This window comes from Fibrobacter sp. UWB15 (genome assembly GCF_900177705.1).
In the GTDB taxonomy this organism is placed as follows: domain Bacteria; phylum Fibrobacterota; class Fibrobacteria; order Fibrobacterales; family Fibrobacteraceae; genus Fibrobacter.
Window position 1 is genome coordinate 1 of sequence record NZ_FXBA01000011.1, and the last position, 57671, is coordinate 57671.

44 protein-coding genes and 3 tRNA genes are annotated in these 57671 nt (G+C 50.6%); 27 read left to right on the plus strand and 20 right to left on the minus strand.

Going from position 1 to position 57671, the window contains the following annotated elements:
* Positions 1 to 273: 273 nt before the first annotated feature.
* The 3 genes from B9Y58_RS12605 to B9Y58_RS12615 form a co-directional block, all read right to left on the minus strand.
* Entirely contained in the window at positions 274 to 1332 is a 1059-nt protein-coding gene (locus tag B9Y58_RS12605; protein ID WP_073057767.1) for a nuclease-related domain-containing protein, read from the minus strand.
* Between the two features lie 3 nt (positions 1333 to 1335).
* A complete protein-coding gene (locus tag B9Y58_RS12610; protein ID WP_159432596.1) occupies positions 1336 to 1926 on the minus strand; it encodes a hypothetical protein in 591 nt (196 codons plus the stop codon).
* A gap of 107 nt (positions 1927 to 2033) precedes the next feature.
* A complete protein-coding gene (locus B9Y58_RS12615) occupies positions 2034 to 3671 on the minus strand; it encodes a hypothetical protein (RefSeq protein WP_073057763.1) in 1638 nt (545 codons plus the stop codon).
* 276 nt (positions 3672 to 3947) lie between these two features.
* Between B9Y58_RS12615 and B9Y58_RS12620 the strand changes: the two genes are divergently transcribed.
* The 4 genes from B9Y58_RS12620 (at position 3948) to B9Y58_RS12635 (ending at position 7013) form a co-directional block, all read left to right on the plus strand.
* Positions 3948 to 4391: a hypothetical protein gene (locus B9Y58_RS12620; protein WP_073057783.1), complete on the plus strand. Its 444-nt coding sequence runs from the start codon at positions 3948 to 3950 to the stop codon at positions 4389 to 4391.
* Positions 4392 to 4459: 68 nt separating this feature from the next.
* Positions 4460 to 5356: an aspartoacylase gene (locus B9Y58_RS12625; RefSeq protein ID WP_233247969.1), complete on the plus strand. Its 897-nt coding sequence runs from the start codon at positions 4460 to 4462 to the stop codon at positions 5354 to 5356.
* Between the two features lie 47 nt (positions 5357 to 5403).
* Positions 5404 to 6048 (plus strand): hypothetical protein, encoded by a 645-nt coding sequence (locus B9Y58_RS12630; protein ID WP_073057761.1) that lies wholly within the window; start codon positions 5404 to 5406, stop codon positions 6046 to 6048.
* Between the two features lie 5 nt (positions 6049 to 6053).
* Positions 6054 to 7013: an HAD-IIA family hydrolase gene (locus tag B9Y58_RS12635; RefSeq protein ID WP_073057759.1), complete on the plus strand. Its 960-nt coding sequence runs from the start codon at positions 6054 to 6056 to the stop codon at positions 7011 to 7013.
* A 96-nt stretch (positions 7014 to 7109) separates the two neighbouring features.
* Here the strand turns inward: B9Y58_RS12635 and B9Y58_RS12640 are convergent.
* Positions 7110 to 7182, minus strand: a tRNA-Gly gene (locus B9Y58_RS12640).
* Positions 7183 to 7273: 91 nt separating this feature from the next.
* On the opposite strand from B9Y58_RS12640, the gene B9Y58_RS12645 reads away from it, so the two are divergent.
* Entirely contained in the window at positions 7274 to 7816 is a 543-nt protein-coding gene (locus B9Y58_RS12645) for a hypothetical protein (RefSeq protein ID WP_073057757.1), read from the plus strand.
* A gap of 49 nt (positions 7817 to 7865) precedes the next feature.
* On the opposite strand, the gene nudC is transcribed toward B9Y58_RS12645, so the two are convergent.
* The gene (gene nudC, locus B9Y58_RS12650; protein WP_073057754.1) at positions 7866 to 8735 is read right to left on the minus strand and encodes an NAD(+) diphosphatase; all 870 of its coding nucleotides are present in this window, start codon (positions 8733 to 8735) and stop codon (positions 7866 to 7868) included.
* Between the two features lie 136 nt (positions 8736 to 8871).
* Here nudC and B9Y58_RS12655 point away from each other — a divergent pair, with 136 nt between their 5' ends.
* Positions 8872 to 12534, plus strand: coding sequence for an SNF2-related protein (locus B9Y58_RS12655; RefSeq protein ID WP_073057752.1), 3663 nt, complete (start codon positions 8872 to 8874; stop codon positions 12532 to 12534).
* Between the two features lie 184 nt (positions 12535 to 12718).
* On the opposite strand, the gene B9Y58_RS12660 is transcribed toward B9Y58_RS12655, so the two are convergent.
* The 3 genes from B9Y58_RS12660 to polA form a co-directional block, all read right to left on the minus strand.
* Positions 12719 to 14806: a glycoside hydrolase family 5 protein gene (locus B9Y58_RS12660; RefSeq protein WP_073057750.1), complete on the minus strand. Its 2088-nt coding sequence runs from the start codon at positions 14804 to 14806 to the stop codon at positions 12719 to 12721.
* Between the two features lie 246 nt (positions 14807 to 15052).
* On the minus strand, positions 15053 to 16603 hold the full coding sequence (locus tag B9Y58_RS12665; RefSeq protein ID WP_073057748.1) for a glycoside hydrolase family 5 protein: 1551 nt from the start codon (positions 16601 to 16603) through the stop codon (positions 15053 to 15055).
* A gap of 143 nt (positions 16604 to 16746) precedes the next feature.
* Positions 16747 to 19617 carry a DNA polymerase I gene (gene polA / locus B9Y58_RS12670; RefSeq protein ID WP_073057746.1) on the minus strand — a complete coding sequence of 957 codons (2871 nt, stop codon included), beginning with the start codon at positions 19615 to 19617 and terminating at the stop codon, positions 16747 to 16749.
* Positions 19618 to 19670: 53 nt separating this feature from the next.
* On the opposite strand from polA, the gene B9Y58_RS12675 reads away from it, so the two are divergent.
* Both B9Y58_RS12675 and B9Y58_RS12680 read left to right on the plus strand, forming a co-directional pair.
* Positions 19671 to 20372: an SIMPL domain-containing protein gene (locus tag B9Y58_RS12675; RefSeq protein ID WP_073057744.1), complete on the plus strand. Its 702-nt coding sequence runs from the start codon at positions 19671 to 19673 to the stop codon at positions 20370 to 20372.
* Positions 20373 to 20425: 53 nt separating this feature from the next.
* A complete protein-coding gene (locus B9Y58_RS12680) occupies positions 20426 to 21583 on the plus strand; it encodes an FprA family A-type flavoprotein (RefSeq protein WP_073057742.1) in 1158 nt (385 codons plus the stop codon).
* 45 nt (positions 21584 to 21628) lie between these two features.
* On the opposite strand, the gene B9Y58_RS12685 is transcribed toward B9Y58_RS12680, so the two are convergent.
* Positions 21629 to 23275, minus strand: coding sequence for an NAD(P)H-hydrate dehydratase (locus B9Y58_RS12685; protein ID WP_233247970.1), 1647 nt, complete (start codon positions 23273 to 23275; stop codon positions 21629 to 21631).
* Positions 23275 to 24207 (minus strand): porin family protein, encoded by a 933-nt coding sequence (locus B9Y58_RS12690; RefSeq protein ID WP_073057740.1) that lies wholly within the window; start codon positions 24205 to 24207, stop codon positions 23275 to 23277. The genes B9Y58_RS12685 and B9Y58_RS12690 overlap by 1 nt, the downstream gene beginning before the upstream one ends.
* Before the next feature lie 208 nt (positions 24208 to 24415).
* Between B9Y58_RS12690 and B9Y58_RS12695 the strand changes: the two genes are divergently transcribed.
* The 9 genes from B9Y58_RS12695 (at position 24416) to B9Y58_RS12735 (ending at position 34152) form a co-directional block, all read left to right on the plus strand.
* Entirely contained in the window at positions 24416 to 25852 is a 1437-nt protein-coding gene (locus tag B9Y58_RS12695; RefSeq protein WP_073057738.1) for a carboxypeptidase regulatory-like domain-containing protein, read from the plus strand.
* A 94-nt stretch (positions 25853 to 25946) separates the two neighbouring features.
* Positions 25947 to 27356, plus strand: a complete 1410-nt coding sequence (locus B9Y58_RS12700; RefSeq protein ID WP_073057736.1) for an ATP-binding cassette domain-containing protein — start codon at positions 25947 to 25949, stop codon at positions 27354 to 27356.
* 2 nt (positions 27357 to 27358) lie between these two features.
* On the plus strand, positions 27359 to 28483 hold the full coding sequence (locus B9Y58_RS12705) for an Mrp/NBP35 family ATP-binding protein (RefSeq protein WP_073057734.1): 1125 nt from the start codon (positions 27359 to 27361) through the stop codon (positions 28481 to 28483).
* Positions 28483 to 28779 carry a DUF971 domain-containing protein gene (locus B9Y58_RS12710; RefSeq protein ID WP_073057732.1) on the plus strand — a complete coding sequence of 99 codons (297 nt, stop codon included), beginning with the start codon at positions 28483 to 28485 and terminating at the stop codon, positions 28777 to 28779. Before B9Y58_RS12705 ends, B9Y58_RS12710 begins: the two co-directional genes overlap by 1 nt.
* Positions 28780 to 28841: 62 nt before the next feature.
* Positions 28842 to 29693: a sigma-70 family RNA polymerase sigma factor gene (locus tag B9Y58_RS12715; RefSeq protein WP_073057730.1), complete on the plus strand. Its 852-nt coding sequence runs from the start codon at positions 28842 to 28844 to the stop codon at positions 29691 to 29693.
* Complete coding sequence (locus B9Y58_RS12720) at positions 29693 to 31408, plus strand: tetratricopeptide repeat protein (RefSeq protein ID WP_073057728.1); 1716 nt, start codon at positions 29693 to 29695, stop codon at positions 31406 to 31408. Before B9Y58_RS12715 ends, B9Y58_RS12720 begins: the two co-directional genes overlap by 1 nt.
* A 74-nt stretch (positions 31409 to 31482) precedes the next feature.
* Positions 31483 to 33390, plus strand: coding sequence for a tetratricopeptide repeat protein (locus tag B9Y58_RS12725; RefSeq protein WP_073057726.1), 1908 nt, complete (start codon positions 31483 to 31485; stop codon positions 33388 to 33390).
* Positions 33377 to 33844, plus strand: coding sequence for a septal ring lytic transglycosylase RlpA family protein (locus tag B9Y58_RS12730; protein ID WP_233247971.1), 468 nt, complete (start codon positions 33377 to 33379; stop codon positions 33842 to 33844). The genes B9Y58_RS12725 and B9Y58_RS12730 overlap by 14 nt, the downstream gene beginning before the upstream one ends.
* Before the next feature lie 119 nt (positions 33845 to 33963).
* Complete coding sequence (locus B9Y58_RS12735; RefSeq protein WP_073057724.1) at positions 33964 to 34152, plus strand: hypothetical protein; 189 nt, start codon at positions 33964 to 33966, stop codon at positions 34150 to 34152.
* A gap of 10 nt (positions 34153 to 34162) precedes the next feature.
* Here the strand turns inward: B9Y58_RS12735 and prmC are convergent, their stop codons facing one another.
* Positions 34163 to 35104 (minus strand): peptide chain release factor N(5)-glutamine methyltransferase, encoded by a 942-nt coding sequence (gene prmC, locus B9Y58_RS12740; RefSeq protein WP_158278365.1) that lies wholly within the window; start codon positions 35102 to 35104, stop codon positions 34163 to 34165.
* Positions 35105 to 35109: 5 nt separating this feature from the next.
* Positions 35110 to 36177, minus strand: a complete 1068-nt coding sequence (prfA, locus tag B9Y58_RS12745; RefSeq protein ID WP_073057722.1) for a peptide chain release factor 1 — start codon at positions 36175 to 36177, stop codon at positions 35110 to 35112.
* A gap of 81 nt (positions 36178 to 36258) precedes the next feature.
* Here prfA and tsaA point away from each other — a divergent pair, with 81 nt between their 5' ends.
* Positions 36259 to 37059, plus strand: coding sequence for a tRNA (N6-threonylcarbamoyladenosine(37)-N6)-methyltransferase TrmO (tsaA, locus tag B9Y58_RS12750; RefSeq protein WP_233247972.1), 801 nt, complete (start codon positions 36259 to 36261; stop codon positions 37057 to 37059).
* Here tsaA and B9Y58_RS12755 read toward each other — a convergent pair.
* Positions 37027 to 37659, minus strand: a complete 633-nt coding sequence (locus tag B9Y58_RS12755) for an NUDIX hydrolase (protein WP_073057720.1) — start codon at positions 37657 to 37659, stop codon at positions 37027 to 37029. The genes tsaA and B9Y58_RS12755 overlap by 33 nt on opposite strands.
* Before the next feature lie 235 nt (positions 37660 to 37894).
* Between B9Y58_RS12755 and B9Y58_RS14960 the strand changes: the two genes are divergently transcribed.
* The gene (locus tag B9Y58_RS14960) at positions 37895 to 38857 is read left to right on the plus strand and encodes a GGDEF domain-containing protein (RefSeq protein ID WP_233247973.1); all 963 of its coding nucleotides are present in this window, start codon (positions 37895 to 37897) and stop codon (positions 38855 to 38857) included.
* A 5-nt stretch (positions 38858 to 38862) separates the two neighbouring features.
* Here B9Y58_RS14960 and B9Y58_RS12765 read toward each other — a convergent pair whose 3' ends face one another.
* The gene (locus tag B9Y58_RS12765; protein ID WP_083532355.1) at positions 38863 to 40068 is read right to left on the minus strand and encodes an MFS transporter; all 1206 of its coding nucleotides are present in this window, start codon (positions 40066 to 40068) and stop codon (positions 38863 to 38865) included.
* Between the two features lie 36 nt (positions 40069 to 40104).
* A complete protein-coding gene (locus B9Y58_RS12770) occupies positions 40105 to 41265 on the minus strand; it encodes a class I SAM-dependent RNA methyltransferase (protein ID WP_073057718.1) in 1161 nt (386 codons plus the stop codon).
* Positions 41266 to 41317: 52 nt separating this feature from the next.
* Between B9Y58_RS12770 and B9Y58_RS12775 the strand changes: the two genes are divergently transcribed.
* Positions 41318 to 43444, plus strand: coding sequence for an FISUMP domain-containing protein (locus B9Y58_RS12775; RefSeq protein ID WP_073057716.1), 2127 nt, complete (start codon positions 41318 to 41320; stop codon positions 43442 to 43444).
* 11 nt (positions 43445 to 43455) lie between these two features.
* Complete coding sequence (locus B9Y58_RS12780) at positions 43456 to 44970, plus strand: FISUMP domain-containing protein (RefSeq protein WP_083532354.1); 1515 nt, start codon at positions 43456 to 43458, stop codon at positions 44968 to 44970.
* 27 nt (positions 44971 to 44997) lie between these two features.
* On the opposite strand, the gene B9Y58_RS12785 is transcribed toward B9Y58_RS12780, so the two are convergent.
* A tRNA-Gly gene (locus B9Y58_RS12785) sits at positions 44998 to 45069 on the minus strand.
* A gap of 125 nt (positions 45070 to 45194) precedes the next feature.
* On the opposite strand from B9Y58_RS12785, the gene infC reads away from it, so the two are divergent.
* Genes infC through rplT form a run of 3 tightly spaced genes read left to right on the plus strand, consistent with a single transcriptional unit; the run spans position 45195 to position 46399 of the window.
* Positions 45195 to 45821, plus strand: coding sequence for a translation initiation factor IF-3 (gene infC / locus B9Y58_RS12790; protein ID WP_233247974.1), 627 nt, complete (start codon positions 45195 to 45197; stop codon positions 45819 to 45821).
* 18 nt (positions 45822 to 45839) lie between these two features.
* Positions 45840 to 46037, plus strand: a complete 198-nt coding sequence (gene rpmI / locus B9Y58_RS12795) for a 50S ribosomal protein L35 (RefSeq protein ID WP_072800243.1) — start codon at positions 45840 to 45842, stop codon at positions 46035 to 46037.
* Between the two features lie 11 nt (positions 46038 to 46048).
* Positions 46049 to 46399, plus strand: coding sequence for a 50S ribosomal protein L20 (gene rplT, locus B9Y58_RS12800; RefSeq protein ID WP_073057712.1), 351 nt, complete (start codon positions 46049 to 46051; stop codon positions 46397 to 46399).
* Between the two features lie 473 nt (positions 46400 to 46872).
* Here rplT and B9Y58_RS12805 read toward each other — a convergent pair.
* The 3 genes from B9Y58_RS12805 to B9Y58_RS12815 form a co-directional block, all read right to left on the minus strand.
* Positions 46873 to 46945, minus strand: a tRNA-Gly gene (locus B9Y58_RS12805).
* A gap of 31 nt (positions 46946 to 46976) precedes the next feature.
* Positions 46977 to 47990: an adenylate/guanylate cyclase domain-containing protein gene (locus B9Y58_RS12810; protein WP_158278366.1), complete on the minus strand. Its 1014-nt coding sequence runs from the start codon at positions 47988 to 47990 to the stop codon at positions 46977 to 46979.
* A 70-nt stretch (positions 47991 to 48060) separates the two neighbouring features.
* Complete coding sequence (locus B9Y58_RS12815) at positions 48061 to 48240, minus strand: hypothetical protein (RefSeq protein ID WP_073057708.1); 180 nt, start codon at positions 48238 to 48240, stop codon at positions 48061 to 48063.
* 66 nt (positions 48241 to 48306) lie between these two features.
* Between B9Y58_RS12815 and hemW the strand changes: the two genes are divergently transcribed.
* The 3 genes from hemW to B9Y58_RS12830 all read left to right on the plus strand — a co-directional run bounded on the left by hemW (position 48307) and on the right by B9Y58_RS12830 (position 56603).
* Positions 48307 to 49476, plus strand: coding sequence for a radical SAM family heme chaperone HemW (gene hemW / locus B9Y58_RS12820; RefSeq protein ID WP_073057705.1), 1170 nt, complete (start codon positions 48307 to 48309; stop codon positions 49474 to 49476).
* Positions 49477 to 49614: 138 nt separating this feature from the next.
* Positions 49615 to 52332: a hypothetical protein gene (locus B9Y58_RS12825; protein ID WP_073057703.1), complete on the plus strand. Its 2718-nt coding sequence runs from the start codon at positions 49615 to 49617 to the stop codon at positions 52330 to 52332.
* 23 nt (positions 52333 to 52355) lie between these two features.
* Positions 52356 to 56603 carry a hypothetical protein gene (locus B9Y58_RS12830; RefSeq protein WP_143154715.1) on the plus strand — a complete coding sequence of 1416 codons (4248 nt, stop codon included), beginning with the start codon at positions 52356 to 52358 and terminating at the stop codon, positions 56601 to 56603.
* Positions 56604 to 56830: 227 nt separating this feature from the next.
* Here the strand turns inward: B9Y58_RS12830 and B9Y58_RS12835 are convergent, their stop codons facing one another.
* A complete protein-coding gene (locus B9Y58_RS12835) occupies positions 56831 to 57643 on the minus strand; it encodes a sigma-70 family RNA polymerase sigma factor (RefSeq protein ID WP_072800257.1) in 813 nt (270 codons plus the stop codon).
* Positions 57644 to 57671 lie beyond the last annotated feature (28 nt).

Below are 57671 nucleotides of genomic sequence, written 5' to 3' on the forward strand. Positions count from 1 at the left end.
GAAGCCCAGTAGGGCAAAAAACAGGTGGCTCCGTCAGGCCGGACTAGTGGCTCTCACTTCTCCGGACTGGCGGCTCCGCCGCTCCGGAATAATCAGGTGGTCTCTATTCTTATATATACACGCTTTTTTAGACCACCCTAAGCACTTTTAGGGTGAAATTTTACAATGATTTACAAGGGGGGTATGCTTACAGTTGGCTTATACTTGGAGAGAGTAATATGCAAAATTTGCATATTACTTTCTTTGGTGATTTCGCCTACTGAAATTAGCGAATTAATTGATTTTTCCGAATTTTTTAGTGATTCGTTCTATATGAACCTTTTTTTCTTCTTCGGATAATTGAGTGTACGGCAGTAACATTCTGCACCAATCATCAATGGTTTCTGCACTATAAAAAATTTGTTCGGCTTGCATTTTTTTGACCAATTCTATTTCTAAGTTGCAAATTTCGTGAATGCTCGTAAGTGATTTGTTTTCTGGGATATATTTTAATTTTGATTTGTTTCCAAAAACAATCATGCTGAATGCGCGGAACTGGTATTTATTTTGATTTAAAAAGACACATAAACAGTCTATATGTCGTTTGTTTTGTAAGATAGGATTAGGTATAGGGCTTTTTTCTCCATTAGTCTTGTAGCGTTGCCATTGAGGGTGTTTTTCATCGCCGTAGACAGATCCTGATAAATTCTTGCTTTCAAAAACATAGATGCCTGTTTCATGCAAAAGCAGAACATCAATTTCTGAATATCCGTCAATTGTTGGAACATAGACATTTCTTAAAATTTTATAATGTCGCTTGTCAAATTGACATGCAGCCCATACGGCTCTACTTACGGCATCCTCTCCCAACTTACCAACCATTTCTGCCGCGGTGGGAATTGTACCGACAACATTTTTATAAGTTGCTGGATGAACGCTTAATTGTTCTTTGGTAAATGGGGTGGGTTCTTGTTTTGAAGAACTGCTAGATAAACTTTGCACTTTGTGAGTAAATTTTGGAAGCTCAGATATTTTAGGGTATGTCGGTTCAACATCTTCAGGAAATTCTTCTGTTTGTGTTGTCTTGAAAACAATTGCCGTTACTATGATAATTAATATTAGAATGATACCGCCAATAGCAAAAGCGGTGCTGTGGGCTTTGATAAAATTGAGAATAAGTAGGCCAATCCAAATACAAATGAAAATTGCAAAGACTGCTATGCATCCGAGACAGCCATCGCCGTCGTCGTTCCTTCTTGAGCGACGACGTCTTCTGCGACGGGGCTTGGTTGCTCCGTCAATCGCTGCGAAAATAAAAGCGATAACGATTGCTATGCCGAAGATTGTTCCCAAAACCTATCTGCTTTCCTGAATTACAATTTTGCCGGAACCACTTTCTTTGATGACGATGCCGGGTGCATCGCCGTTTTGTATTGCTTTGGCACGGTTTTTACTTACGTAATTATATGAACCACGAATGTTCTGTACACCTCGAGTGGGTGTGAATTCAAATTCGCCATTTTGTTTTCGAAATTCAAAACCTGTTCTGCCATACCATTGTAAAGCTGGAAAAAGCTCAGTAGATTTCCATTCACTCCATTCGCGGCCGACTTTACGTGTACGGAAGGAGTTGCCTTCAATCCAAAGAGTTCCTTTGATTTCTATACCATTTAGCCGATCGGCTTGGGAATAGATATTCTTTTGAGTATAATCAATTCGGCATTTATCGATTTCGTATTCAATATCGGCATCGCGGGTTAATTCAAAATAATAGCACCGCTTGTTTTTTACAGAAATTTTATCGCCATACACTTTGTCAAGGGTCTTGGCTAGGGTTACACCATGTTTGTCCTTGACCTGCAATAAAAAAGGGTGATATTGCAAATCGTAGCCGAACGTTGCGCTTACAATAAAGAATAATATGATGATAGAAAGTTTCATATTCAAGTTTGTGTTTTAGTTGAAAAGGAAATCCCCACCTTGGTGGCCATGCGCACTAAGCGCTAAAGGGCTAAGTGCTGTCCGCCTGACCAGGTCGGGGAAAACATTGTGGACTATTCTTCATGTTCCCAACTTAAAATGGGGTAACCGTTGTTCAAACCGCTGTCATAAACGAAATCTTCGCCGAGAAGTTCTGCAAAGTCAGAGGATTTCATTTCTTTTTCAGATTTGGGGGTGGCGACTCCGCCGCTGTTGTTAAGTCCAAATGGTTCCTGTTCACCTTGTTCAAGGTAGTAGTAATCGGCCATGGTGGTATTGTAGTTGTAACCAATCATTAGGCCTACAAGGGAATCGCCATCGACTTTGCCGGTGCTATAAATGGATTGACTTACTCCAACTTCATTGTATCCGATGATTCCTCCGACATATATATCGCCAAATATGTCGCCTACGTTGTAAGCGGATTCAATTGAAGAATTGTCTGCGGAGCCAATTAAGCCTGCTGTATACGACGTTCCAATAATGGGACTTTCGTTGGCGATTTTTGTATTTGCTGTACATTCACTTTTTCCAATAATGCCTGCAGTATATTTTTGACCCTCTATAGAACCTTTGTTTTGCGCGCCTTTTAAAATAGCTTGTTTTTTGTTTGTAGAACAAGATAACCAATGTCCCATATATCCAACTATTCCTGCGGTTTGTTCTTTTCCTGAAATTTTTCCAGTATTTTCGGCGCTAATCAAAATCGAATTACTGCCTAATGATCCGGCAATTCCTCCTGTGCCAGAAATGCCCGTGATCTCGTTGAAATTTTTTGCATTGGTGATTTTTATGTTTGTTGCATTGCCAATAATGCCTCCGACTGTTTTTGCGCCAGTAACAAAGCCGTGATTTTCTGTATATTCAATTGTTCCAACTTTGTTGCAACATTCAGATTCATAATTTCCAACGACTCCTCCCGTAATATTTCCGGTACCGATGATGGATGCTTTGTTGGTGGCTTCTTTTAGAATTCCGGAGCCTTTCAAATTACCCAAAACGCCTGCTGTTGCGTTACCTCCGGTTGCCCAAGAATTTTTTACAACAATATTTTGAATTGTTCCATTGCTATTGCCGAATAAACCATTGTGAGTGCTGGTGGTGTTAATGAACATGCCGCTTATTATATGATTATCTCCATCAAATATTCCAGTAAAGCAAATGTTTGAATTGCCAATAGGAGTCCACTTGTGAAGCTTTGTAGAATCTGCGACTAGGGCTCCCTTGTTGTCTATAATTTCTCCTTTGTTTAGAATGATGTCTGCGCCTAATTTATAGTATTTGCCCTGATAATTTTCGTCGTTTGCGCCAATGACAAAGGCTAGCTTGGCCAATTGTTCTGCAGTCAAGATAATGTAGGGGCTGAGTTTGGTTCCCGCTCCGCATGCGAAAGTTTTTGCTGTGGTTCCATCCCAAGGCTTGCCGGATTCACCAATGCAATCTTCATCAAGTTCTTCAGTAGAGCTGCTTGATTTACCATCTTCTTTAGAACTGCTGGAATTGACGCTGTCTTTTTCTTCGGCGCTGGATTTTTTGTCTGAAGAATTGCTCGAGCTAGATTTTTTGTCGGAAGTGCTACTAGAGCTTTTCCTTTTGCTGGAACTACTCAATTCAGAAGATGCATCTTCATCGTCGTCAGATGAAACAGTTGCTGAACAGGCTCCCAAAAGTGCCGCACAACCCAATGCTACAATATATTTCGTCAATCTCATAACATCCCTCTTTTTAGAAAGAATATAATTTAAAATCTTTCAAAATGTTAATAGAAATATGCGTTTTGCTTTAGTAGAAAGGAGATCCCGGCTCTAGGCCGGGAAGACATTTGTGACGGAATGTGCTGTAGATTGCTTCGCGCGGAGCGCTCGCAATGACGCGGGGGTATTCCAACTTGGACTATAAAAATGTTTACATTCGTTGGTTTCGCGAATGGGGTGGTTTGTATCTTGGAGGTGGGGCGGTTGGTTGCCCCGATAACACGGAGGTCCATCATGAAAAGCGTAAAAGTAATGTTGTTTGTAATGCTGGCCGTTCTGGTATCGACCTCTTTCGCTGCCAGGAAGGTTAAGTCAAAGTTGGGAGACATCAATGTCACAGCCCAGAAAGGTGGTGGCGCGGTTGTCTGCACCGCTCACTTCAATGACGAACTGACGATTCTCAAGGATTCCGATACGGAGGTTCTTGTGAAGGGAAGTTGCGGTCAGGGGTGGGTCGCGAAATCAAAACTCGAATATGTGGCGCAAGGCCCGCGTGATAATACAATCACGATCGAAAACTTCGATATCCAGGCATGGATTGACAACCAATCGGTATTCGATGTTCATATTGATAATGTCGAGGATTTCGAAGGGGTTACGATTGACCGTGACTTTAGAGAATACTTGACTTACACGATTGATCGCGAACAGACTGAAATGCATAATGGCGAAAACTGATTTAAACATGGAGGTGTTTAATCCGTAGAATAATCCCTGCGCAAGCGGGGATTTTCTATATTATGGGTATGAGTTTGATAAATACCATAGTCGTTGCAGGTGGTACCCACGGTAACGAACGGACTGGGGTTCGCCTTGTTCAGAAATGGATGGAACACCCGGAGTGTTATAATTCGCTCTGTAGCGCCAAGGTGGATTTGGTGCTTGCTAACCCCGAAGCGGTGCGCCTGAATCGCCGCTATCGCGATCATGACTTGAATCGCGCTTTTTCGCAGACTTGCTTGGATGTGACGGTGGAGCCGCAGCAGTACGAGTTCCGTCGAGCTAAGGAACTGAATGCTTTGTATGGCCCGAAGGGGGCCGCCACCAAGACGGACTTGCTTCTGGATGTGCACAACACGGGCTCAAACATGGGCTATTGCCTGATTCTTTCGGCGCGCGACCCGTTTACGATGCGCGCCTCGGCGGTGCTGACGCAAGAATTCAAGGATGCTTGGATTTATTACCAGCCCGAAGAACGCTCCGCTTCTCCGTATTTTGGAACGGTGGCGAAGGCGGATGTGTGCATTGAAATTGGTCCGCAACAGCACGGGACGATTGATGCCGCGATTTTCGAGGAATCGGAACGCCTGGTGAAGCGTTACCTGGAACTTGCCGAGGAATGGAACCGCGGTGAATTGCAGAAAAGGGCGCCGATTAAGGTGGATGTGTACACCCAGTTCAAGGATTTGGGTTACCCCAAGCCGCAGGGCGGTGGCCCTATTCAGGCGATGATTCATCCGGAATTGATGGGGCGCGACTATCGCGAACTCAAGGATGGCGACAAGCTGTTCCGCACATTCGACGGCGAAGATATTTTGTACCATGGCGAAAGTCCGGTGTATCCGATTTTCATTAGCGAGCCTGCGTACTACGAAAAGGATATCGCGATGAGCCTCACGGTGAAAAGCGTCGAGGAATGGTGATGCGCCAAAGGCGCGGTAGACGGTAGGAAGTAGACAGTAGGAAGTATATGATTGAAGAAAATGAAGAATTGAAGGAAATCTCGGGCGAAGAACGTCTGAAGAATTTCATGGACTTGGTGCAGAACCAGAAAAACGAACCGTGGGATTCTCGCCTTTCGGAAATTCTGGATGCATTCGAGGATTTCTTGACGCTTCGTCCGGAACCGCCGCAGGAATGGCAGGAAACTTACGCCAAGAGCGGTAAGGAATTTGACTACTACCAGGTGGTGCTGCCGCAGGATTTCCAGGATCCGTACGAAGACGACTTGGGAAACATTCGCAGGTTGCGCAACGAATTCGAACGCACGCCTTCGACGATGGCGCTTGAACATGAGTTGGTGAGCCGCAACTACTTCATTTTCGAGAACGGTCACGCCGATGCGATTCCGGCCCCGCGCCCGATGCTGATGCTTGAAAGCAAGGATCGCGAAGACGACGAGGAAGAACAGGAAGGCGACATTACGTGGGATTGCTGCATTTCGATTTTCCCGGACGGCAGCTACATTGCCTACAACTTGAATCACGATGACGAAGAGGAACTCGGCGAAGATTTTAAGGCCGAATTCGACAAGCATATCGATGTGCTTTCTAAGTTGCAGTTGGTGATTCCGGTGGAAGGCCGCGACTACGGGATTCTGAATAGCCGCTGCTAACCCTAATGGAAGTTTTAGAGACTGAAATTTATCTGCGGTATAAGCAGATTATTGAATCGCAGGGGGCGAGCGTTCCCGTAGGGAGCGAGTCGCCTGCGCCGCGTTACACGCACATGGAAGATTTGCTGGACCGTTACGATGCGTTCTGCTTTGACGGTTACGGCACGCTTTATAACCGCGGGAGCTTTGTTTACGAGGGCGCGCTGGATTGGTATATAATGCTGCGCGCCGCGGGTAAGGAAATGCGTCTGATTACGAATGCGGCCTCCGATGTGGATTCGGTGCTTGCCTCTGATGCGGCGAAGCGAGGCTTCGCTTTTAGCGAGGCCGAGACGATTTCTTCGGGAAGCTTGCTGAAGGATTTGGTGGCGGAATTGCGTGGCCGTACTGTAGAATCTTGTCGCGGTGTGCGTCATGGCGTTCGTGAGGTGTATTACATCGGCCGCGAAACGGGCAAGCACGTGCTTGAAGACTGCGGAATTAAAGCGGTGGCTCCGGCGGTCGAACCTGTCGAGCCGATTGTGGCGATTTCGTCGGCGAAGGATACGCCTGAAACGTACGAGCAGGCGGTAAAGATTTTAAGGCGCCCGGGCTCGATGCTTTTGGTGTTGAATTCGGACGCTTGGGCGCCGAAGATTCCGGGGGACGATGGCATGACGGTTCGCGAGCCGGTATCGGGCGCTTTGAGTGAGCGCTTGCGTCGCGATTCTGTTTGCGAGGCGAATCCGGCGGGTTGCGAGACTTATTATTTAGGCAAGCCTTTCCCTGCGATTTGGGAGAAGGTCAAGCGGAGTCTGCCTGAAGGTTCTCGCGTGCTGATGGTAGGCGATACTTTGGGCACGGATGTGTTGGGTGCGCGTATCGCGGGCTTTGATTCTGCCCTTGTGGTGGGCAGGAATGTGCCGGCAGATGAACTTGAGGCGGATGAAAAGGCCTTAGGAATTAGGCCGGACTGGTATTTGTAGGAATTAGGAAAAGAGTCGAACCCTCTTCGAGGGTTCTTAGAAACCCTTCCGCGAATAAAGCAAAAAACCACCCGATAGGGTGGTTTTCTGCTTTAGAGCGGGAAAAGGGTTTCGAACCCTCGACATCGACCTTGGGAAGGTCGCGCTCTACCAACTGAGCTACTCCCGCGAGTGCTGTTAATTTAGAAAAAATGGGCTGTTTGTAAAGGGGTGAGGCGGTTTGCGGGTGTCGTTTTGTCTGATTTTTCTATCATTGAGGCATGTTTACGAAATCTTTGATGTCGGGCCGTATTGGGTTTGTCGTATGCTTAACGCTTTTGGTTTCGGTTGGTTATGCCGAAGAAAAATCCATGTGGACAAAGTTTGTGGAATTCTTCAGCCCTTCTTCAACTGTAGAAGGGGAAGGGCCGCTGTACGATCAAGTTCGCGAACTGGACCGCAAAATCAACCGTGTCGAGGGCAAATATGCCCGCGAACGCCGTCCGATGACGAAGGACCGCTACAAGAAGGAACTTGTCCAGTTGCGTGAAGAACGTGAGGCCTTGATGAAAAAGATCGAGGCAGAAGAGAAGAACAAAGGCAAGTCTTCGGCTGTTGCAAAGTCAAGTTCTTCTGTGAAGGCTGCGGTTTCGTCTTCGTCTGCGGCAAAATCCTCTTCAAGTGTAGAATCTGTGACCGTCGCGGTTGAAGGCTGCAAGCCGGATACGGTTTATGTCCGCGACACAGTCGTGGTGCACGATACGCTTTACGTGATGCTCGCTCCGAAGCCTGAAGCGGCGCCTGCTGATACAAGTAAGAAATGATTGCTTTTTTTAGTAGAAAAGGAGATCCCGGATCAAGTCCGGGAAGACATTATGGATTAATCGTAAAGCCGCGGCGGAAATTTTCGATGAGGCAGCAGCTGATGCTGACGTCGGTCTCATATTCGGGAATGTCTTCGCGCTTGACCCACATGGCTTCGGAAAGTTCTTCCTTTTGCATGTGGATGGTGTCGTCGCCATCGAGTTCGGCGGTAAAGCCTGCGATAAGCGAGTCGCTGAAGGGCCACGGTTGTGAACCGAAATAGCGAATGTTTTTCACGCGGAGGCCCGATTCTTCCATGACTTCGCGGTGAACGGCCTGTTCCAGGCTTTCGCCGATTTCCACAAATCCCGAAATCAAGAAGAGCCTCGGATTCGGATTGTCGATGTTATGCGCCATCAAAAGTTTGTCGCCGTTACGCACGGCCACGATTACGACGGGTGAAATTCTCGGGTACACCACGTTGCCGCACTTGGGGCAAATGATGGAGCGTTCGCGGTCGCCGCGAATGGTCCCGTTTCCGCAGCGGCCGCAGAACTTGTTCAAGGATTCCCAGTGAGCGATGTGCGCCGCAGTGGCTCCTCCCATACGTTCTACGGGATTCATGCCGCGGAAGGTGCGGTTCCCCATGTATTCGTAGCCTTCGGTGGCGGCACTTGCTGCTGAGTCCGTCTTGCCGGCAAGGCTATCGTCCAGGAAAAATGCAGTGTCGTCGATGCTGAAAAGGTAATGGCCTTCGAAGTCGTTGAGAGATTTTCCTTGCGATTCCAAAAGTTCGCCTATGCGTGGAATTGCGTAACCTTCGCCACTCTTCTTGAGAAGCGTTTTGGCTCCGTCATAGCAGATCAGGAAGTCCGAGGACTTCGGGTCTCGGGGCTTGAAATCGTTGTTGAGTATATGGGGCGCAATCTCGTGAATCATTTGAGCATGCTCGGTAGAAGGTTTGACTCAAAAATAGTAAAAAAGCCAATCTGGAGCAATTTTGAATTTTTATTTCTTTTAAAATTTGCTCAAATGAGCAAATTTTGTCGGAGAAAATTACTATATTTGGGCGGCTATGGATTATGGTGTTTATGGAAGTACCTGGTGGAGTAAAAAGTGGCTGGACCACTTGCTTGCGGGTGCATCCGGACGCGACATTGACTACGCCTTTAAATATGTGACACGCGGACAGGTGCAGCCCTTTACGGTGGCTGATAACCGCGTGATGGCGTCGGTCAAGGGGCCCAACGGTGGACTCCATAATGTGTACCTGGTTTTCCCCAAGTTCGACAAGGAACGCTCCGATGTCTTTGTTGGCCTTTTAAAGCAGCAACCTGTAGAATTGGCTGCTCTTGCCAATGGCGCTATAAACCCATCTATCGAACTGATTGTCGGAAAAAGCGGGCTGGAACTTTTTGAATCCCCAGACCGCGTGAACATGAACTGCGACTGCAAGGATCCGCTTCCGTGCCGCTACGTGATTTCGGTGTTCATGAAACTTGCCGAGATGATGTCTGCCGATCCGTTTGTACTTTTCAGGATTCACGGACTGGATATTGCTTATTTGAAGGATTACAAGCCGGAACCTATTGAATCGGATGTGCCGAGCGAACCGACGCTTGTGCGGATTTTGCCGGTGAACAACCGGGTGGCCTCGCCGCGTATTCCGATGTTCAAGTTCGGGGAATGGCGGGACTATTCCCATATTCTGCCGGCAATGCTTGCGAACTTCCCGGAGTTTTGCCCGGCGGGGAATTTCAAGAAAAGCTTTGTAGACGAACTGGAACGTTGCCGCGCCTTTTATAACCACTTTGAAAAGTTTGAAGAGTTTGCCCAGGATTTTGGTATTTATCACGCGCATACCTTCTTGATGGAAAAGGAACGTCTGCAGATTGTGCATGGGCGAGGGTGGCAGTGGACGTTTAATCAGCTCGAAGACGAACGTGAAGTGGCGACGGGCCTTTCGGTTGAAAACGTGATGGGGGCCCTTTGCCGATTGAACCAGGATTGCGTATGGCATAACCACGTGACGGTGCGCTTTGTGCATCAGCTTTTGCAGGTGGCGTATTACCTGGTGCGTTGCGGTGCGATTTATCCGCAGGTGTTCTGGCTGAATAACGTGACGGCACAGATGCGGTGGTTGCCTGCAGAAATGTTGCCCGACGTGCTCTCGGTGGTGTCGGAACTTGAAAAGTCGGTGCCCGATGATTTTGCCTTTACGATGCGGGATCAGACTCGTGAAGACCTAGACAGCGCTGCCGAGCATATATTGTCGGTATTTATCGGCAAACTGTTGCGTTTTGCCCGAACGGCTCAAAGTTACAAGAAAGGCCCCCACGAAAACCTGCTCGGATTTTTCTTTGATTGCAAGTCGGGGCGTCTTGCTGCCAATGGCCTGAAGATTCCTTCAAAGATTCAGGCTTGGTTCTCGGTCTACAATTCGCTGGAATTCAACCATAAGATTATTTTCCACTGCTCGGAGCTGGGCAAGGAAATTGCGCTGAATGTCCTGGTGGAATCTTCGGCGGGGCGCGAAACGCTGGCAGAGCTTTTTGAAAATAGCGACCCGAGACTTTTGTCGCTGATGAACGTGCTCAATTGCGTTGCCGAAACCTTCAAACCCCTTAAGGCGTATCTGGAACGCCGCGCCGTGGAACCGTTGGTGATGCAGGGCGCGGAACTCAAGGAGTTCGTTACCTATTCGGTCAAGAAATTCGAAGTGTTTGGGATCGTGACGGAGATGCCTCGCTCTTTAAGGGAAATGGCGCGGCCCAAGACGCAGATGAAACTGAAGGGCAGCCTCGGTATCGGTGCGTTTACAGCGGGAGACTTGCTGGACTTTGACTGGGAAGTGGCTCTCGGTGACGAAAATGTTTCTGCCGAAGAATTCTTGCGGCTCGCGAAGGATGCGGGCGGTCTCTTGAAGTATAAGGACCGCTACATCGAATACACGTCAGATGACTTGGCTCTTTTGCAGCAGCGTCTGGACGAACATGAAAAGAAGAATGCTTCGGGTGCGGTTGCTGCAGATTCTGCTGAAAATGCCGAAGGCGACTTGGAAAGTGACAACGGCGATTCAGAAACCGAAAACTTTATCCCCTCGACGGCGAAGCTGATTCAGGCATGCCTCACGGGCAAATGCGACGACATTCCCGTGAACATGACCGACGGCTTGAAACAACAGTTTGATTCTTGGCGCGGCGAAACGGAAATCGCCTTGCCGCAGAATTTGAATGCGACGCTCCGCCCTTATCAGGAACGCGGCTATTCCTGGATGTACAAGAATTTGGAAATGGGCTTTGGCTGCATTCTGGCCGATGACATGGGCTTGGGTAAGACGCTGCAGGTGATTGCATTCTTGCTCAAGCTAAAGCAAGAAGGGCGCCTTGTCGAGAGCCGCGCGCTCGTGGTGGTGCCGGCGGGCCTTTTGCTGAACTGGCAGATGGAAATCAAGAAGTTCGCGCCCGAGCTCACTGTATTTGCATACCATGGTGCAAGTCGCAAGCTTGAAAAGTTCGATGCCGACTTGCTGATTACCACGTATTCGACATGCCGCCTCGACTTCAAAAAGCTGGAAAAGTTGAATTGGCAGGTGGTGGTGATTGACGAAGCGCAGAACATCAAGAATGCCGATAGCGAACAGAGCCGTCGCATTCGCGCGTTCCGTGCACCCATGAAGATTGCCATGAGCGGAACTCCGGTCGAAAACCGCCTTATGGAATTCTGGACGATTATGGACTTTTGCAACCGTGGCTTTTTGCCTTCGGCAAGCGAATTCCGCGACAAGTTCGAAACGCCGATCCAGAAGAATGCGAACCAGGCGGTGGCCGAGCATTTCAAGAAGATTACGGCGCCCTTCATGCTGCGCCGCATGAAGACGGATAAGTCTATCATTAGCGACTTGCCCGACAAGATTCAGCAGAACGAATACGCCGAACTCACGCGCACGCAGGCTGCCCTGTACAAGCGCACGCTTGACGAATTCATGAAACAGTTGGAACTTTTGGCCGAGGGCGCATCGCTGGACATCAATGACGATTTGCTTGCGGCCGCCGGCGATTCTGGCGCAAGCTCTGCCGAAGGCGATGGCCATAATCTTTTCAAACGCAAGGGCTTGATTCTGCAAATGATTCTCGCGCTCAAGCAGATTTGCAATCACCCGCGTACGTATCTGAAGGCGGGGGAGGCCCGCATCGAAGATTCCGGCAAGCTCGGCATGTTGCTCGATTTGCTCAAGTCCATCGAAGAATCCGGCGAAAAGACAATCATCTTTACGCAGTTCCGCGAAATGGGCGAACTTTTGAAAGAAACGCTGGATCGTGAACTTGGTATTGCGGCGGACTTCTATCACGGCGGCTGTACGCAAAACCAGCGCAACGAAATGGTGCGCAAGTTCCAGGAAGACCCTGAAACAAAAGTGCTGATTCTTTCGCTGAAGGCGGCTGGCACGGGGTTGAATCTGACTGCCGCATCGCAAGTGATTCATTACGACCTCTGGTGGAATCCGGCCATTGAAGCGCAGGCCACTGACCGAGCCTTCCGTATCGGGCAGACAAAGAATGTGCAGGTGCACCGCTTTATTACCAAGGGAACTTTCGAAGAGAAGATTGATGCCTTGCTAGAAGCCAAGAAGGCTGTAGCCCAGATGACAGTGAATGCCGGCGAAACCTGGCTCGCCGACATGGACGACAAGCAACTCGGCGAAATCTTCGCCCTCGATTCGGCCTCGGCAATTTAAGTCTGGTTGAGCCGAAAGCGACTTGTCTTAACAAGTCGTGTCGGCGAGAGTGAGCGCTAAGGGTACGTACTTAGTTGATTGGGCGCGAACGGTAATAAAAAGAACCTCGATCCATGATCGAGGTTCTCTGCTTTGTCAAGCATCCCGGCTAGACACTCCAACCTGCCGGGACTCCACACGAAATTTATTTCAGAATCACCTTCTGCATGTAGCGCTGGCTGCCCTGGCGAACCATGAACATTGCCGGACCGCGGTAGTTGCTAGAAAGTTCAACTGTATTCATTCCCTTGTTGGCGGTAAAGTTCTGCTGAGCAATCACCTGACCGAGGCTGTTCATGAGAGTTGCCTTGGCCGGAGCGGTCTTTGCTGCAACAAAGTGGGCGCTCACCATGCCGCTCTGCACGTTCACGAGCATCTTGCTTGCTGCGACGGTTGCAGGCTTGATCGCTGCCGAGCCACCGAGTGCAACGACCTTGCCACTTGCGGTACCTTCGAGCTGCGGTTTCTTGTCAAAGTCGTCGATGATTTCGGTGGAACCGTCGGCCTTGATACCCTTGATGTAGTCAAAGGTGATGGTGCCGGTGACCTGTGTGCCGTAGAGGTTCAGGCCGATGGCGTTTGCAGAGTTGAGATCGGTCGGTTCAGAGCGGAAGTCTTCCCATTTAACTTGGATTGTCTGGAATGCGCTGGCATCGAGGTCCTTGTCGGCCTGTTCCACAACAGAGGCGTCGAACCAAGCCCAGCTTTCACCCGTCATCATGAAGAGGTCCATGGAGGTCCAGCCGTATTCGCCGCAGCCATCGCCTGCACCGGTGCAGGGGCCTGCGGTAGCGACTTCGCCCTTCAAGCGAACTTCAATACCCACATACTTGGAAAGATCCTTTTTTGCACCCTGAAGGTTGATGCGCAGTGTTCCCACTTCGCTAGAGTCAGAGGTTACAGTCTGGTACGTCACTTGGACGCCCTTGCCTGCTTCGGTTTCGGGAATGTCGGGGTTCTGGGTAACGATAGAATCAATGCTGTTGCCCGGGAGAGAGGCCTGGCCGTAAGCTTCACGCATGGCGTTCAAAGTCTCAACGTCGGTAATGTCGCCCACGTTGCCGCCGAACTTGTTCACCTGGCGGCGAATAATGGTGAAGTTGCCGTCGCCTTCGTCTCCGGTATCCCACACGCAAGGGACAAGGCCGTTCTTTTTGGCTGCGGCGACTGTGTAGCCGTACCAGGCGGCGCGTGCCTTCAGGTGAACCTTCAGGTTGTCTCCGGTGAGTACACCGAGGCGTTTTACAGCGCCCATTTCACCGATTACAACAGGAATGCCCTTGTCGTAGAAACGGCTCTTGAGGCCACTGAACAGCTGGTCGATAGATTTCTTGGATCCGAGTGCGGAGCCGGAGCAGGTGTGTGCAGCGTCATTGCCCGGAGTCTGGTCTTCCCAGTAGTAGAACATCTTGCCCCAGTCTTCGTCGCCGCTGGTCATGAGCGAGAACTGATATGGGTAAAAGTGGACTTCGGCCATGGTGTAGCCTTCACCTGCCGGGTCGGTCGGGTACATGGAGGCGAGGAGCGGAGACTTGTCAATTTCGGTACGCGGGGCCTGCACGACCACGATACGGGTGGCGTTGTTTCCGCCGGTAGAACGCACTGCCTTGAGGCATGCTTCGTGATAGCTCTTGAGAACCTGCATACGGGTTTCGTCAAAAGCCCACTGGCCGTTGTCGGAACCGCCGTTCCACGGGTCGTTCACGCCCGGTTCGTTGGCAGAGGCAAAAATCAGGTGTTCGTCGTATTCGGCGAACTTGGTTGCAATCTGCTTCCAGTAGCTTTCCTGCTTGGCGGCGATATCGGCTGCAGAAACAGTCACTTCGCCGGTCTTGTCAAAGCCCTTTCCGTCGAACACGTGGTCTTCGAGCCAACCGCCGTCCCAGTGGCTGTTCAAAATGGCGTACATGCCGTTATTGATAACGAGATCAACGACGGTCTTTACGGAGTCAAGCCAGCCGGCATTGATCGTGCCGTTAGAGGCGTGGCTGTCCCAGGCGCAGGGAATACGAACGGTATTGAAACCTGCATCCTTGATTGCTTTCACGTAAGCGGCGTCCGGGAAGGGGTTACCCCAGTCGGTCGGATTCTTGGGCACTTCCATCGTGTTACCGATGTTGTAACCGAGACCCATGTCGGGGTAAATTTCGGTTGCCTTGGGGAGGGCGAATGCTGCTGTGCTTGCAAGCAGCGTCATGCCGCAGGCGATTCCGAACAGTCCGTAAAGTTTCATTTTATGCTCCTTTTGGGTTTGCACCCGTTATTTAAGCCTTAGATAACCAAACATCTTAGTCTTTGTATTGAAATTAAATTCTGCCAGAGTTGATGTAAATAAAATAGTGCTGCCGTTAAAAAAATGCGGTGCAGATTTCTCAACAAATGTAAATCTAAATTTACGTTATAGAATAATAATTGCCGATTTTACGAGAAAATCGGCAATTATGGTTTATGGAGAAGTTTCAACAAGGTGTAGAGTTTTTTATCTCACTCCAACGACCAACGTCTTGTTGGCGCTCTTGGCGAGGTACACGCCCTGGTGGAGACCGGCAAGCGAAAGTTCGAGGTGTCCGCTCTTTTTGGAGGAGGCCCGAATCAGGTTCCCTGTAGCGTCGAACAGGCGAATGGGCTTGTTGGAATAGAGCATGTTGCCGTGGCGAGTGAATTGCACCGTAGAATTCAGGCCAGCGATGATTGTTGTTGTGGGCTCGCTGGAACTGGAGGCGACTTCGCTTGAGCTAGATGCCGGTTCGTTGCTGCCGCCCGTGATAAAGTCTTCTACGTGGGTCACACCGGTGTTGTTGTAGTTGCCGAGGTTGTATACGCTGCGCATGGCGTTGATCACATCGACTTCGAGTACCTTGCCCATCGGAGAAGATTGACGGCGGATGTAGGCCATGTTGTCGTAGCCAGAATTGCTCTCGTTGCCCATGTCCCAAAGGATCGGCGTGAGCCCGTACTGCTTGGCGGCGCTCACCACGTCTTTGTGCCACTGCACGCGGCCTTGCTTGTGGAGGTTCAAGTCAGAGCCGTTCAATTCCGGGCTGCGAACGTTGGCGCCGAATTCGCCCACGATTACCGGATAACCTTTATCCACGTAATTCGTCTTCATTTTGGCAAACTGTTCCTGCGGATGTACGATGCTTCCGAGCTTGGAATCCACAGAGCCTGCCCAGGCGTTGTAGCCCGCGTTGCGCTTGGGTTCGCCGGCCTTGGTGTAGTCGCCATAGTAGTACTGCGGCTGAATCATTTCACCACCTGGAGCACCCCAATCCTGCGGACTCGTCATAAGCGTATATTGGTACGGGTCGTAGTAGTGCACCTCGAACATCAGGCGGCCTTCAACGTTGTCTTTCGGGAAGGTTGTCACCGGGGCGTTCGCGACGGACTTGTCGATGTCGGTGTTCAAACCCTGAATAATCAGAGTGCGGGTGGCATTATTGCCGCCTGTGGCGCGGACCGCATCAATGAAAGTCTGGTAGTAATGCATCAGCGTGGATACATGCTGCGATGTCCAAGTGTTAATGTTTGGGCCGGGTTCGTTGGCGCCTGCAAACATCAAGCGTTCATTGTAGTCCTTGAACTTGTTCGCAATCTGCGTCCAGTAAGTCTTCATCTTGTTGTCAATCGTCTGGTTGACGCTTGTACCGATGTTGCTCTGGAACCAGCCGCCTTCACCTTCGTGGTGGATGTTCAAAATCGTGTAGAGGCCAGCGCGCATGGCATAGTCGACTACAGTCTTTACGGAGTCGAGCCAAGTTTCGGTGACCTTGCCGCCGCTCGTGTGGCTGTCCCATGCGCAGGGAATTCGGACCGTGTTGAAACCAGCTGCCTTTACGGAGTCGAGCAATGCCTGAGTCGGGTAGGGATTGCCCCAGGCAGTGGGGTTGTTCGGTACTTCCATCGAGTTGCCGATGTTGAAACCCATGCCCATTTTGGCCTGGACTTCCTTGGCGGTGGGGAGCGTCGCTGCGGTCGCAGAAAGGGTTCCTGCGAGGGCAAAGAGGGCTGTTTTTGCAAAAATGTGCTTCATTTTCGGTCCTTTTTCAGATTACGCCCATAATTTATACCGAAAAATTTGAAACATATTGTATAATCAGCACACCCGTTCAAAAACTATTGAACGGCTTACAACGTACGAAAAGATTTGGTTACTTTGTGAGCATGAGCGGTCGCTTAATGCGCTTCTAGCCAGTTTTCGCCGAAGCCGACGCTCGCGACGAGCGGAACCTTGAGTTGCATGGCGCCTTCCATCTCGGATTTCACCATCTGGGCCATCGCTTCCACCTGGTCGCGGGGGCATTCGAACACGAGTTCGTCGTGCACCTGCAACATCATTTTGAGCGGGAGGTTCTCGGCGTTGATTCGCTTCTGGATGCGAATCATCGCAATCTTGATGAGGTCGGCGGCGGAGCCTTGGACGGGAGTATTCACGGCCATGCGCTCGGCCATCTGTGATTCCATGCGGTCGCTAGAGTCGATGCCTGCGATGTAGCGGCGGCGGCCCGAAAGCGTTTCTACATAACCGTCGCGGTGGGCGGCCGCCTTGGTATCTTCGATAAACTGCTGTACACCCTGGTACATCCCGAAGTAACCGTCGATAAAATCCCTTGCCTGCGACATCGGAATTTTCAGGTCGCGGCTCAAGCGGAAGGCGGTCATGCCGTAGAGCACGCCGAAATTCACGACTTTTGCATCGCGTCTCATGTCGCTCGTGACGGCGTCTAGATCCACCCCGTAAATCGCGGCGGCGGTGCGGGCGTGAATATCGATACCTTCCTTGTAGCTTTCGATGAGCGCTGCATCGCCACTCAGGTGCGCGAGCATTCTGAGTTCAATTTGCGAGTAGTCTACGGCGAGAATGACGTTATCCTTGCTCTGTGGCACGAATGCGGCGCGGATTTTTTTGCCGAGGTCGCTACGAACGGGGATGTTCTGCAGGTTTGGATCGCGGCTCGAAAGGCGGCCCGTCGCAGTACCCCACTGGATAAAACTCGTGTGAATGCGCTTGGTATCCGGATTCACCAGCGTCGGGAGCACCGAGATGTAGGTGCTCTGCATCTTCTTGAGTTCGCGGTATTCGATGACGGCGAAAACAATCGGATGCGGAGCCTTGTAGCTGAGCTCTTCGAGAACCACGGCATCGGTACTGCGCTTCTTTATTTCGGGGAGTCCGAGCGTGTCAAAAAGCACATCGCCCAGCTGCTTGGGCGAGCCAATGTTGAACTCGACACCGGCCATGTCGCAGATTTCTTTTTCCAGATTCTCGATGCGGCGGCCCAGTTCCTGCTCCAGCGTCTTGAGGGCCGGAACATCAATCGCCACTCCCACGGATTCCATCTGGTACAATACCTTCAGGAGGGGCATCTCCTGCGCGAAGAAGTACTTCACGTAGTCAAGTTTTTCGAGTTCCTGCTTGAGCGGTTTCCAAAGGCGGAGCGTGTAGACTGCATCTTCGGCGCCGTATTCGGTGGCTTCCTTGATGGGCGTGCGGTTGAACGTAATCTGGTTCTTGCCGCGACCGATGAGATTCTCGATGGGAATCATCTCGTGCTGCAGACGCTGCATCACCTGGTTGTCGAGCCCGAGGCCAGATTGCCCCGGCGAAAGCATCCAGGCGGCAATCAGCGTGTCAATTAAATTCGCGTTGTCGATAACGGATTGCGGAATCTTGAAGGCGCGGGCGAGAACGTGCAGGTCGAATTTTGCGTTATGGAAAATGAATGCTCGTTTTGAAGCCGCGCCCTCGGCGCCATCATTTTCAGCGACAGGTGCATTGTCGGCGAAAAATTCGCAGAACCATGCCTTGACTTTGTTCAAGTCGAAATTGCCTTTCGGTCCTGTCGGCAGCGGGAATCCGATTTCGTCGGAATGTCCAAGCGGAATGTAGTAACCCTTGTTTACTTTGCCGTCGTTGTCAGCTGCGGCTAGGCAAAGTCCCACCAGGTTGCACTGCATCGGGTCAAGGCCGTCGGTTTCGGTATCCACGCCAATAAGCGACGATGCGGCAAATTCCGCCTTCATCTGCTCAAAGATTTCGTCGGTATCAACGCAAATGTACGGCGGCGGAACATCGACTGCAAAATCTGCGCGTTCCACTTCTGCGTCCGTTGAATTATCGACGCCCTCCGCGCCATCAGAACCTTCCCGCACGAATCCCGCCTTACTCGGAACTTTCTCCAGCAAGCGCAGCAGGCTGTTGATTTCGTGGTCCTTGAACATCTGCGCCAAGGTATCCACATGCAGACCGTTATATTCAAGCGCATCTAAATTTCCGCTAAAGGCGCGCTTGGTCTGGAGCGTCACTAGTTCGCGGCTGAGGAAAGCCTTTTCGCGGTTGTTCGCCAAATTGTCGTGCAAACCCTTCTTGGTAATCTTGTCGAGGTTCGCGTACAGGTTGTCCATGTCGCCGTAATCGTTCAGCAACTGGATGGCGGTTTTCGGGCCTACCTTCGGAACGCCTGGAACGTTGTCGCTTGCGTCACCCATGAGCGCCAGGTAGTCGCGGATTTTTTCCGGTGGGAGCCCGTATTTTTCGAGCACCTGTTCCGGACCGAAGTCAATGCCGTCGGCACCCTTCGTCAGGTGGAAAAGGTGAATCTTGTCGCTTACAATCTGCGACATGTCCTTGTCTTTGCTCAAAATCACCACGTGGTCAAAGCCCGCTTCCACGGCAGCCATGGCGGTACTTGCCATTACGTCGTCCGCCTCGTAACCCGGTTCCGACAAGAGTGGGATTCCGCTGGCTTCAAGGCTTTCACCTAGGAGCGGCATCTGCGCCGCCATCTCTTCGGGCATGGGACCGCGATTGGCCTTGTAGTCGGGGTAAAGTTCGTGCCTGAAAGTTTTGGTGTGCGCGACATCGCGTGCAATCGCAAAATGCGTCGGCTTATGCTTCGCCAGAATGCGGAGTACGGCACCCCAGTAGCCGTGCATCATCGAAACCTCTTCGCCCTGGCTGTTTTTTAGCGGGTTTTGCGAATAGGCGTAAAACATGCGGAACGCAAGTGCGTAGGAGTCGAGCAAAAGTAGAGTCTTTTCAGGCATGCTTTGAATGTAGAAAATTTGTATATTGGATTTATGTAAATAAGGAGTTGAATATGCAATCAAGAGTTAAAGAGGCTCTCATTCTGGCGCTCGCCATTTTGTGCCTGGGTGCATTTTTCTATCGCACGCAAATTGATGTCAAGGAACGTGACCGCGTGGTGTTCGTGCGCGGCCTTGCCGAACGCGAAGTACCGGCTGATTTCGTGATTTGGCCGATTGTTTACAAAGAAGTGGGCAACGACCTTGCGGAACTTTCTGCAACGCTACAGTCCAAGTCGCAGATTCTAGAAAAGTTCCTGCTCGAAAATGGAATCAAAAAAGAAAACATTACTTACTCGACCCCGGCCATTGTCGATGCCGACGGCGAACTCTACAGCGGTGGCAAACATAATTATCGCTACGTGGCAACCGTGGTTGCAACTGTTGCGACAAATGATGTCGCCCTTGTCCGCAAGACCATGGAAAAGCAGGGCGAACTCCTGAAACATGGAATTGCCTTTAGCGGTAGCGATTACCAGTACCGCACCGTCTATAGCTTTAATGGTCTCAACGAAATCAAGCCCGCCATGATTGACGAGGCGACAAAGAATGCACGCTCCGCTGCTGAAAAATTCGCGAAGGATTCCGACAGCAAGCTTGGCAAAATCAAGACGGCAACGCAGGGCGTGTTCTCTATCGAAGACCGCGACGAAAATACGCCGTACATCAAGAAGGTGCGCGTCGTGACGAACGTGCAGTATTTCTTGGAAGATTAGGAACATCCGTTCGATAAATTTTTAAATTCTCAGCGAAAATATGAGGAGTCTATATGAAGAACTTTAGCGAAAATATCAAGTACATCGGTGTCGATGACCGCGATTTGGATTTGTTCGAAGGCCAGTACGTGGTGCCCGAGGGCATGGCGTACAATTCGTACGTGATTGTGGACGAAAAGATTGCCGTGACCGATACGGTGGATGCCCACAAGGTGAATGAATGGCTTGCCAATCTGGAGACGGCTCTCGCTGGGCGCAAACCGGATTACCTGGTAATTCACCACCTGGAACCGGACCATGCCGGTGGCATTGCTGATTTTGTGGCGAAGTACCCGGAGGCGACGCTCGTGGCGTCTGCGAAGGCTTTCGCGCTCTTGCCGCAGTTCATGGCTCTCCCTGAATCGGTCAAGAAGCTGGCCGTGAAGGAAGGCGATACGCTTTCGCTCGGTGCGCACACCTTGCAGTTTATCGGAGCTCCGATGGTGCACTGGCCCGAAGTGCTGTTCAGCTACGAACAGAGCGAAAAGGTACTGTTCGCGGCCGATGCGTTCGGCAAGTTCGGCGTGTACGATGCCGACCCGGATGACTGGGCCTGCGAAGCCCGCCGTTACTACTTCAACATCGTGGGCAAGTATGGCAACCAGGTGCAGGCGGTTCTCAAGAAGGCTGCCGCGCTCGATATCAAGACGATTTGCCCGTTGCATGGCCCGGTGCTCACCGAAAATCTGGGCTACTACATCGACAAGTACAACACCTGGAGCAGCTACGCTCCCGAAGACAAGGGCGTGCTCGTGGCCTACGCTTCGATTTACGGCGGAACCAAGAAGGCCGCGGAATTGCTCGGCGAAAAGCTCAAGGCCGCCGGTGTCGAAAAAGTCGTGGTTTCTGACCTTGCCCGCAGCGACATGGCTGAAGTCATCGAAGACGCCTTCCGCTACGATCGCATGGTGGTGGCCGCTCCTACTTATGACGCGGGCCTTTTCCCGGTGATGGAAGATTTCTTGAATCACTTGAAGGCAAAGAACTACTCTAACCGCAAGGTGGGCGTTGTCGAGAATGGCACGTGGGCCCCGATGGCCGCCAAGAAGATGACTGAAATCCTCGCCACGCTCAAGAACGTGACGCTTGCCGAAACGGTCGTGACGGTGAAGTCCACGCTCAGCGCCGAATCCGAAGCGGCGATGGACAAATTGGTTTCTGAACTACTTTAGTAGAAAAGGAGATGCCGCATCAAGTGCGGCATGACATTAGTAGCCTTAGCAGCCGAATGCTGCGGGCAACATTTCAATGACGTCAGTTGGGAGCATGCCAAATGCTCCCATTTTTTCGCGCGTGAGTCGGCCTGCTTTCTGGTGCAGGAGTACGCCGAGAACAGCTGCTTCTGCGGTCGGTAAACCTTGTGCGAGCAATGCGGTGATAATGCCGGTAAGCACGTCACCTGCGCCACCCTTGGCAAGGCCCGAATTGCGGGCCGGAATCACGTACACGCGTCCGTCGGGAATCGCCACGTAAGTGGGGCATCCCTTCAGCACAATTGTAATCTTGAACTGCGTCGCAAATTGCTGCAAGTATTCCGGATAGAAACTTTCGTTTGAGGGCAATGGGCCGAAGTTCCTTTCCCATTCGCGCTTGTGCGGCGTGATAATCGCATTCGCGGGGCCGCCTTCCATGCAGAAGAATGCCGAGCCGCAAGCGTTAATGGCGTCGGCATCGACAACTACGGGGATCGTGAGTCCGGTCAAGAACATGCGAACGGCGTCTTGCGTTTCGGTGTCGGTTCCAAGCCCAGGGCCAATGGCGATTGCATTTTGATGCGTTGCGATCTCTTGCAACTGCATCAAGTGCATAATCGAAAGTTTGTCGGTGGTTCTGTCGCCGATTCCGAAGAATACAGGTTCATCAAGCTTCGATTGCAATGCAGGGAGCAATGCCTTCGGAGTCGCGGTCGTGACAAGGCCTGCGCCGCTGCGGAGGCATGCCTTGGTACAAAGGGCGGCGGCACCGGTCATATTGCCGGAACCAGCAATCACCATGGCCGTTCCTTGGCTTCGCTTGTCGCCAAATTCATCGCGGTCGGGGAGCAGTGCCGGAATCATTTTTTCGGTGGCGAAATAAATTCCGGAATTGACTCGGTCAATGAGTTCGTCGGGATATTCTAGGGGCTCAACCGTAACGTTTCCGAAAACGCGAGCGCCTTCGTTCGTGTAGGCGTCCAGTCGGGGCAAACCGAAAACCATTGTTTCTTTAGCTTCGATGCAGGTGAAGCCGCTGTGGTGGTTCGCGGAATCGAATCCGGTAGGAGCATCGGCTGCAAGTACGGGGATGTCCCAGCCGCTAATGGCAATGACCGCCCTTGCAAATGCCGGACGCAGTTCGCCTGAGGCTCCGTTGCCGAGCATGCAGTCCACAATTAATGTATGGTGCACGCTTTCAGGCAGTTGCTCGCCGATGTAGACAAGCTTTCCGCCGTTGTTTGCAAAGTCTTCGTAGGCGAAGCCCGCTTCGTCCTTAAAGGTTTCAGGCTTGGCGAGAGAGTATACGGTGCAAGGAATTCCGTTCACGATCAGCAAACTTGCCAAAACCAGGCCGTCGCCGCCGTTATTGCCACCGCCAACAAAAATGGCAACGGATTTTCCTTCTCTATCTTTTCCGAGAATTTCACAGACTCGGTTGTACAGGGCTTGCCCGGCCTTTTTCATAAGGGCGTAGCCCGCGTCAATAGCGGTCATGAATTCGTCAGGATTGACTTCAAAAGAGTCAATGTCGGCTTGAGACTCGCCAAAATGCTGAAATACGGGGCTTGAAACCTTGCTGCGCTTGGTGTCGTTGTCTAAAAAGCGCATGGCCTCTGCCGAGACCATAGGCGGGCAGATTTTATAGGGTAAACTCGCGAGAGTTTTCATTACAGGAACCAGTAGCTAATACCGACTTTGAACTTCATCATTCTTGCGCCAGACATGTCAACCAAGGAGAAGTCGCCTTCTGCAATGTCCATGTCGTCCAGGGTCTTCACGTCCGGATAAAGTTCCGTGATGCCCATGTAGTAACGCAGGTCAAAGAAGAGTCCCTGGACAATGTTGATACCAAGGCCGGCTGCAATGCCAAAGCCAAAGGATGCCTGTTCAATTTTTTCGGTACTAGCGAAGGTCAGGTTGAGAACGGAGTTCTCGACCGGTTCAATGTCGGCTTCGCTGCTCAAACTGAAGTTGAGCTGCGGTCCGGCGGTGACATAAAATCTGTCTGCAACCACACCGCGCATGAGCAAGGGGATTTCCATGTCGATGCTCTTGTATTCGCGCTTATGCTTCAGGTATTCATGTTCGGTGCTGATATAGGCGAAGTTGACTTCGGGGGCGAAATAGAGGTTCGGGATCATCTGAATGCGGAACATGACGCCTGCTTCAAAACCGATGCCCGACGGAATACCACTAATATCGCTGTCGTTGTCTAGGTCATCCTTAAAGCCGTACATTCTGCCGTAATCGAAGGCGGTCCTCAAACCGAAACCGAAAAAGGGCGTGTCGTCACGCGGAGCGGCTTCTTGTGCGTTCTCGTCATTCTGGGTGCTTTCCTGAGCGGGTTCCTGAGCGCTGGCCTGGGTGACAGGGGCGGCAACCGGTTTGCTGGGAGCGGGTTCTTCTGCAACGCTGGGCTGTTCTTCTTCTTCTGCAGGTTCTGCAGCCTGTTGTTGTTCATCGGCTTGAACTTCGGCCTGTTCTTGTTCGGTGTACTGTTCTTCGGTCTGATTTGCATAATCAGAATCGAAGTCGTCTTGTGCGAATGCGGCAGATGCCACCAACATGGTGCTTGCGATGAGCGTCCAAATTTTATTCATATTCTCTCCAAACTAAATGTTTTCTTTGCAACAAAATAGTATAATTCGCGCCTTTCCTTGTGGGCGAATAGGGAAAAAGACTGAAAATTGACGTTCTTGTAAAGATTTAAAAACGTTCTTTGGATTTATTGTCCAAGGGAATGCTGAATCTTGTTGAAACATTGACTTTTTTTGAATTTATTTTCAATATACAACATAGGAGCATGTTATGAAAAAGAGTGTTTGGGAACCTCTTGCTCTCGCCTGCGCATTTGCGGTGGCGGCAAACGCGTTTACGCTTTCGGGCAAGGTAAGTGATGAACAGGGTGCAGCCGTTAGTGGAGCCTCTGTTTTACTCGTCAAAAATAACCTTTCGACAACCACCGATAGTAAAGGTGAGTTCAGTTTTCATAAGGACTTAGCCGGAGTGGGCGTTATGGAACGGATTCTGCCGGGCTATATTAGCGTCAATAACGGTGTGCTGTCTTTCTCGCAGCGTTCTAGCGAACCTGTCCAGGTCCAAATTTTTGATATGATGGGCAACCGCTTGCTGAACGAAACCCTTTATGGTTCCGGAAGCCTCGACTTGCAGGCTTGCGTCAAGGCTCAAGGTGCATATTACGCCCGAGTGAAAATCGGATCGGCTCAGCGTGACATTCGTTTCACTTCTAAAGGGAACTACAGTTCTTCTTTTGGTGAAAAGTCTGCAAGCGTTGATCGCGCTCTCAAGCGACTGACGACGAACGAAACCCTCAAGGTGATTGCCGACGGATTCGACACCCTTGCGGTGCTTTTGAACAATTTAGATACCAACGTTTCGCTTACGATGAAAAAGCCGAAGGCAGAACCGCAGTATGCTTACGGTTGGGGCTTAAAGAATGATCCGGTGCCTACGCGCGGCTGCGGCAAGACCTGGAATCGCGTCAAGTCCGGCAGCTACGAATTCCAGTGGAGCAAGGGCAAGCGCACCATCCGTATCGACATTCCTGACAATTACGACAACAAGAAACCGTACAAGCTCATATTCGGCATGCACTGCATGGGCGGCTGGGCCGGTGGTGTGCAGCAAGAAGGCTACTATGGTTTGAAACCGCTTGATACCCAGAAGACGGCAATCTTTGTCGCACCTGAAGGTAACGGAAACCAGGCCCCGTGGGGACAAGACGATTACCTGCTCTTCGATGAACTTTTGGCCGATTTACAGAGCAATCTTTGCATCGACTCTAGCCGCGTGTTCTCTACAGGCTTTAGCTACGGCTCCATGTTCAGCAACGGTCTCTCTTGGAACCACCAGGATGTGCTCCGCGCTGTAGCCGTGTATGAAACTGCCGAACGTAACATCTGGCTCCCGCAGCGTCAGAATAAGGGCGTGGGTTGGATGGGTGTGCTCGGCCTGCAGGACAACCTTTGCACTCCGCAGATGGGTCGCGCCGCTCGCGATATCATCTTGACGCTCAACTCCGAAGGCGGCAAGGCCAAGAATGAAAAGGCTCAGGAATATGGCGGCAGTGGTCCGCACGTCTGCTACGATTACACGACAGTTGAAGAACGTTTCCCGGTTCGCTGGTGTACGCAGAACGGCGGCCACATCTGGGACCACAAGGATCCCGGCCAGCAAAAGTCCTGGGTTCCGCAGGCCACTTGGGATTTCTTCAGCAAATTCTAGAGTTTCCTATAACACATCCAAAAAATCCCCTACTGCAAAGCGGCAGGGGATTTTTCTTTTTTATAAAGTGACCATATTTTCTAAATTTGGGCGCATGGAATTCAAACGTTTTGAGGCTCTGATTGAAATGTTCCCGCAGGTGCAGATTTTCAGCACCGAGGGCGAAGATCTTGACAGAGTCATTACCCATTTTTTGAACCAGCAGAAAAACGTCTCCACGATGTCGGAGGCTATGCAGCGTAAAATCCAGCATGCACTTGCGCCGTTCTTTCAGCAGCGTTTTATTAGCCTGCATGACGAAGAGGCCCCGCTGGTGCGCCACCTGCTTTTGAAAAAGAAATTCTTTTTGCAGACGGACCGCTATATCGACGATATGGCATGGCCGGAGACCGACCCCGACAAGCTGGAAGAAGCGTTAAAGATTGCCGACTTGTCCGACGAAGTTTTGGACCGCAAACTTTTGAGCCTTTCGAACGGTGAACTGCGCCGCGTGTTGCTTGCGCGCATGTGGATGGAAAAGCCCGAGTGGGTTTACTTCAATGATTTGTTTGGCGGGCTTGACCCGGAGTACCGTGCGCATTTGGCGGGCTCTGTTGTGGAACTTTGCAAACGCCCGGGCCTGAACGTGACAGTGCGCCTCGCCCGCGAAGACGAACTGCTCCCTGAAATTCCGGCGTTCGTGTATGCGAACAAGACGTTCACGCAGTACGCGGGCGAACTCCCGAGTGCCGCAGCGAAGCCCAAGTACACGAAGGCCGAGCTGAAGGACTACGAGATTATTTCGCTCAAACCTCAAAGCGAGCTTGCGAGCGACCCCATTGCTCAAACCTCTTCTGAAATCCTTTTCGAACTCAAGAACGTGAATGTCCGTTTTGGCGAAACCGATGTGCTCAAGAATCTGAACTGGACTGTTCGCAAGGGGGAACACTGGGCGGTGATGGGCGAGAACGGCGCCGGCAAGAGTACGCTTTTGGGGATGCTTACGGCGGACCACCCGCAGATTTACAACAACGATATTACTCTATTGGGCGAACGTCCGGGGCATGGCCTGAATATTTGGGACCACAAGGCAAAACTCGGGTTCTTTTCGCCGGAACTGGCGCTCCAGTATCGCGAAGACCTTAGCTTGTCCGAAGTCCTATGCACGGGTTTTACAGCAAACCTTTGCAAGGCCGACAATACCACTTGGGAAGAACGCGCGAAAGCGAAGGAATGGCTGAACTACTTGGGCTTTGAAGATGTGAACGTCCGCTACCGTGACTTGTCGCCCATCGACAAGCGCGTGGTGCTCATGGCGCGTGCGGCAATCCGCCCGCCCAAGGTGCTTTTGCTCGATGAGCCGACTCAGGGCCTCAAGGGAGAGTACCGCGAAAAGATTTTTAACTTGTTGCAGTTGCTTTCGAAAGAAACGACGATTATCTTGGTGAGCCATTACGAAGAGGAATGGCCTCCTTGCATGACGCACCTGCTCCGCATGCCTAAATTCTCGATGGAGAAGTCTTAATTATGCAGTTGAATGAACAGACTATTATGACGGCTCTGCAGGCGGTCCAAGACCCTGATCTGCACAAGAATATCGTTGAACTGAACTTTGTCCAGAATCTAAAGATCGATGGCGACAAGGTGAGCTTTGATCTTAGGCTTACGACGCCGGCATGCCCGATTCGCGACAAGTTCAAGGACCAGTGCATTATGATTGTCAAGTCGCTTGGCGCAAGCGAAGTGAACGTGACGTTTACGGCGCAAGGTCGCGTAGAAAGCTCCAATACGGCAGTACAGGCTCCGAAAGTTTCGTACATCGGCGATGTCGCTCATGTGGTGGCGGTTGCAAGCGGCAAGGGTGGCGTGGGCAAGTCCACCGTAACGTCAAACCTCGCCATGGCCCTCAGCCTTTCCGGCGCTCGTGTGGGAATCTTGGATGCCGACATTTACGGCCCGAGTATGGGACTCATGTTCGGCATCGACAAGGCTCCCGAAGTTTTTGATGACAATACGATTGCTCCGGTCGAGGCGAAGGGCGGCATCAGCATCGTCAGTATGTGCATGTTCGCCGATAGCGACAAGGCGACCATCTGGCGTGGCCCGATGGTATCGCAGATGATTCAGCATTTTATCCATCATGTGCGTTGGGGCAAGCTCGACTACCTGCTGGTAGACTTTCCTCCTGGAACGGGCGACATTCAGCTGACCCTTACGCAGAATTGCCCGATGGCCGGTGCCGTCGTGGTGACGACACCGCAAGAGGTTGCTCTAGCCGACTGCCGCAAGGGTCTTGCCATGTTCGATTCCGTGGGCGTTCCGGTGGTGGGCGTCATCGAGAACATGAGCTACTTTATTTGTGATGAATGCGGCAAACACCATCATATCTTCCGCGAAGGCGGTGGTGAACGCATCGCTCAAAAGTGGGGAGTCCCCCTGATTGCAAAGGTTCCGCTTGAACCTGCAGTCGCGGGCTGCGGTGACGAAGGTACGCCGGCCGTGCTCCGTTACCCGAACTCCGAATCGGCCAAGGTCTTCATGCAGGCCGCCGATGCGACCGTCCGCACGCTTTCGATGTTTGCATCCGAAGGTGACGGCGTACTCAAGACGTTCAACTACGATTTCGAACAACTTCCGGTGGAGGCTCTCTAATGATTCAACCTAAGAAAGTTTTTAGAACTGCCGACGGAAAGCTGGGCTTTGAATGGAATGACGGTAGCCGCGGCGCATGCGCCATTCGTGACTTGAGGCTTGCATGCCCGTGCGCATTGTGTGTCGATGAACATACAGGCGAAAAACTCCTGGATGATTCTACGGTACCGGCCGATATTACGCTTGTTAAAGTTCAGTCGATAGGCCGCTACGCCGCAGGCCTTACCTTTAGCGATGGCCACAATTCGGGAATTTACCCTTACGAAAAGTTATATAACTTGACGAAAACAAAGTAAAAAGACATATTTGGATAGTCTTCAAGGAAATTTCCTATGAAGAATTGAAGGTATGTATTTCTATGAGTGATGCAAACGAAGCGCTTTATTTTAGGGACCTCAACAGGTTTCCGACCCTGAGTCCTCAGGAAGAAGAGGCTCTTCTTGCGATTATCAAGAGCGACCAGGCGGAAGAAATCCGCAAGTCGGCCTTGCAGCGCCTGATTCGAGGTAACCTCCGTTTTGTGGTGAGTGTCGCAAGAAAGTACCAGGGGCGTGGACTTTCCCTGCTTGATTTGATTAACGAAGGAAATATCGGGTTGTTCAAGGCGGCAAAACGCTTTGATATGGGAAAGGATGTCAAGTTTATTTCTTACGCGGTCTGGTGGATTCGCCAGTCAATCCAGAAAGCCCTGTTTGAACAGGTGGGTGCGGTCCGAATTCCGCCCAACAAGCTTGCCTTGGTAAACCGCTTTAAGCGTGCCTTGATGCAGAACGACGGTGACTACGATCGTACCATAGCCATGGACGAATTTGCGCCGTTTGAAAAGGATATCGTCGAGGTCATGGAAAAAATCGTCGATATTTCGCTGGATGCCCCCATTGGCGACAGTACGAATGTCGGCGGTAGCGGAGACACGGTCAGTACTCTCATGGACGTTTTGGGTTCCGATGGAAACCAGGACGAAGACATGGAAAAAGATGAACGCCGTAAGCTCATCCAGGAAACCTTGTCCGCTCTTCCGCAGCGTGAAGAAGAAATTCTGCGCATGTTCTACGGGCTTGATACGGTTGAAGATACGACCCTCAAGGATATCGGTGAAGACCTGAAACTCAGCCGCGAGCGCGTGCGCCAGATTAAGAACAAGACCTTGCGCCGTTTACAGAAGAGCAAGGAACACAAAGAAAAACTGGCTGACTTTTTGGAAAAGTAATGACGAATTCGTCCTCGGCGGCCCGCAGAGCCGCATACTTGTTTTTGACACTTTGTTGCGGAGCCCTGCTTGCATTTGCGGGCTTTCGCATTTATGATCTTTATGGCCCCAGTAAAATTTCTGTAGGTGGAATCCCGTACGGTCTTCCGGCAGGAACGACTATCGTCCGTGGTGATACCCCAGATTTGACCGCCGACATGGCCAAAGTGCCGGTGCAGGTGCAGACTGAACTTCGCCGTGCAACGGAACTTGCCCGTTCGGGTTCTTACCAGGCTGCCTACGATATTTTTGATGGTGTCGTCGTGTTGTACCCGGACCTTTTGCCGGCTCTTTTGGGACAGGTGACTACTTTGTTCGAAATGGATTCCTTGACGGAATCCCAACAGGACCGCCTTTCTTTATTAATCGGTAAATTGCAGGCCCGTCTGCCGGGTTCTGGCATTGCCGCTTACTTGGAGAGCCGTCGTATTTACCAGACAGGTAACACTTCGGCTGCTTTGGAATTGGCCCGCGTTGCTTCTGAACGTGCTCCTGCCCTTTACCAGACTCGACTTTGGTATGGTCAGCTTTTGTTAGAAACGGATCGTTTCTTGCAGGCTGCAAACGAATTCAAGACCGTGGTGAGCCTCTCTAGCGGCGATGTGCCTGCGGCATACGAAATGTTGGCGGAACTTTATCACCGTAGCGGACAGCTGGACAGCTGCGCTGCCCTTGTGGAATACGCCCTTTCGCAGTACCCGGTGAACGTGAAACTTTTGCTGTTGCAGGGCTACATGGATGAATACCAAGGACATTTTGATTCTGCGGAAAAGATTTACCAACGTATTTTGGCCTTTATGCCCGACTATGCTCCGGCCCGTTCTGCTGCGGCAACGCTGGGCGAAAAATCTCCACCGGGTCCGGGAAATGGCGTGGTGCTGTCCCCGCAGGACCGCGCCCAGACGGCATGCGATATTTTGGAACCCATGGTGGAAAAGTATCCCGAAAATCTTCCTCTTAAAGAAGCTTTGGGTCGTGCTTATTTGAAGGGACGTCAGTTTGACCGTGCACGCACCCAGTTCCAGGAAATCCAAAAGATAGATCCGGAGTACCCTGATATCCAGCAGCGCATTCAAGAATCGAATATTACCCGTCCTGCTCCGATTACCAAGAACGACGGTCTGACAGCAAACTTGAATCGAGCCGTAGATAGCCTGCGAGGAACGCTTGCTCCGTCTACAGTTCATGATTTCTCGACGATGCTTGGCCATTATGTTGTTCGTTACGGTGCAACACCTAAGGAATTCTTCAAGAAGTATTCTATTTCGAATTTTAGACCTGTGGCAAATAATGTCTGGCAGGAATCGTTCTACATGTCGCCTTACAAGCATACTTATACGGTTGTCTTTGATTCTTTGAATCACTTCCGCGAAGTCCATGTGGTTGTTTACGATTCTTCTTCTAGCTCGAACCATTTTGGAATTGCTCCTGAAGTTTATACCAGACTCCTCAAGCAGAACTCCAGAATCTCTGGTGTCGGCAACAGTACCGGCGAAACGGATTGCGGTGACGGCTTGATTATCGATGCGGCCGTGTGGGAAACCCAGGACAACTTCGAAATGCTTGCCCGTGTCGTGGGTAAACCTGCCGAAGTCCGTATGGTCCGATTTGACAAGACGGCGCTCCCGCCGGGCCTCAAACTGTGCGACTACACCAGGTACCTGAACCAATACTAATGTGTAGTGTGTAATGTGAGATGTGTAAATAGTCATTACACATTTCACATCTGTTTTTTTGTATCTTTATCCTCATGATGCGATTCCGCTATATGGCGCTTGTAATGTTCGCCCTCGTGTTCGAGGGGTGTACTTGCTGTGCTTACCTGAACCACATGTTCAATGCGGAACGCTTGGATGAACAGGCCGGTGAAATGCGCCAAGCCCGCTTGGACAGCATTCCCGATAGCGAAAATTCTCTGCCTGGTTCCGAAGAACGCCAAAAGTACGACAAGATTATCGAAAAAGGTTCCCGTGTCTTGGAGCGATTCCCCAAGAACAAGAAGCGTACTGCCGAAGCAGTGTTCTTGATTGGTGAAGCTTTCCGCCACAAGCATGAATGGGGCAAGGCCATTACCAAGTACGACGAATTCGAACGCTACTTTGCCGACCACGATTCCATGAGGGCGGTGGAATACCAGCGTGCCTATTGCCTTTACCGTAACCATGAATTTAATATCAGCCGTTTTGCCTTGGAACCGGTAATCGCCTCGAAGGATCACCCCTATTACTTCCAGGGGTTGAATCTTCTTTCGCTTTTGGACGAACAGGCTGAATTCCCGGATCAAGCCATCGCCTCTTTGGAAGCGGTCTTGGCTGATACGGCGGGAACGCCCTATATGCGTGGCAAGGCCCATTTCAGATTGGCAGGTCTCTATTTCAAGAAAGAAAATTGGGATAAGTCTCGCGAACATTACACCGCTAAAGAAATCAAGGAACTGAACCCGCGCGAACAGCAGACGGCTGGGGAACAGGCGGCAGAATGTTTGGCAAACCGCAAGGAATATCTGCAGGCTGCCGACGAATACAAGGAACTCTACAAGAATCCGGAATATGAAACTAAGCAGCCGGAATATCTGGTGCGCATTGGCGAACTGACCATGCTGGGTGGACGTTATCCGGATGCCATTATCATTTTGCAAAAGGTGAATACGGAATACCCCCGCACTGAATTTGCGTCGCGCAGTTATTTCTGCTTGGGCGACTACGAACAGCACAAGACGATTGACTACGACAAGGCTGTTATCTATTACGACAGTAGCTTTACTTCTCGTACGGTTAGCAAGTGGGGCCAAGAAGCCCGCGAACGTCGCGATGCTCTGAAACGCTTGATTGCCATGCGCAACCAGAACGACAAGGATCGTAAGGATTCGATTCCGAACGTGGATAATTTCTTTAAGTCGGAATTCCTGATTGCAGAACTGTTCCTGTTCAAGCTGGACGAAGTCGACAGTGCAATCACACGTTTGAATTCGGTGATTGAATCGGGTGATAGCGCGAAGGCCTTGCGAGCGTTCTACGCCAAGGCATTTATCTATGATGAATACATGCACGATCCCGATGCTGCCGAAGAAATCTACAAGGAAATCATCGAAAAGTATCCGGATACGGAATATGCGAAGCAGGCTCAGGTGAACTTGGGTATGCGCGTGACTCTGAAGACCCGCGAAGATTTGGCGAAGGAAAAGTACATGGAAGCCGAAAGCCTTTGGACCGTCGCCGCAGAAATGCCCTTGGATAAAATGGATCAGGTGGATTCCGCTTACGCCCGCGCCTTTACGCGTTTCGATAGTCTGTATCAGGAATATCCTGAAACACAGTCGGGTATCCAAGCGCTTTATATGAAGGCCATGTACTTCCAGATGAATCCGGAACGAGTCGACAGTACTATGCTTACCTACAAGCTCCTTCGCGACAAGTACGGCCAAACGCCTTGGGGCAAGAAGGCTGCTTCAATGATGAATACCCGCCTGACCATTACCGACCAGGATTTGGAACGTTTGCGCAAACGCGTCAAGAGCAGCGAAGATCATGTGAATAGGCTTTCTGCCCAGTATTACGAAAATTTGAACAAGGCTCCTGAAGAAAAGAAGGCTGAAGTCAAGAGCCAGGAAGATGAAATCCTTGAAAACACCTACAACAGCATGTATGATTTTGAGTAAGCGCATCGTTTTAGTTGTGCTCGCGATGTTTGTAGCGGTGCTATTGTCTAGCTGCGCCGATGGAAATGCAAAGATTGCCTCCCGTCAAGGTTACGAAAGGTTCCCCGAAGATACTCAAGCTCCTCAAAAGGGTAAAAAAGGCAAAAAGACTGCTCCAATCGGAAAGGTCATGAAGGGGCAAGCAAGCTATTACGGCCCCGGATTCGACGGCAAGAAAACGGCTAGCGGTGAAATTTTTAATCAGAACGCAATGACTTGCGCCCACAAGACTTTGCCTTTTGGCACCAAGTTGCGTGTGGTCCGTGACGACACGGGAGCTTCTGTCGAGGTGCGCGTCAATGACCGCGGCCCCTTTGTGCGCGACCGCATTATCGATTTGAGCGCTGCCGCCGGCAAAAAGCTTGGCCTCGATAAAGTCGGGCATGCTAAAGTTACCGCAACTGTGATAGAGTAATTTACACCCCCAAAAAATGAAATGAGCGTCTGTCAAAATATGACAGACGCTTAATTCTATATTTACCTGCACAGAAAAACACTAGTACGTTTGTGTGTTTTTCTTGAATAGAGGTAAATATGTATAGTGAAAACAATCTTTGGAATAACTCCGGTTTCTCGTCCTTCAAACGCCGCATTGACGAACAATTGCAGTTGAATGGTTTCGATGATACCTTTGTGGATGACGAAACCCTGCTGCCGTTTTACCGTGCGGGCGAAAGCGAAACCTACGTGCTTTCTGCACTCGGCTGCGCTGTGGGTTTGTGATGGTTTTCTGCTACTTGTTCTTGTAGCTAACAAAACGAATGTTGCCGCAGTAGTCCTTGTGGATTCCTGCGAATTCAAGCCACGGATAGTTGGCGGCTTCATTCTTCAAGACTTCGGCTTGTTCAGACCCGATTTCCAAAAGAATCGGGGCGCCAGCGCTTAGCTTGCTTTCGGTTTGCTGTAGGAGCTTGCGGACAAGGTCAAGACCGTCGGGGCCGCCGCCATAGAGGGCGAGCGCCGGGTCGAACTTGTCGACTTCGGGCTGGAGCTTCCCTTTTTCGCCGTCGGGAATGTAGGGGAGGTTTGCAACCAGGCAATCAATTTTTTTATCGGCATTACCTGCGGCCTTCGCAATTACGTCGTCGGTGACGGCGTCCAGCAAGTCGCCTTGCGCAAAAGCCAGATTCGAACCTTCGCCGTTTGCGCCGAGGCTGTTGGCTTCGGCATTTTCGCGGGCGAGCGAAAGTGCGTCTTCGGAAATGTCAGTCGCGAGCACTTTCGCTTCGGCGATTTCTTTCGCGCAGGCGATAGAAATCGCCCCTGTTCCCGTGCCCACTTCTACAATGAACGGAGTTTCGATACCCTTGAGTGCTTCCTTCGCCATATCCACGAGGGTTTCGGTTTCTGGGCGCGGGATCAGCGCCCGCTTATCGCACTTGATAATGAATCCGCGAAAGCTGGTGTCGCCAATAATATGCTGCAGCGGTTCGCGGTTTGCGCGGCGTGCCACCATCTGGCGGAGCACATTGAGTTCGGCCTCCGTCAGCGGCTTTTCAAAGTTCAGGTAAATGTCCATGCGGGACTTCATCTGAAGTCCGTGGCTGATGATGTATTCGGCATCCAATCGCGCGTCAGGAATTCCCTTCTTTTCGAAGAATACCTTGGTGCGGTTCAGAATTTCAAGTACGGTCATCTGCGGCATTTTCTTGTCATGCCCGGTTTGACCGGGCATCTCCATTAAGCATTGAACTTTCCGAGCTTTTCCTGGGCGTTCGCCATCTGGAGTCCGTTGATGATTTCGTCGAGGTCGCCAGTGATGACTTTGTCCAAATTATAGAGAGTAAGACCGATACGGTGGTCGGTCACGCGGTTCTGCGGGAAGTTGTAAGTACGAATCTTGGCACTACGGTCACCCGTGCCCACCAAGGCCTTACGGCTAGCAGCTTCTTCCTGTTCCTTCTTGGCAATCACGGCGTCCAAAATCTTGGAACGCAGCATTTCCATAGCGTGCAAGCGGTTCTGCAGCTGGCTGCGTTCGGTCTGGCAGCTCACCACCACGCCTGTCGGAATGTGGGTGAGTCGTACGGCGGAGTCCGTCTTGTTAATGTACTGACCGCCAGCGCCCGAAGAACGGTAAGTGTCCATGTGAATGTCCGCTTCGCGGATTTCCACGTCGACTTCTTCGGCTTCGGGGAGAATGGCGACGGTTGCGGCAGACGTATGTACGCGCCCCTGCGTTTCGGTCTCGGGTACGCGCTGCACGCGGTGCACGCCACTTTCGAACTTGAGTGTACCGTACACGCTATCGCCTTCGATAAATACGCGGATTTCCTTGTAGCCACCCACGGTGCCTTCGCTTGCATCTTGGATGGTCATCTTCCAGCCCATGCGGCTGCAGTAACCCTGGTACATGCGGAACAAGTCGCCTGCAAAGAGTGCGGATTCGTCGCCGCCGGTACCGCCGCGGATTTCGAGCGTGGCATTGCGGTAATCCCACGGATCCTTCGGTACCATCAGAATCTGGAGTTCGTCGGTAATGCCCGGCAATTTCTTTTCGATATCGGAAAGTTCCGACTTTGCCATCGCGACCATTTCAGGGTCGGAATCGCCGAGGGCGGCCTTCCATTCTTCCTGGTCGTTAAGCATTTGCAGGTATTCCTTGGCCTTCAAAACGGCCTTTTCGATACCCTTGTACTGCTTGTGAATCTTGTTGTAACGGGCCTGGTCAGAAAGAACATCCGGATTCCCGAGTTCCGATTCCAGTTCCTCGTACTTTTCAATCAATTTTTTAGCTTTATCTTTCATCGGGAGCAAAGGTAGAAAATGCAGACAGTAGGCAGTAGACAGTAGACAGTAAAAAGGGTGTTAAATTCTATATTTTCCGCCGTGAAAATTTCTTCAATCGGCACATTTTACGGCGATGCCGTGTACAAGTACGACGCTCCTCGGCAGGGGAGGCTTTTTGCTGGGCACCCAGGCCGTATCGTGTTGAACGAGGGACAGAATTTCGAGATGGCGCTTCGCGACCTAGACGGTTTCGAACGCATCTGGGTCATATTCCAGTTTCACGAGAACGAGGGGTGGCGCCCGACAACGCGCCCGCCGGTACCGCCCAAGGGAAAGGACCGCGTGGGCACCTTTGCGAGCCGTAGCCCTTACCGCCCGAACCCTATCGGGCTCAGTTGCGTACGCCTTTTGAAGATCGAAGGTCTTACTTTGTATGTAGACGAGGCCGACCTGCTGAACGGCACTCCGGTGCTCGACATCAAACCGTACATTCCGATGGCAGATGCCTTCCCGAATGCGCGTGCGGGCTGGGTCGAGGAACAGGAAGGCGACTTGTGGACGGTACTTGCCGACGCCCCCTTCGATGCACAGAACCGCTGGATTGCGGAACGCAGCGATTTCGATCTGGAAAGTTTTGCGCGGGTGCAACTTTCCCGCGGAAATTTTTCGAAGGGTGTTTTCGACAGCACGCGCCGGCGCTTGACCGTTGACGAAAATGCAAAAACGGGAGTGCTTGCCTACCGCACTTTCCGCATCCATTTTAGCTACGACGAATCGGCCCGCAGCGTACTGCTGCAGCGCATTACCAGCGGCTATACCGCCGAAGATTTAAAGTCCGACGCCGAAGACAAATACGGCGACAAGGAATTACATCGTGCGTTTCTGCAATTTATACTTTAAGTACCCCGCCATCTGTAGCGGGTGATTGAAGGTGCCGTCGGCCATTTGGGCCTGCAATTCGTCGTCGCTCAATAGCAGACTCTCGATTTCTTCGGTGCTGTCGAAGTGCGTACATCCGCCCTTTACAACGCCGTCGATAAATACCACGTGGAACTTGCCGCGGTGCCTGTCCGGATTCACGGGAAAAGAGCCGAGGTAACTGATTGTGTCATTCTGAGCGGAACGAATTGGAGTCGAAGAATCTAGACCCGTTCGACTTCGCATCTTCGATGCTTCGCTCAGGGTGACACATTGTTTCTCAATGCCATATCCGCATTCCTCTTGCAGTTCGCGCGCAGCAGCTTGTTCCGGTGTTTCGCCCTTGTCGATGATTCCGGCGGGGAATTCCAACTCAATTTTTCCGGTTCCGTGGCGGTACTGTTCCGTCATGACCCATTTGCCTTCGGTGGTGCGGGCAAGAATCAGCACCCAGTCCGGTTGCCACAGCGTATAGAAATCGTCTATCACCTTGCCATTGGGCAGTTCGCAGGTTTCTTTAGCAACTTTCAGCCAGAGGGTGTCGACCAGATATTCCGAATTCAAAAGTTTCCAGGGTTTCATAAGGGACAATTTAGTAATTGAAATGTAAGATTTTTGCTATTATTGGGGTGGTAGGTGTCAGAATATGAGTGATTTTATTTTTTATGCAGAAGTAAGTGTCATGTGTGCGTGCATATTGATGCTTCTTTTATATAGCATCAAAAAACTCCCGACACCGCAGTTAAAGTTCAAATTGTTCTCCCATTTGGTCGTTTGGCATATCGTCTATTTTGTTAGCGACACAATATGGGCTTTAGTGAATAACGGCGTTATTCCCAAAACAGTATTCAGTGTTTTGGCTGTCAATTATTTAAATGCGGTCATTATCGCTATTGTATTTTACTGCTGCTTTGCCTATGCAGAAATCAGCACTCGGCCAGAAATGACCCGTCTGCAGATTCAATCTCTTCGTAGAAAACTTAGAATTCCGATTTATATAGAATCCGTGTTGTTGCTTGTTTCGTTCGTTGCTATGCCCGAGTTCTGGCTTGACAAGAATTTGGAACCGGTTCCCCTTTATTATTTCATATTAGTGTTCTTGCCGTTCGTCTATATCATGACGGTGACCGTTCGTTGCTTTGGTCGTGTGCTTAAGCCGCATAGTCAGTTGAGCCTGAAGACTTATCTGATTGTGGCTAGCTACACTCCGGGGTGTGTCGTGGCGGGCTCTGCGCAGATTTTCCTTTCGCTTACGACGCCGATTTTCTGTTTCTGGTGTACGATGATTATTCTTTTTGTCTATTTGAATTCGCAGAACCAGTTGATCTCTACGGACTCGTTGACTGGTCTCCATAATCGTAACCGACTTGAAAGCTATTTGCTGCTGCCGCATGATTCCATTGACCATTATGTAATTATGGTAGATGTGGACAAGTTTAAGCAGATTAACGATACTTACGGGCATGTCGAAGGTGATAGGGCTTTGGAACTTGTTTCCAAGGCTCTTAGGAATGCGTGTACCCGCTTAGGAAAATCGGCGTTCTTGTGCCGCTATGGCGGTGATGAATTCCTGATGGTCGTCCCGACAGAAATGCCAGGAATTGCGGTGCGGGTTATCGAAACTTGCGTAAAAGAAGAAGTCTTGAACCGCCCGGCTTCGCTGACTTATGAAGTAAATGTCAGTTTGGGATATGCTCTTTGGGACGGTAACGCTTCAAGCTTTAAGCAAAGTGTTGCCGAAGCCGACTTGATGATGTACGAAGACAAACGCTCGGCGTAATGCGTTTACCCTTCTAATTTATTCTTTTGGTAATGCTTTGCAGTCCATGTGAAATATAGGATGTCTGCAATCACCAGGGCTACCGCGCAGGCGAGGAATACTTGTCGGTGCATTCCGAAATGACCTGCCATGGCGCCGCCTACTAGAATTCCAGAACCGATACCGATGTCCCAACCGCTCAGGTAGGTGCTGTTGGCGGTACCGCGCTGGTCGTGGCGGGCGAGGTTCACGCACATGGTCTGGTAGCCCGGGAATATCAGGCCGAGGCTTGTTCCGATGAGGAATGCCGCAATAAAGAAGGTGGCGGGGGCGTGGCTCGAGGCGAGTATGAAGTAAGCGATTACATTCAGCGTCATGCCCGTGCCGACAAGGTGAATCAAATAGCCTCGGTCAATCAAGCGCCCTGTCATAATGCGATTCAGAATGAGGCCCGCTGCAATCAATGCGTAGAACCAGCCGGAGCCGCCGATGCCAAGCTCCTTGGCATAGAGCGCAATGTAGTTTGTAACCGGACCGTAGGCGAACCCCACGAAGATGAAGTTCACGAACTGCGGGATGGCGCGGGTGAGAAAGAATCGGTCAAGCGAAAGCGGCGCGTGCTGCTTTTTCTCTTTGCGGGGAACGTTCAATGTCTGCACAAGAATCAGGCCGATAACGCACAAAATAATCGAAATCGCAAAGACGATGGTGTCGCCGAAAGCTTCGTACAGGAACATGCCGGTCATGGGGCCGGTCGCAAACGCTAGATTCACGCTAATCCCGAAATAGCCGATGCCTTCGCCGCGGCGGCTTGCGGGCAAGGCGTCGATGGCGACTGTATTGCTCGCCGTGCTCGAGATTCCGAAGAACAACCCATGTGCGAATCGCACCGCGGCAAGAATCGGCAAAATGCCGACGGTCTTGTAGCCCAGGAAACACGCGGTAAATCCGAAGAATGTCCAAAAGTACAAGGGCTTGCGACTCAAGGTGTCCACGAGGAATCCGGCGAACGGCCTGCAGGCAAGCGCTCCAATCGTATAAAGCGAAATAATGAATCCGGCTGTTGCGTTGTCGGTCGCGAATTTCTCGATAATGTAGAGCGGCAAAATCGGGAGCAGCTGGTAAAAACTGAAGAACAGCAAGAAGTTCGCTGCGGCGACCGTCACGAAATTTCGCGTCCACAGCGGTGGTTTTTCTTCAAAGAATGTGCTTGTTGAATTTCCGTTAGACATGTCCCTTCCTTCTGTCTACTGTCTACCGTCTACTGTCTACTTCCTCTCCAGCATTACGATGGTTTCAAGATGCGGGGTGCCGGGGAACAAGTCTAGCGGCTGCACCTCGCGCACGCGGTAACCGTAGCGTTCCCATTCCTTGAGCGAGGCGGAAATTTCGTCGGTGCCGCAGAACACGTGAGCGACGCGGATGGGCTTTCTCATCGCAAGTGCGTGAATTACGCCTGGTTCGCAGCCTTTGCGCGGCGGATCCAGAAGGATTTTTTCCGGTTCGTTCACGATCGGCCGCGGCAGTCGCGTCTGCACGAACATTTCGTCGATTTTACCGGCGATAAAGCGGTAAGACTTTTTAAGGTGCTTGGCCGATGCCTTTGCACAGTCGATCGACGGACCTTCCCATTCGACGCCCAAGACGTCCTTGGCGGCTTCGCCGAGTGCAAAGCTGAACAGCCCGTAGCCGCAGTACAAATCCAAGAAGTGGTCTTCTTTGCTTAAGCTGAGCAAGCGGCTTGCGGCCTTGATCAAGTTGTGAATTTGGCTCTCGTTAATCTGGCTGAAACCCGTGACGGGGTAGCGCAGGCTGAACTTGCCGAGCGACAAGCTCAATTCACGCGGGCCGTAAAGCTGCTTGAAGTTTAGGCCTTCGGTCGGGCGCTTCGATTCTAGGTAGTAGTCCGATTCGGTCGTATCTACGTAGGCGTGAGCCGCCGTCACCTTGAAAGGGGTTTGCTTCAGGGCATCCGAAATCAGCTTGAGCTTGCGCACGATGCTCGCGTCAATCTTCTTGATGTTGAAAATCACTACGCGATATTGGTACGTGCCACGAATAATGATCCAGTTGAGCGCATAGGCGAGCGGTTTGTACGCAGGCGTAATCAGTTTCTCGAACAAGAAATCGTAAATCTTGTTATGTTCTTCGGGTTCGAGCATCGATTCTTGGCGGTCGAACTGCAAGTTGCCCGGCTGCATGAACACGCGGCGCTTACTCGTGGTGCGGTAGGCGCGGGGCATGGGGCTTGCTATCACCTTCTGCGGGTTTCCGGCGAGGCGGTTTACGTCCCAAAATTCCTGAATGGCGAGGTCCTTGATTCGGAGTTCGTCTTTATAGTCGAACATGGCGAGCGATTCGCCGTGGGCGGAGTCGGCTTCGCGGGTGTAACCCGGAACCTGGTGTGCAATGGCTTGTTCAAAGAGCATGAAATAAATTTAGAAATTTTTATATTTTAAACTAGTTGACAGGAGGAAACATATGGAATTCAAATTCCCTGCTGCAGTTTTGGTTACATCTTTTTTTCTTGTTCTTTCTGCTTGTGGCGGAAACGGTTCTACGAATACGGAAGACGACCGCTATTCCGAAATAGACGACGAAGGTGGATCCGAGGGTTCCGAAAACAATAAGGGTTCCAGCGGCACTGAAAAGAATAATTCTTCGAGTAGTTCCAGTAGCAGCAGTTGGTATGTGACGGAATACAGTTCCTCGATTGCATCTGCCGACGAAGTCTTGAATCCGGATATCTCCTATGGCGAATTGATTGACCTCCGCGATGGCCAGAAGTACAAGACCGTGAAAATCGGTGCCCAGAACTGGATGGCGCAAAATCTGAATATCAAGACGGAACGCAGCCAAAAAAGCCGGTATGTAGAAGGCCGCCTTTATGAATGGCCCGATGCCGTAGGCCTTGATTCTTCTCATAACTATGATTCGTTCGCAAGCGAAATTGTAGATTCCATTCTTCCCGAAAACCACACAGGCATATGTCCTCCAGGTTGGCATATTCCGACGGTATTGGAATACGAACAGCTAATTGCTTTCGTCGCTGCAAAGGTTGGCGAAGAACATGTGGGAACGGCTCTCAAGTCGAAGTTCCGCAATGCTTGGCCCGAAGAAGAAGATGAAGAAAGGCCGACAGACGAATTTGGCTTTTCTATTGTATTTGTAGGCTATATGGATGATGAGCTCAGGTATGCTTATTACAATGCTTCGAGTTGGTTCGGTGACATCACCGAAAATGTTTTCTGGGCGTCTCTCCCTAATGAGGGTGGTTATGCTTATGGCTTATGTGTCGATAAAACATCAAAAGCTTCTATTGGTGGTTTTTCTCGAGATGCCTATGTGCCGGTACGTTGTCTTGAAAATAGGGACTTTGATGAAGGCAAAACGGCTGCACCCCAAAAAGGTTCCGTATACGATAGCCTTGAAAATACCTTGACGGATTTACGCGACAATAGGGTCTACAAGACGGTGGTTATCGGTACTCAAATCTGGATGGCTGAGAACCTGAACTATGTAACGGAAGGGGGCTATGCCGATGATTTGGATCGCAGTCGTTGTTTTAACGATAAGCAACTTTATTGCGATAACTATGGTCGACTTTACCGCTGGACAGGTGCCATGGATATACCTTATATGTATGCGGAAAAACAGTACGACGATACCTTAATGCACCAGGGTCTTTGCCCCCAAGGCTGGCACTTGCCTACGAAGGCGGAATTCGATACGTTGATTGCGCATACAGGAGGCTTTAAACTTGCCGGAAAAAATTTGAAATCTGTTGATTTATGGGAAGATGGTGCCCCGCTTGAAGATGAATATTCCTTTAATGCCGTGCCGCTTTCCACTTTCGATGAGTGGGAACGGATCAATAAAATCGGTGCGCATGCCACCTTCTGGAAAACCAACAATCATCCGGATTCTGCAGATGTGCTGTATATTTCGGAGGGGCATGACAATGTTGCCGAAAAGCCTTATCTCAGGTCCAAGTATAAATTCCATGCCGTTCGTTGTCTGAGAAATGAACCTGGTTTTTATGTGTCTCATGCTGTGTATGATAGCTATGTAGATGAACGTGACAGTAAGACTTACAAAACGGTGAAAATCGGCGAAGATACTTGGATGGCCGAGAACCTGGCTTATGCAGGCGACAGCGATCTGCTTGCTGAAGAATCCTGGTGCTATGAAGATGATGAAAGCAACTGCAAGGTTTATGGCCGCCTGTACAGTTGGAATGCAGCAACTCTCGATGGGACAAAGCAGGGCGCTTGCCCCGAAAAATGGCATGTCTCTACCAAGGATGACTGGGAAAATCTCATTGATGCAGTCGGGAGCGGTCCTAGCGTGGGCAAACTATTGAAGGCCCCCGCATTCTACAGTAGCGGACCTGTAAACAAGAATGACTACGGTTTCTCTGCTCTTGGTGCAGGCGTTATCGATACGGCGTACCATGGTCTAGAAACCGAAGCTCATTTCTGGACGGCTAATGCCTACAACGATAGCACCGCTTACTATTATACAATGACGGTGGGGTCAAAGAGTGTGACGAAGTTGGTTAAGAATAAAAAGCAAGGACGTTCTGTCCGCTGCGTTTTGGATAGGTAAGGGGGGGGGGCATGAATTTTGTAGTTAGATTTCTGGTATTTTTAGCCGCGGTAATGGTTCTGGTGAGCTGCAAAGGGAAGAGTAGCTCTGGACCGTACGATGACGACCTGTATCCGGATGATGGACTTTCTAGCGAAGCGTCCTCCAGTTCGCTCGCGTCTACTAGCAGTTCCTCTTCTAGTGAGTCTAGCTCTTCGTCGCAGGGCGAGCAGAGTTCTTCGTCTTTGGAACGGCTCTCCTCTTCGTCTTATGTGAGGTCGTCGTCGAGTAAGGTTGTTTCTGTTCAGGATTTTGACACGACTTTTACGGATCCCAGAGATGGAAAGATTTACAGAACCGTAGTCGTTAATGGTGATTTGTGGTTTGGGCAAAACCTGAATTATGCCTCTGGTGGTTACTGCTACCAGGATTACGAACCGAACTGCGAAAAGTACGGAAGGCTCTACACTTATGCAGAGGCTAAAACCGTTTGTCCTTCGGGCTGGCATCTTCCGTCGCAAAGAGAATATGATGGAGCGGTTTCGTTCCTTGAAATGCGTTTGGGCGCTCCGGAATATCCGAGCGAATGGACTGAAAATTATCTAGGAGCGACCTTCGGCTGGACAGATGGCATGCCCAGTAAGGACTTGTACGGATTCGCCTTGCTTCCGGCGGGTTATCGAGATTCTAGGGGGTACTATCATGAGGCGGGTACTGCGGCCCACATGATAACCTCTGATGAAACCGATATTAACGGCGGGTATCCTTATAGACGAGTTTATCAAACCTACAAAACCGACGATAGCGTTGTCCATTTTAGCATTATTGACTTTATCAATGCCGCGGGCAACTATGATTTTGCATATTCCGTTCGCTGTATCAGAGATCAGTTAGTTACGTTGCCCGTTGGGGTTAGTGAAGTGCGGGCTGGTCCGAGAGTTGTCGAAGACTGGACCGATCCCCAGTCTGTCCAAAAATATACGGGGCCTTTTGGCGAATATGTGGATGAACGTGATGGGCACGTTTATAATACGATTGAAACTGATAGCCAAGTCTGGATGACCAGCAATATCAATTATGCGACGGAAAATAGCGCTTGCTATGAAAGAAACGAATCCTATTGTGATTTCTTGGGGCGCCTGTATAAGCAGAGTGATATTTTCGAGGCTTGTCCCGAAGGCTGGAGAATTCCTTCGACTAATGATTGGGATAAGCTGAAGGCTTATGCGATTGCTGTGAACGGGGGCGTTGAATCGGTTGAGCCTTTACTCAAGTCGACAACCCATTGGAGTACGGACCGTGCGGACCGTTCTTTAGCATACGACGCCTTGGGCTTGAATATTTACCCGGCCGGAGTCCGAACGGATCGGAACGAATCCAGATCTTATGGGTATTGCGCCATGTATTATACCGTTAACCCCAGTGCTACGGATACGTCCAATACCTTGTCGGTTACGAGTCTCGATATAGTTCTCACAATAGGCGGTTCTATGTCTTATTACAAGGATTACTGGCTTTCGATCCGTTGTATGAAGGACAAAGAATAAAAAAGACCCCTCAAAGAGGGGTCTAAGAGCGGCGGACCGGGATCGAACCGGCAACCATTAGCTTGGAAGGCTAAGGCTCTACCATTGAGCTACCGCCGCGAGCAAGACCAATTATACAAAAATTCGCCTATTTTCAAAGGGGTTCGTTAAAAAGTTCTTGCATTTTTTATTAAAAAAACTATATTTAGCGCCACAATAACAATTTTACCTAGAGGTAGCTTAACTTGGCGTTACAAAACCCCCGCGACCGTCGCATGCCGAACAGACAGAGTGATGGAACCCGCATTAACGAAGACATTCGCATTTCCCCGATCCGTCTTGTAAAGGAAGATGGCGAGGCCGTCATCATGGATACCAAACAGGCTCTCCAGATGGCCAAGGACGCCGGACTGGACCTGGTGGAAGTGTCTCCCAATGCTAAGCCGCCTGTATGCCGTATCATCAATTACGGCAAGTTCAAGTTTGAACAGATCAAGAAGGCCAAGGCCGCTAAGGCTAAGCAGCACGTGGTGAAGCTTAAAGAAATCAAGATGCACCCGAAGACGGCCGAGAACGACTACCTGTACAGGATCAAGCAGGCCGCCGAGTTCTTGCAGGATGGCATGAAGGTCAAGCTTATTATGCAGTTCCGTGGGCGCGAAATGGCGCACATGGACTACGGCAAACGCCTGATGGAGCGCGCTAAAGAAGACTTGCTCCAGTACGGCGACTTGGAAATGGATTCGCGAGTCGAAGGCAACACAATGCTCTCGATTTACGGTCCTAAACGCGGTGCAGGCACTGCCAAAAAGCAGGCCCCGGCACCAAAGCCCGTAACCGAGCCCATGGCAGCAGGTGAGGCTTCAACTTAATAACCTAAAGAGGTAAAAATGCCTAAGATGAAAACACACAGCGGTGCTAAGAAGCGCTTCCGCCTGACTGGTTCCGGCCACGTCAAGTTCAAGCGTGCTGGCATGCGCCACATTCTTGCCAAGATGTCCACGAAGCGTAAGCGTAACCTGCGTAAGGGCGCTCTCGTTAAGAAAGTCGATGTTTACCATGTCAAGCGTCTGCTTGTCGTTGCATAAGGAGTGTAAGAATGCCACGCGCTAAAACCAGAGTTCCTTCCCGCGAACGCCGCAAAAAAATCCTTAAGGCCGCCAAGGGCTTCTATGGCCGTCGCAAGTCGAACCTTCGCCTTGCTATCGACGCCGTAGCCCACGCCGGTCAGTATGCCTACGCTCACCGCCGTGACAAGAAGGGTGACTTCCGCTCTCTGTGGATCACTCGTCTCAATGCCGCTGTCCGTGAACTCGGCATCAGCTACAGCCAGTTCATTTACAAGCTTTCCAAGTCGGGCATCAAGCTGAACCGCAAGGTTCTCGCTGACATGGCCGTCGCCGATCCGGCATCCTTTGCCAAGGTCGTGGAAACTGTGAAGGCTGCTTAATAGCTGCATCTTTACGCGAGAAAAAGCACCCTGCTCCTGCAGGGTGTTTTTCGTTTTAAGGAATTTGTTTGTGATTTAAGGTTTATTTTAAAGTTTTTCTTTTTTTTTTTGAACGGGAAAAGTGTGCTAAACGAGTGTCGCGACAAAATGCTCGCATTTTGTCATGACCGAGTGACGCTGCGGACGCCTATACGAAACTTGCCACTTTAGTGGCTTAGTTGAGTTGTCCTCTTTGGGGAGAAGGCGTCAAAAGGGATTGTTAGCCCGCAATATTCCTTGCTTGCGCAAGGTTGCGGTCTAACCCTACGGGCTCGATGCAAGCTGCGCTTGCCTCAAGCTCATAATTTGTCTCTACGCACTGCGTGCATGAGCCAAATTATGCCGCACCCTCTCCCCCAAGGGGTCTCGTCTCCGGGTCCCTTCCCGTGTTATAAAAAAGAAAGCCACCTGATAGGTGGCTTTTCTTTTTTTAGAGCGGGAAAAGGGACTCGGACCCTCGACCCCGACCTTGGCAAGGTCGTGCTCTACCAACTGAGCTATTCCCGCGGGGTAGTCCAATTATAGAAAAGTTGGGGGACTATGTCAAGGGCTTATGCAGAGAAAAAATCAAAATTCCGTTCTTTTTTCCCCGTAATTCAAAAAATCCGGCTTTTACCCCCAAAAAACCGTGGGGGAGGGGTAGAGGCAAACGAATGTAAAGGTCTTCGGAAATTAAGAAATCTTGCCCGAGCTTGGAGCAGAGGGTTTGGATTCGGGAGGTGGTATTCAGCACATCGCCATGGTAGGCCATTTCACTGCCGAAGTTGCCGACTTCGGTGGAGATGACTTTTCCGCAATGGGCAGCCGCCTTGAACTCAGGGACTATGCCGTAGCGCTTCTTGAACTTGTATGCGGTGCGTTCCAGGCATTCGGCAAAATCGTAAAAGCAATCGATGGGTCTGGCCTTCTTTCTGCAGTCGCTGATTTTCCAGGTCAAAAAGGCGCCGTCACCTGCAATCTGGTAAATTTCCCCGTGGTTTTCTTCGCAGCAGTTCGAAAGCAGACGGTAGTAGTCACGGATAAAGTTGCTGTACTTGACGTGTCCCAGTTCTTCGGCGATTTCGGTGGAATGCTTCATGTCGATAAACATGAATACCAGGTCTTCCTCTTTGGGTTCCTGGTTCTTGCCAAGTAGAGTGTTCATAAAGACGCGGGTCCCGAATTTCTTGTGCACGGAGCGGACGAAGGTAATTAGGTTCCCGAGCATGAACAGCTCAAAGATTAGAATATGGGTCTTGGGTTGCTTGAAGACGCTTAACACATGCTGCAGGGCCGCTTCGTTTATAAGGCCTTCGCTCCTGTCTATGTCCCATATCAGAATGCAGAGAATCAGGTTTGCGCATATGCTTGCGATAAAGAACCAGGAACGTATCAGGAGTGCTGCCGCTACCGGCCTTTTGTCCATTTCGTCTTGCAAGATCATCACATCGTAAATGGCATGTGAAAGGCCTATCAAAAGCGACAACTGCAACATGAACAGCATGCGCGATGAATCAAAACCGTTTCCGGCGCCGTACGTCAAAAGGGCCGAGGCGCTTAAGGTGAAAATCACCCAACTCAAGATATAAAAAGCAATTGCTTTACATTTACGCTGCGTTAATCGGGTAATGGCCATAGCACCTTCAGTGGATAAATAGCGGCAACGCCCAAATCATGGCGATAATGATGATGTCTTTGTACGATTCGTCTAAAAGAAGGGTCGATGCCAAAAAGAAGATGGTGGTAGATAACGTCAGGAAAATCAGGAGCGGGATCCGCTTCTTCAATTTTTTCTTGAAATTATTGTTTTTCCTGGTATCCATATCTATCTATATAATCTAAATTTTATAAAAAAGTTTTATTGTAATATTTTTATTCGTTTGTAAAAGATGTTTTGTGTTTACGTTCACATCCCTTTTTGCCGCCATATTTGCGATTATTGCGATTTTCATGTAATGCCGTCACAATCGAAACTTTTTTCGGAATATACGGACTTGTTGTGTAAGGAAATTGTAAGTTTCGAGAACGCGCATTCGGGACTCCTTTCGAATGCGGAAACTCTTTATTTGGGCGGAGGAACTCCCTCGGAGCTACCACCGGAATTTTTGCGCCGGATTTTTGAATGTCTAGGGTCCGTGGGGGTCGATTCTTCAAAATTGAAAGAAGTTTCCATGGAATTCAACCCGGAATCGACAAACGAGGCGACGTTGCGTAACGCGCTGGAATTGGGCGTAAACCGCGTCAGTCTCGGGATCCAGAGCTTCGATCCAGAAATTTTGAAGATGGTTGGCCGTTCGCATTCGGTAGAAACGGGAGTATCGGCCCTGCGTCTTTTGACTTCCTCGTCAAATTTGCAGGTGAATGGCGACTTGATGTTCGATTTGCCGGGGCAAACCACGCAGGGCTTCTTGGATGATGTGGACCGGCTTTCGGATTTCCCGTTGAATCACGTCAGTTTCTACGGACTGAACGTTTCACTCCGTTCCAGGCTCGGACACCGGGTGGCCCGTGGAGAACTTACGGTAAACGAGGATTTGTACGAAGCGATGTACATGGGGGGCGTTGAAATTTTGGAACGCAAGGGGCTAATGCGCTACGAGGTTTCGAACTTTGCTCGGCCCGGTTTTGAAAGCGTCCACAACCAAAATTACTGGAATCGGGGCGAATATGCCGGTTTTGGCCCGGGGGCACACAGCTATTTGCGTGGAATGCGCTACTATGCTCCCGAAATTTACCCCCGTTGGCGGGAATACGTGCTGTCTGACTGTCCGGAATCCATGCTTTCTCTTGATAAACTGGATAGGGAAGCGTCCATTATGGAGTTCCTGTGGCTTTCGTTACGTCAATCTAGAGGAATTTGTTCTGAAGACCTCGAAAAAATGGGAATTTCTTTGGATAAATCAGTGTGCGAACGCTGGATTTCGAAGGGCTTCTTAAAGCACGGAAATCTGTCAAATTTGTTACAAAGTAAATCTTGCTTGCGCCTTGAAGGACGCGGCTGGATTTTTATGGACGATATCGTTACAGACCTTGCAAATACTTATTCCAACTTGGAATAAACAAATTTGAAAATATCCTGCGATTCGTATCACAACGTAAATTTTTGTTGTCCGTTTCATGAAAAAAAATCATATCTTTGGAAAGGATAGTTTGCAAAGAAATGTTTGCAGAGATCTTTCGCTTTTATTGAGGTTGTAATGAGTTTCATGAAAGGTCATTTTCTTTCGGTTGCCTGGCTGTTGATGCTTTGTCTTTCGACAGGCTCTTTTGCTGATAGTTTAATTCGTTGTGTTGACGAAAAGACCTTGGAAACGCTGAACTCTGAAGATCCTTGCAAGTACTACCGAATCAACGATGGCCGTACGGCCAGCCTCTGGGTTGTTCCTGAAGGTGAAGATCCTGAAAATAGAGAAGCAGCGGTTCGTGGAGCTTCGTTCTATGTGTATGTTCCGCAGGAACAGAAACTCGATTCAATCAAACTCAAACTCAAGTCTGATAATTCCGGTGTCAAGAACCTTACTGAGGTAAAGTCTTCTGAAACGGACGGTTTGGTAAAGCTCGGTATTTCGAGCGATTATGGAGTGTACAACATTAATTTGGGAACGTCGGATGACGATGTGGCGACTCGCCCGATTGTAAGCATTGTCTATAATTTTTACGTGCCCCGTCTTAAGTACATCGTTAAAGGTGAAGAAGTGACGGACGTGTCCAAGCTTCAGTACGAAGTGGGCGATACCATGCATGTCGACGTGGAGGCGATTATTCCGATGGGTCCCCAAAAGGGCTCCGTTGATACGGGCCTTACAAAGACGTTCTATTTTACACCCTTTGGCGAAAGCGAAAACCTGATGTTCCTGAGCGAAGGCGGACAAGACCTGAAGCTTGATGATGAAACAATCCGCTTGGATATTAACGGTGGCCGCGGCAAGTTCATGGTGGTGGCGCCCAAGGCTATCACTGATGGTTCGACCTTCAGCATGAACGCTTACAAAGATCCTAAGGACACGACTAAGTTCATTTTGACGGAGCCGTTCCCGGGTGAATACCAGTTCGTAAATCCGGATATGCCGATGATTGAAAAGGCGGCTATTTACGACCGCAATGGTGACGGCATTGGCGACAGTATTGCGACTTGGTTTGGCGGTAAGACCGATTCCATGTCGGTGGATTCGTTCTTCTACAGCTGGCCGGATGATAAATCCTTCAAGGAATTCGCTGGCGAAAAAACGTGCCTTGGCGATGTGTGTGAATATCCCGGTGTGAAGGTTGAACTGCAGAAAGATTCTGCAACGGGTGCTGTTAAGGCTCGTGTGTGCTCGGTCGGCGGTCGTTGCGAATGGCAGCAGACTTCTTTGACCGATAGCATCGGTGCTGCTATCCAGTCGGCGACGCTGCTCAAGGGCAGTGATGGTACGGATACCATGATCGTTCGATTCAACAAGGATATGGATCCGTCCTGGACGAGCGGTCTAGGCTTGTTGCTCAACAGCAATCCGATCGATGTGGATGCAATTTCCAAGAAGGGAACCCAGTGGGTGTTCACGGTGGAATCTGGTGTGGTGTCCGTGGGCGACATGCTCAAGATTTCGACAATCTGCTCTAGCAAGGATTGCCCCGACGGAATCCTCACTGCTGCTGACGGTGTGCCGACTAGTGCAAATAACCAGGAAGTGCCGGTGCAGAATGCGGGTCGCATTTATGTGGATAACGATAAGAACGGTTTCTACGACCGTGACGGCGATGGCCGCATGGATTCCACCTCGCTCGGCTTTGAAACTCCCATTACCGAAGATGACCTCAAGAAGATGGACATTACGTTCTACTGGCTCGACAACGACGGTGAACTTGTGGCCATCAAGCCGAACCTTGCAGACCTTACGATTTCGGAAAACGGCACGCTGCTTGGTTTTGCCCTTAATCCTGAAGAGTACGATATCAAGAATATGCTGACAGGAATTGACAAGTCCTATTCGAAGGGCGGCAAGATTGAATATGGCTACGCTGTCGTCAAGAATACAATTTCTGTCGAAGGCAAGAGCATTGAAGATCCGGATTCCCTGTACGGAATGAATGACTACATGGCTCCGGTGATTTCTTCTACGTTCCTGAATCCGGAATCTTTCCAGATGATGGAGCCGGATAAGTTCAAGATAACCTTCTCCGAAGCCATGGACAAGAAGAACGTGAATCTCACGGATGACTGCCTCGCCTTCTATGTGGATGGGGAATGGGTTCACTACAGCTTGACTTCTTCGGAATGGAGCGACGATGGCCGCGAACTGATTCTGTACATGGAAGCGGGCTTGGATCTTGCTACCCGTATGAATCCTGCGGACTCTGTACGCTTTGACAATTTTACGAGCGGTCTCGTGGACAAGAAGGGTAACAAGGTTTCTGAACTTTCGCCGGCTGTCATGGTCGAAGGCGATCCTCGCGTCATCATGAAAAACAATTCCTTTGCCGACTTGAACAAGGCTGAAGAATTGAGTGACCGCGTAAAGCCTTTCACAATCGAACATGTGAAAGATGCCAAGGAAGCGTCTGACCAGTCTTCTCTGGGCGTGCTCATGGATATCGGTTATTCCACTATTATGGAAAAGGATTCCGTGGGAATGTCTGTGCCGAATATGGAAGATATCGGGCTTCACTGGGAGCTCTATGTGTACACCAACATCGGTAACTATGTGGGTGGCGCTTCGGGCAGCATCGCTTGCGACGATCCGTTCTTTGACGGCAACTGCCTTGAAAATCCGGACAAACTCTACGTTCGTTGGAACATGCGTGCCGACAATGGCCGCAAAGTGGGTGCCGGAATCTATCTCGCAAAATTCAGAGTTAAGGTTTACGGAGCAAAAAGCGACTTTAAGGTTGAAAGAATCTTTAGATGGGGCATTTCTGCAAAGAGGTCTAAGTAGAGGTTCTTTTAGAGGGTACGAACATGAGAAAATCGATAAAATTCATACCGGTACTTTTGTTGTCTGTGGTAGCAAGCTTTGCCGCAGACGCTGAAATTCCCGCCCCGGAAAATCCGGCGACGGGTATTTGGATTCAGCAGATTGGCGATATTGTGCCCCATGCTGCAACCAAGGCGACTCTGTACTATACCAAGTTCAGAGAATCGGACCGTGTCAAGAGTATCAGCTACCAGTACAATGGTGCTGGCTACTTGTTGATGAAGCCTTCGGACAGAAAGACCTTGTGTACAACTAATGATGGCATGCAGGGTGCCGACGGTATCGTGCATCACCCCGATGGTGACTTGTTGGTGGCTGCCCAGGGTACGCCTATTCACAAGGTTAGCAAGACGGCCAAGGATAGTAATAAGGTTTGCTTGGTCAGGACTGCTCAGCCGAAAACGAGTACAAACGGTTTTTGGCACTTGATGATGGACCCGAATAAACGTTGGCTGTGGGCTTCGGGCATTCCGGGGTATTTGTATCGCTTTTCGACGGACGCGGATCCGGCAACATCGAGTCTTTCCGACGGCTATTACGTTAAGTTAAGGCCGAATTTTCAAAGAAGCGGTAACGACCAGTTGACGACCATTATTTGGGACGGCGAAGGCCGAGCCTTCTTTACCTATTCGGACTACAAGGGCGGCGGTTGCGAAAAGTACGACTACAATAAAAAAGATTACGGCGAATGTACGGATTCTGAACGCAAGAATGAAAGCAAGAAAGCTTATTTCGGCATGTTTACCGATACGACTTGGGTTGAAGTAACTCGAGCCAACAAGGATAAAGTGGGCGGAAAGGTTGGCGAGAAGGTGATTGAATCTGTCGGAACCAAGATCTTGATCGACGGCTTGGAAGGTGCTCACGGTGGTACTTACGATCCCTACTCCAAGACGATCTTCGTATTCGGTGGCGCCCGCATTGTACAGATTAAGCCCCATGTCGAAGGAAAGAATGTGACCGCCGAAGTGGTTGCGACGATTGACTTGCGTAAGTATTTCTTTGTGGAATCCTATGCGAATATGCCGGAACCGAGAACTTGGGATGGCGGCCCTGTGGGTTGGCGCTTGGATCAGGGGACAACGGACGGCTACGGACATCTTTTTGTGGCGTCCAATACGGGACACATGGTCTTTGTGGACTTTGCCGCTAATCCGGCTAAGTTGATTAACGATAACGTGCTGGTTCACGTGCAGTACGTCGATAAGTATCTGGATGACTTGGCTCCGCTCTCGGGCGTGGGTGTGGTCCGCGAAGGCGGTCACTCCGGTGGCGATGAAGATTTGTCTAGTGACTCCCATAGCAGTTCCTCGCTGGTGGAATATCACGAATCTTCTAGCAGCGCGAAGTCTAGCAGCAGCAATGGCAATGGAAACAGCTCCAATAGCAATGGCAATTCCAGCAGCGGAACCAACATGAGTTCCGGCGGTAACGGCAACAGCTCCGGTGGCGATGCTTCTAGCTCTGGCAGCAATGGCGGAAGTTCTAATAGTAATGGTGGCAGCTCTGGTAGCAATGGTGGCAGCTCTGGTAGCAACGGTGGCAGTTCTGATAGCAACGGTGGCAGTTCTGATAGCAACGGGAACAGCTCCGGTAACGATAACGGCAGCAGCGGTAACGACGGTACCAGCAGCGCAGGCGATTCTAACATGAGTTCCGGCGGCAATGGCGGCCACTCCAGCAGCAACAGCAACGGCGGTAATTCTTCGAGTGGCGGCAATGGCAACGGCGAAGATGAAGGCGGCAAGTCTTCTTCGAGCAGGAACCATGGTAGCGGCGAAGACGAAGGCGATTATTCCAGTTCTTCTAATAAGTACTACGGCGTTGAAGACGAAGATGATGACGATGACGATGGTCTCGACATGTACCCGACTATGGAACGCTTCGAAAAGGGAGACTCCATTGTCTCGAAGACGGTGGTGCTCGTTCCGACGGATCCGAATCCGGAAGACCCGAAGGTTGTGGTGATCAATGGAAACAGCTATAGACTGACCAACGACCCGACGGGCATTCCCTTGGATTTGCATTATAACTCCGGCCTGGATTCTGCCAAGGTGGGCGACGTTGTCGCTATCACTCTGGATCCGGAAAAGGTGAAGAAATACTTCGGCGACCCGGATTCCTTGAAGATTGTGTCTAGAACGGATGTCCAGCTGGTTGACCCTGCTACGGGCGAAAAGACGGATTACCTCGAAGTGAATGCTGATGGGTCCGTTACGATTTTCGTGACAGCCGACAAGGTTGTGCAGGGAGGCTCTATCAAGGTGTTCGGCGGTAATGAAATGGTCATTATCGACAACATCAACTTCTACGATCCAATTCCGGATACCCATATCGGTTACATCAAGGATACCGATGGCGACATGTCCCTGGATTATGTGGAAATCCTCTTGAAGGATACTCTGCCTGAAACCTACCTCCTGGATGGCGTTCAGCTTGTCATTGGCGACAAGACCTTTGACTGCGTGAACCCCAGGCTGAATACGGCTCGCGACCGCATTCTGGTGGATGTCTCTGACTTCAAGGAAATTCCTGCAGTCGGCAACTTCCCGAAGGATGCCAAGGCGCTGGTGTCTTATCGCGACAAGGCGGGGTCCGATGCGACCTACGTGCGTGAATCCCCGATTGTGGAAGTGGGTAGCAACGTCATCAAGGACGCTTATGCAATTCGCAGCGCAAACGGAATGGACTCTCTCTTCTTGCAGTACAATATCGACCTGTTCCCGGTTGATGTCAGCATTCCTGAAATGATGGTGATGCTCAAGCAAGATGCAGAACGCTATGGCTTCGATGTGGATCAAATCAAGAAAGTCTACATGCCGGCCAAGGATATCGTGATCTTTGTGGGCAAGAGTTTCAAGCTGAAGGGTGACTACAAGGATAGCGTGTCGCTGTATCCGGGTGCAACCTTCACGAACCTGCCTTATATTACGTCTGACGAATACGAACGCGAAGTGCCCGTCAAGGTGGTCGACAGGTTCCCGCAAGTCCAGAATGTGGAATACTGGGATACCGATGGCGATGGCGTCTTGGACCAGATCGTGGCCGTGTTTGACAAGAAACTGACGAAGGACGATATCGACAGTACGCTCTACATGACGTTCCCGTGGTACAGCTATCGCGGCATGATGATCCAGCTGCAGGCACAGCCGGTAGACTTGAAGATTGATCCGAAGGATTCAACCCGCGTTGTTTGGGAAGTGTTCTCTACGACGAAACTCGCCTCGGGCGTGACAAGCATTAGCGAAGACCTGCCGCAGGCCAATATCTACACCTACTACAAGATTTTCGGTGAAACCTTCGTGAACGAAGACGTTGCTCCGCTGGTCGACAAGATGGCTCCGGTGGTGGCTAGCGCTACGTTGGATTACGGTAAGAAGGCGGACACGCTTCTGGTGATGTTCTCTGAACCGATTCATACCAAGGACCTTAAGGGAAAGGATTATTTCTCTTATGTTCATGGTGAAGAGGTGATTGAACTGAATCCCACGAGAATCGACTGGTCCGCTGACGGCCTTTCCGCAAAGCTGGTGTTTAACGGCAGCGACGGTACGATTATGCCGGGTGACTCTATTATGGTGCGTAAGGGTGCCAAGGACGCCATCAAGGATAACTATGATAATGCCGCAGGTGAAAATCCGCAGTCGGTCATTATCGGCGGCCTGTTGAACCATTTGGTTGAAGCGACGAACATGGGCTGCTTTGACTTGAACGATGATACCCCGAGGGAAGATGCTGACGGCAAGACATACACCTTGCAGACCGTGAGCTCGGTGAACCTGCGCTACGTGCCGGGTTCGACTACCAAGGAAGACATGGAAAAAGAAGGCGCCCTTGGCCAGTTGGTGCAGCTGGGCGAACGCTTTGTGCCGCAGCTTCTGGACCGTGCGCAGGTCTCTGCCGATGGTTCTTACGACCCGACGGTACTTGATTCCTTGAAGCCCGAAGATGTGTATATCTCGTTCATTGTGAACTACTTCGACCACTTGGGCCAGTACGTGAACGACACCATTATCACGGTACCTTGTAACAGCCCGAAGTTCGGCGGCAACTGCCTTGAAACCGACAAGAAGGTCTTTGTGAACTGGAACTTCAAGGATCACAAGGGACGCTTCGTGGGAACTGGCGTTTACAACGTTCAGTTCAAGATGGTAGTCCGCTACGAAGACAGGAAGATTGTCGAAGAAATCAAGGACAAGTGGGGTGTCCGCCGCAAGAAACATAAGAAGTAGGCGAAAGAACGCTCGCGAGCTCGCTACAGACGAGAGACGAAAGAGTTTTGAGTCTGTGCGTGCTTTCCGAAAAGTTTGATATAAAAAGAAGCCCGGTTTTCAACCGGGCTTTTTAATTGTTGGTTGTTTGCATGACGAAACGAAGTGACCCCTACTTGTTGATTTTAGTCAGCTTGTGGGAAAGGGGTCCAGGGGGCGGAGCCCCATGCGTCATAGGCAGCGATTAATTATTTATTAATCGCTGCGAGGAATGCGTCCTTCTTGTCTTGCAAGAATTCCTTGCTGTTGTACTTGCGGATACGGCGCAGAGCCTGGTCGCGCAACTGACGTACACGTTCGTGGGAAATGTTCATGGATTCGCCCACTTCGCGAAGCGTCTGCGGAGCTTCCTGGTTGATACCGAAGATACCTGTAATCACCTTGGCTTCGCGTTCCGGAAGCTGTTCCATGAGGTCGCGGGCCAAAGCTTCGACGCTTTGGATTTCGGATTCGTTTTCCGGGTTTGTGGCGGTGCCGTCGGGCAACACTTCGGCATACGTTGCCTTGGAGTCTGCCTTCAGGGGGCTGTCGAAAGAAACGCCGCGCTGACCGATCTGGATAAGTTCGCGGATCTCTTCGTTGATTTCCTTACCGCGGCTCTGTTCGTGCAAAGCCTTACGCACGCGCAAGTGCTGGTTCGCCGGCAAGCGAATCAGGTTGCCCTGTTCGTTAATGGCGCGGGTAATGTAAGCCTTGATCCACCACACGCCGTAACTAATGAACTTAAGACCACGAGTGTGTTCAAAGGATTCGATAGCACGCACGAGACCCATGGCGCCTTCGCTCACCAAGTCCGGCAGCGGAATCGGGCAACCACGGTATTGAATAGCGACTTTCAAAACGAAACGCATGTTGGCAGAGATAAGCTTTTTACGGGCGATCTTGTCGCCTTCTTTAGCTTTCTGGAACAGAATCTGCTCTTCTTCACGAGAGAGGGGAGCGGTGCGTCTAATATCTTCGAGGTAACGTTTTAGAGTTGTATCAGTAGAATCAATATGCATTTTATAACCTTACATCCTTAATATCGCT

Coding starts and splice junctions, on each gene's coding strand:
- B9Y58_RS12735 (WP_073057724.1), top strand. CDS start 33,964: ATGTATAGTGAAAACAATCTTTGGAATAACTCCGGTTTCTCGTCCTTC.
- B9Y58_RS12695 (WP_073057738.1), top strand. CDS start 24,416: ATGAAAAAGAGTGTTTGGGAACCTCTTGCTCTCGCCTGCGCATTTGCG.
- B9Y58_RS12630 (WP_073057761.1), top strand. CDS start 5,404: ATGATTGAAGAAAATGAAGAATTGAAGGAAATCTCGGGCGAAGAACGT.
- B9Y58_RS12780 (WP_083532354.1), top strand. CDS start 43,456: ATGAATTTTGTAGTTAGATTTCTGGTATTTTTAGCCGCGGTAATGGTT.
- B9Y58_RS12645 (WP_073057757.1), top strand. CDS start 7,274: ATGTTTACGAAATCTTTGATGTCGGGCCGTATTGGGTTTGTCGTATGC.
- B9Y58_RS12665 (WP_073057748.1), bottom strand. CDS start 16,603: ATGAAGCACATTTTTGCAAAAACAGCCCTCTTTGCCCTCGCAGGAACC.
- B9Y58_RS12625 (WP_233247969.1), top strand. CDS start 4,460: ATGAGTTTGATAAATACCATAGTCGTTGCAGGTGGTACCCACGGTAAC.
- B9Y58_RS12620 (WP_073057783.1), top strand. CDS start 3,948: ATGAAAAGCGTAAAAGTAATGTTGTTTGTAATGCTGGCCGTTCTGGTA.
- B9Y58_RS12690 (WP_073057740.1), bottom strand. CDS start 24,207: ATGAATAAAATTTGGACGCTCATCGCAAGCACCATGTTGGTGGCATCT.
- B9Y58_RS12660 (WP_073057750.1), bottom strand. CDS start 14,806: ATGAAACTTTACGGACTGTTCGGAATCGCCTGCGGCATGACGCTGCTT.
- B9Y58_RS12700 (WP_073057736.1), top strand. CDS start 25,947: ATGGAATTCAAACGTTTTGAGGCTCTGATTGAAATGTTCCCGCAGGTG.
- B9Y58_RS12775 (WP_073057716.1), top strand. CDS start 41,318: ATGGAATTCAAATTCCCTGCTGCAGTTTTGGTTACATCTTTTTTTCTT.
- B9Y58_RS12755 (WP_073057720.1), bottom strand. CDS start 37,659: ATGAAACCCTGGAAACTTTTGAATTCGGAATATCTGGTCGACACCCTC.
- B9Y58_RS12725 (WP_073057726.1), top strand. CDS start 31,483: ATGATGCGATTCCGCTATATGGCGCTTGTAATGTTCGCCCTCGTGTTC.
- B9Y58_RS12685 (WP_233247970.1), bottom strand. CDS start 23,275: ATGAAAACTCTCGCGAGTTTACCCTATAAAATCTGCCCGCCTATGGTC.
- B9Y58_RS12710 (WP_073057732.1), top strand. CDS start 28,483: ATGATTCAACCTAAGAAAGTTTTTAGAACTGCCGACGGAAAGCTGGGC.
- prmC (WP_158278365.1), bottom strand. CDS start 35,104: ATGCCCGGTCAAACCGGGCATGACAAGAAAATGCCGCAGATGACCGTA.
- B9Y58_RS12830 (WP_143154715.1), top strand. CDS start 52,356: ATGAGAAAATCGATAAAATTCATACCGGTACTTTTGTTGTCTGTGGTA.
- B9Y58_RS12770 (WP_073057718.1), bottom strand. CDS start 41,265: ATGCTCTTTGAACAAGCCATTGCACACCAGGTTCCGGGTTACACCCGC.
- B9Y58_RS12675 (WP_073057744.1), top strand. CDS start 19,671: ATGCAATCAAGAGTTAAAGAGGCTCTCATTCTGGCGCTCGCCATTTTG.
- B9Y58_RS12730 (WP_233247971.1), top strand. CDS start 33,377: ATGATTTTGAGTAAGCGCATCGTTTTAGTTGTGCTCGCGATGTTTGTA.
- B9Y58_RS12765 (WP_083532355.1), bottom strand. CDS start 40,068: ATGTCTAACGGAAATTCAACAAGCACATTCTTTGAAGAAAAACCACCG.
- rpmI (WP_072800243.1), top strand. CDS start 45,840: ATGCCTAAGATGAAAACACACAGCGGTGCTAAGAAGCGCTTCCGCCTG.
- nudC (WP_073057754.1), bottom strand. CDS start 8,735: ATGATTCACGAGATTGCGCCCCATATACTCAACAACGATTTCAAGCCC.
- B9Y58_RS12825 (WP_073057703.1), top strand. CDS start 49,615: ATGAGTTTCATGAAAGGTCATTTTCTTTCGGTTGCCTGGCTGTTGATG.
- B9Y58_RS12720 (WP_073057728.1), top strand. CDS start 29,693: ATGACGAATTCGTCCTCGGCGGCCCGCAGAGCCGCATACTTGTTTTTG.
- B9Y58_RS12615 (WP_073057763.1), bottom strand. CDS start 3,671: ATGAGATTGACGAAATATATTGTAGCATTGGGTTGTGCGGCACTTTTG.
- B9Y58_RS12715 (WP_073057730.1), top strand. CDS start 28,842: ATGAGTGATGCAAACGAAGCGCTTTATTTTAGGGACCTCAACAGGTTT.
- polA (WP_073057746.1), bottom strand. CDS start 19,617: ATGCCTGAAAAGACTCTACTTTTGCTCGACTCCTACGCACTTGCGTTC.
- B9Y58_RS12680 (WP_073057742.1), top strand. CDS start 20,426: ATGAAGAACTTTAGCGAAAATATCAAGTACATCGGTGTCGATGACCGC.
- hemW (WP_073057705.1), top strand. CDS start 48,307: ATGTTTTGTGTTTACGTTCACATCCCTTTTTGCCGCCATATTTGCGAT.
- rplT (WP_073057712.1), top strand. CDS start 46,049: ATGCCACGCGCTAAAACCAGAGTTCCTTCCCGCGAACGCCGCAAAAAA.
- B9Y58_RS12835 (WP_072800257.1), bottom strand. CDS start 57,643: ATGCATATTGATTCTACTGATACAACTCTAAAACGTTACCTCGAAGAT.
- B9Y58_RS12635 (WP_073057759.1), top strand. CDS start 6,054: ATGGAAGTTTTAGAGACTGAAATTTATCTGCGGTATAAGCAGATTATT.
- B9Y58_RS12655 (WP_073057752.1), top strand. CDS start 8,872: ATGGATTATGGTGTTTATGGAAGTACCTGGTGGAGTAAAAAGTGGCTG.
- B9Y58_RS12815 (WP_073057708.1), bottom strand. CDS start 48,240: ATGGATACCAGGAAAAACAATAATTTCAAGAAAAAATTGAAGAAGCGG.
- prfA (WP_073057722.1), bottom strand. CDS start 36,177: ATGAAAGATAAAGCTAAAAAATTGATTGAAAAGTACGAGGAACTGGAA.
- B9Y58_RS12705 (WP_073057734.1), top strand. CDS start 27,359: ATGCAGTTGAATGAACAGACTATTATGACGGCTCTGCAGGCGGTCCAA.